The following is a 57671-nucleotide window of genomic DNA, read 5'->3' on the forward strand; positions in this document are numbered from 1 at the left end:
TGAGGGATGGGGCGTGCTGCATCGCAACCTTGCGGAAAAAAGAAAAGCCGCGCGGATTTTTTTTGTACTGCTTAATCATGTTGAGACTGGAGCCGTCCTCCATATATTCGACGACGCAAAGCACCTCGTTCATAATCAACAGCGGGTACTGCTGGTCGATCAAAATATATTTGTAAGACAGCGGACAATATTTCTCGCCGGGGAAAATCGGGTAGGGCGGAGTCGCGCTGGTAAGCTCCGTCCGGTAAACGAGCTTTTTGTCCCCCTTCACCTGATGCAGGGCATATAGATCGGTCAGCGTCGAATGCTTCACATGCTCCGGCATTCTGGTGCCGATCACGTCGCCGCGCTGCGAAACGTCCAGGCCGACGATGCCGGCATACTTGTCGCTGCCGTGCTGCCGCCAGAACGAGGTGATTTTCTCAACGGCGTCATCCGCCATGTAATCGTCCGAATCGATGCAGACGTTAAGCTCCGTATCGATTCGTTCGTAGGCTGCGTTGTGCCCGCCGTGCATCCCCAAATTTTCCTGGTAATGATAGCGGATCGGAATGAGGTTCTCCCGGATCCAGCCGGCAACGAGCTCCCTCGTACCGTCGGTGGAGCCATCGTCGATAATGAGCCATTCGAAATCGCTGCAGGTCTGGCGCTTCAGGCTCTCGTAGCATAAATGCAGCGTATAGGCCCGGTTGTACGTCGGGGTAAACACCGTCAGCATCGGCTTCACTTTCATCTTCCTCCGTTATCTCGCGGCGGCCTCCGCCGCGTGATTCATATAATAGTCGGACAGCCATTTCGCCATCGTCGCCGTGTCGTAGCCCCGTTTCCTTAACGATTCGGCCGTATCCGCATGCTCCCGGGAAGCGGCGGCGATCTGTCTGGCCCAATACTCAGGCGGCTGCTTCAGACCGACGAACTGCAGCCGGCCGGTGACGTCGGCTTCCGCCGTAATCGTATCGGATACGATGCAGGTCAGCCCCGCCGCCTGGGCTTCCACAAGCACGACCGGCAGTCCTTCGAACAAAGAAGGAAACAGGAACAGGTCGAAGCCTTGAAGCAGCCTTGCCACATCGCCGCGCACGCCCAGCAGCCTTACGCTTCCGGTCAAGCCCAGCCTCTCGATCTTCTTCTCGATGGCGGGCCGCAGGTGCCCCTCTCCTGCGAGCACGAGCAGCGCATCCGGCTCTTTATCCAGCACCGCCTTGAAAATATCGAGCAGAAAATCATGGTTTTTCTGCTCGTTGAACCTTCCGATATGGCCGATGACGAGCCGGTCGCCTGCCCCGATTTCGTTCCGGATCTGCTCCCGCACGGCCGCGTTAAACCGGAATTCGCTGACGTTGACGGCGTTATGCAGCACGGTCACCTTGCCCGAATCGGCAAGACGCCGGCCGAACAGCCACTTACCGGCGTTCTCCGAGCATGCAAAATAGCTGCTGGGATGATCCCGCATCGCAAGCCTCGCATAAATCCGGAACGGCAGCTTTTTGTCGATTCCGAGATCGCTCAGGTGGCTGTGCATAATCCGGCAAGGCACGCCGGCCTTGCGCGCCGCCCGCATAACAAAGCTGCTGTTCTCGTTAATATGGGAATGAACGACCTTATAGTGCGGATAGTCTCTGAAAAACTGGTCAAGCTGGCTGAAATACTGCATGTAATTGCCCGGCCTGATCGCCGGCATCCGGTAGATGCGGCCGCCCAGCGCCTCAATTTCCCGGTCGTAGTGACCGGCCTCCGTCCGGTGAACGATGAAGTCAAACTGAATTTTGCTTCTGTCCATTTGACGGTAATAGTTCATCAGCATGGTTTCTAGCCCGCCGCGATTCATGATGGTGACCACCTGCAAGATCCGAACCGGTTCCAACTCGAGTCCTCCCCGCTTTACGTATTCTCATCCGGTCCATCGCCGCCAGCATCAAATAGACGGCAGGTACCAGCCTGTATTTCGCACATAAAAAAAAGGCCCTCCAAATGAAAGGGCTGCCCGCGGCATCCAGCCTTTTTAGCGATTGCCTGATTCTGTCCCTGCGGAGCAGCGCGCCGATTTCCTTCAGCTTCTTCGCCGGCGGCAGCGCCTTGCCTCCATTCATAACGTTTAGCCCAAGCCCGATTACATTCATAGAAATCCGATTGTTTAAGGCTGTTTTATACTCGCCAGCCAGCTGCTTGTTATCGATGAAGCCTTCCATGAAGCCGTACAGCTTCTCGAACCGGTCGGGAAGCTTCTCGTTGTATGACGAGGTAATCGAGGTTTCGTTGGCTCTCCAATAGTGGTAGTAGGACCGGTTTAAAAATTGAAACGACTCCGCGTAATAAAAGGCGTGCATATTGAACAGCGTGTCCTCGTTGCTGCCGATGATACTGAGATCGGTAAATGCAAGACTGTGGCCCTTGATCAGACCGGAGCGGTACAGCTTCGACCAGACGGTCCCCCAGGCATCCAAATATTCCGGATTGCCCGTTTCGTTCCCCAGCGGCCCGATCAGCCTGCGCAGCATGCCGCTCTTCACCTTATCCATCCGGTAAGTCTGCTTATGCGGCAGCGGGAACGCCTTCTCCTTCGAATGGGTGCCGAATTCGCGGATGTAGCCGCACATCACGATATCGACGTTGTCGGTCAGCGCGGCATCGTACATTTCCGCGTACATGTCCGCCTCGACCCAATCGTCCGGGTCGGCGAAGCCGATGTAATGACCGGAAGCGGCTTTGATTCCGTCGTTGCGGGCCGCCGATACCCCGGCATTGCTCTTGCTGACGATCTTCACTCGCGGATCCTTCCGTGCATATCGCTCCAGTACCCGTAAGCTCGAGTCCGTCGATCCGTCATCGACCGCGACGATTTCGATGTCCTCCAGCGTTTGCGCGAGCAGGCTGCGCAAGCATCTGTCCAAATACCGCTCCATATTATATATAGGCACGATGATACTGACTTTGGGATTCATTTGGTTCCCCCACCATAAAAGATTGATAAATAGCGCTCAGCTCCTGCCCTACCGGCAGCGAACCGTATTTCTGCACAAGCTCGATGCTCGCCGCACCCATCCGGTGCCTGAGCTCGACGGATTCGCCCAGCCGCTTCAGGCGGTCGGCGAACGAAGCCGCATCCCCGGGCTCGACGATGAAGCCGTTCTCCCCATCCGAGACAAGCTCCGCATGTCCGCGGTTGCGCGTCGCGACGACTGGAAGCCCGCTCGCCATCGCTTCCATAATATTGACCGGCAGCCCCTCCCTCAGGCTCGAGGCGACGGCAACGTCGCACATCGGCAGAAGGGCGGCGATATCGGTGCGGTAGCCGAGAAAGCGTACCCGGTCCGTAAGGCCCAGGCTTGCGGCAAGGTCGCGGCAAGGCTCCAGCAGCGGGCCCTCCCCGGCGAGCAGCAGCTTGGCTTGCGGCAGCTGATCCTTGATGGCGGCCAGCGCCCGGATCAGCAGCTGATGATTTTTGTTCTTATTGAATTCAGCCGCATAAAAGAGGAGGTAGTCGTCGGTCCGGTAATCCAGCTCCCGGCGCAGACGCCACTTCTCGAGCTTCGGCAGCGGCTTGAAGCTTGCCGTATTGACGCCTACGCCATGAACATGTGCGATATGCGCCGCTTTGAAGCGCTTGTTCAGCGCCAGATTGTAATCCTCCCCGTTGATGGTGATCAGGCAGTCTGTCAGGCTGGACAAATATTTTTCCACCGGGTAATAAAACACCCAATGCAGCGGGGAGGCCCCTTTGCAGAAATGGAAGCCGTGCGCCGTATAGATGACCTTCGTCCCCCTCCGTCTGGCCCCTCTTGCCGCGAGCCTAGCGAGAACTCCGCCCATCGGGGTGTGGCAGTGAATGATGTTGTAGTCCTGCTCTTCGATGATCTCCTTCAGCTCCCGGTATGCATTCATATTGTTCAGGCGAAAGGGAGAGCGCTCCAGCTTCAAGTCGAACTTCCGGTCGCAGAAAGGAAGCTCCAGCTGCCCCTTGGCCGCGACGTGCACCTCCCAGCCCTTCTGCTTGAACCATTCCATGACCGGCAGGTGGAACGCTTTGAAATGGTAATCGACGGTTGCGCAAAACAGTATTTTTCCCACTGTGCTCACCAGCCTTATCCGCGTTATTTCCGAACGGCTTCCCGCTCGATCGTCTCCGCCAGGTAGCTCATCAGCTCATAACGCAAATCCTCGCGCTGCAAAGCGAACTCGATCGTCGTCCGGATAAAGCCCATCTTCTCCCCGACATCGTGGCGGCTGCCTTCAAATTCGTAGGCATAGACGGCTTCGGTCCGGTTCAAAGCCGCAATCGCATCGGTAAGCTGAATTTCGCCGCCGGCTCCGGGAGCCTGATTCCCGAGAATGTCGAAGATGGACGGGTTCAAAATGTAACGTCCCATAATCGCCATATTCGATGGCGCTTCCTCGCGAGCCGGCTTCTCGACGAGATGCTTCACTCTGTGAAAGGAAGGCTCCATAATCGTGCCGTCGACGATTCCGTATCTGGACACTGCCTCATCCGCAACGCGCTGTACGCCAATGACGGATGTGCGGTATTGCTCGTATTTTTCAATCATTTGTTTGATGCAGGGCTTTTCCGCCGAGATGATGTCATCGCCCAGCAGGACGGCGAACGGCTCGTTGCCGATGAACTTTCTGGCGCACCAGATCGCATGGCCCAGGCCTCTCGGCTCCTTTTGCCTGATGTAGTGAATGTCGACCATATCGGCGGATTTGCGCACCTCGCTCAGCAGGTCGAATTTATGCTTGGCCGTCAAAATCTGCTCCAGCTCGACCGAGTTGTCGAAATGGTCCTCGATGGCCCGTTTATGCTTGCCGGTCACGATAATGATATCCTCGATTCCGGATTCGATCGCCTCCTCAACGATGTACTGAATCGTCGGCTTATCGACGATCGGCAGCATCTCCTTCGGCATCGCCTTTGTCGCAGGCAAAAACCTCGTACCAAGCCCCGCAGCCGGGATAATCGCTTTCCTTACCTTCATAAGTTTTGTCGCCCCTTTTTAAAATTGTTTTGAATATCGAGAGAAGCGGCCATTTATCCCGTCACAGACACAAACTTCGGCAATACGACAACATGGTTCGCAAGATCGAGCAGACGAACCCGAAGCTCCGCTTTGCCCATGCCCGCGAAGTCGGTGATAATCTCCTCGATTTCTTCGTAATACACCTCAACCGATTTGCCTATGTAAATTTTCGGATATACCTGCGTGTCGTTACGTTCGCTATCCTTCAGCATTTCCTCGAACAGCTTCTCGCCCGGTCTGATGCCGGTAAATTGAATGCCGATTTCCTCGACCGTGAAGCCCGACATTCGAATGACGTTTTGCGCCAGATCGGTAATTTTCACGGGCTCCCCCATGTCCAGCACGAAGATTTCCCCGCCCTTTGCCAGAGCGCCGGCTTGAATGACAAGCCGCGAAGCCTCGGGAATCGTCATGAAATAGCGGACCATATCGGGATGCGTCACGGTGACCGGGCCGCCCTTCTCGATCTGCTTCTTGAACAACGGGATAACGCTGCCCCTGCTGCCAAGCACGTTGCCGAACCGGACCGCTACAAACTTCGTGGCGCTTCCCCGGTCCATGTGCTGGATGATCATCTCCGCAATCCGCTTCGTTGCGCCCATGACGCTGGTCGGATTAACGGCTTTGTCTGTCGAGATCATGACGAACGTTTCGACTCGGCTCGCACTCGCGGCTTTGGCGGCGTTCAGCGTACCGATCACATTGTTCTTGAACGCTTCCTCCGGATTGCGTTCCATGAGCGGCACATGCTTATGGGCGGCGGCATGATAGACGACCTGCGGCCGGTGCGCCTGCATGACGGACAGCATCTTCGCTTCGTCCTGCAGATCGGCGATTTCCGTCACGAACTGGATACTCGTATGGCCGTACAGCTCCTTCAGCTCCATCTCGATCGAATAGATGCTGTTTTCCCCGTGTCCAAGCAATATGAGCTTATCCGGCAAAAACTTGGATACCTGCCTGCACACCTCCGAGCCGATCGACCCGCCGGCGCCTGTGACCATGACGACCTTCTGTGTCACATAACCGGATATGCTTTCGATATCGAGCTCCACCGGCTCGCGGCCAAGCAGATCCTCAACCTGGATGTCGCGGAACTGGTTCACCGACACCTTTCCAGTCGCAAGATCCTCAAGCATTGGAATCGTCTGCGTCTTGGCCGTCGATTTCGCGCATTCCGAGAAAATCGTATTCAGCTGCTTCTTGCTCAGCGAAGGAATCGCAATGACGATATTATCGATGCTCTGCTCCTTCACAATGCTTGCGATCCGCGGTACTCCCCCGAATACGGGTATGCCCATAATGTCCAAATTATGTTTCTTGGCATCGTCGTCCACGAAGGCGACGGGCTTCAGCTCCGCATCCGCATTGCTCAGAAGCTGCCTGGCCAGCATCGTGCCGGCCGAGCCGGCCCCGACGATCAGCGTTCGTCTTCGCTGCTTGCCGTCATGCGGATACCTCGATCTTAGCAGGCGCCAGCACAGGCGCGAGCCGCCGATCATCAGCATATGGATCATCCAGGTCACGGCCAGCAGCCGGAAAAAAACGTCCTGAAGTACCATCTGCTGCATGAGCGCCGCCGACAGAATCGAGAAGGAGACCGCCTTTGTGATAATGATCAGCTCACCTACGCTCGCATACTCCCAGGCTTTCTTGTAGAGCTTGTAGTAGAAAGCAAAGAAATGATGGCTCAGCAGCAAGGTAATCGAGCTGATCACGACCGGCAGCGTCACAACGTTAAGCGAAGCGTCCAGCAGAAACCGGCTGAAATAAATGGCTGAGAGCACGATTAGCGAATCCGCTAAAATTAATAACGATATCCTCTGGCGATATTTCAAATCCCGTTCACCCTTTCTCTTTCAACCTAAAGGAATATAACGACACCCATTAGAGTGTTTAACTGTCAGGTCTTCCTATCTTTCAAGACCCGATAGTTAAAAACTCTAATGCAGAGTCCGGGGCATCCAACCCCTCCTCACGCCATACCCTTGACGACTTCGCGTCTAAGGCTTGATGCAGCCCACAGCATGGCCGAGTGCCTCCGTTGATAACGGTAAGGAGACATTACCGAACAAGGTTGTGCTCAATAGAGAACAGTCTTCCCGCAAAAAAAGCGCTATCCGATTATGATCATCAAACGCTCTTCTTATTTAATATGACGCCGAGTATATTGGCTTTGGCAAACAGCAAGGCCCGCTTCGCTTCCTTTGCCTGCTCCAGCTGCGTCTTCCCGCTTCCGAGCAGCAGGATAACGCCATCGCACTTGCTTACAAGCGCATTCGTCTCCGCCACACCGAGCACCGGAGGACAATCCAGCAGAATCATATCGTAATTGGAGGATGCGTAATGCATAACATCGCTCATCAATCCGGAATCGAGCAGCTCCGTCGTATTAAAAAAACGCTGGCCGCTCGGCAAAATGTCGAGCCCTTCAACCTCGGTTCCATAAATCGCTTCCCGCACGTCCAGCTGCTGACCAAGCACGTTAGATAAGCCGGGGGAAGTCTGTACGCCAAAAATCTGGTGGAGCGTCGGGTTCCGGAAATTCACATCGATGATAAGCACTCTGTCTCCACGCTGCGCCATGCAAATCGCCAGATTGATGGCCGCCGTCGACTTCCCTTCCTGAGCGGACGGCGAGGTGATCAGCAGCGACCGCATCTTCCTGCCTCTCGAGGCGTATTGAATGTTGTTGCGGATGGTGCGGTACTGCTCGGCTATGGTGCCGTACGGATTCGAATAGGTTAACAGGCTTCTCGATACCATCGACTTCGCCGGTTTAATACGTTCACGACCCAATGGTTTCACCTCTCGCCACGATGCTTTTTTGTTTCTTCTCCTGGGAAGCCAGATCTCTTCTTCTCATCTTGGATACATTACCGAGCATCGTTAATCCCAGCAGTTCCTCTACCTCGCGCTCCGATTTGACCGAATCGTCCAAGGAGTCCAGCAAAAAGGTTAAGCCGATACTTAGGATGAGTCCGGCCAGGAAAGCGATAAAAACAATCGTGTTGCTTTTCTCGTTAATCGATACGGTGCTTGCCCCTGCCTGAGTCAACACCCGAATGCTGCTTACGCCGAGCGTCTGCGAAGCTACCTCGCGGTATACGTCGACGGTTTTATTGGCGATTTCAGCCGCCAGCTTCGGATCCGGATCGACAACCGTCACCACCGTTACGAGCGATCCTTCGACACTTTCCGCCCGGATTTGACTCCTTAATTCGCCCAGCGATTTTCTAAGCTCGAGGTCTTGAATTACTTTATCCAGAACGACCGGCTCGCGGATCATGACCTTCAGAGTGCTCATCATATCCGCGCTGGCAGCGACGATAATCCGGGAAGAAGAAGCGTACAGCGGCATCTCAGGCCTTGAATTGTACAAGCCGGCGAGAACCGTCAGGCCGATCGTGATGAGAGCAATCATCCAGAGGCGCTTCCGGATCACAACGTAAAGCGCCTTTAGGTTGATTTCCTTCGTTTTTTCCTTCTCACCCCGTTCATGCTGCTGCAAGTCTTCTAATTGCTTGACATCCATTTGCTCACCTGCCAAGGTTGTTTTTTATAAAGAACGTTAACTTCATATTAGTTCTTTATATAGAACATGTCAATATAAGATTTCCTCTTTTCAAAACGTTTAATTATCGATATGAAGGATAATGATATTCGATGTTTTCTTTTTTTCGTCGGACGGATCGCGCTGCTCCTGCAGGCCTTCCTTCCACAGGTTTGACCGGATCAAATCCTTCAAAGCTTGAAAGTCTCCCTTGCTCATGCCCTCGTCTACCGCCCGCTTTAAAATGGAACGCCATTCCTCGTCCAATTGCTCCTCCACTGTTTCCTTGGAATCCTTGGGATCATTCTCTTCTCCCAGTAAATATTCGATATTGGAATCCAGCGGGGCGGCGATTTTCGCCATGACCTGCAGGGAGGGATTGTTCTGCATATTACGTTCAATATAGCTCAAATAAGACTTGGAAACGCCCGCAAGATCAGCAAGCTTCGTTATCGAATAGCCCTTTTTTTCCCTTAGTCTTTTAATCCGTTCCCCAATCATAATTGTCTCCTTCGGCCAGTTTGATCCTTACCTCAACGTTATCCCTTCAGCAGAGCGATTGAGCTTTATAACAGACGATAACTCCATTGTAGTTCTTTAAAAAGAACGGGTCAACAACAAATTCCTAATTCCTTACATATTTGGCGAACTTCCCGGCAATCGTGTAACGTTCCATTCCGGCGGCCCCGGTAATATAGAACGAACCGCTGCGCAGCCAGGCATGGGCGATCATCCGGCCGGACTCATCCTTGGCGGTGCCTAAGTACAGAGTGCTCTCGAACCGGCGCCGTTCCAGCATTTTCGCAGCCGCGATCGCTCTGACGAGGCATTTGCTTTCCCAGAACGTATGGCGGCTCATAGTCTGAATGGCGTCATGCACGTTCATCAATACGGCTTTTCTGACACCGGAAGGATGCTCCGTCCCCGTTTCCTCCATCGGAGCGCCCAAACCGGGAGCAACCTTGGAGAACGGTATGGAAATTAGAATGCGTGCCCACCCGAGCAATAAAAAAGCTTCCAGTAATAAAAGCACCGTCTTCCTGTCCAACGAAAACAACGTGCGCACCTTTTTCATCTTGTTCATGGCCTACTCCCGATCCCGCTAATTTTTCCGCAGCCGCCGCCAGTTTTCAGCCGTAGGCCTGCTGCTCCAGCAAATGGCTCAGCATGCTCTTCTTCTCCTTGGCAAGCTGGCTGAACAGCCCTCTTTGCACGATTCGTCCTTTATCGATAACGACCACCTGATCGGCGTTTCGAATCGTCGACAGGCGATGGGCGATGACGATAACGGTCATCTTGCCCTTTAATTGCTCCAGCGCTTCCTGGATTTTCGCTTCGTTCTCCGTATCCAGCGCGCTTGTCGCCTCGTCCAGAACGAGAATGGACGGCCCCCGCAGAACGGCCCTTGCAAGCACGAGCCTTTGTCTCTCCCCTCCGGATAGACGGACCCCGCGGTCGCCGATTACCGTATCCAGACCCTGCGGCAGCTTCCGGACAAACCCGGCCGAGGCCGAAAATTCAAGCGCTTCCCAAATCTCGCCGTCAGTAGCGTCCCTCTTGACCATCAGCAGGTTATCCCGGATGCTTTCGTTGAACAGAAACGGGTCCTGCGGCACGTAGCTGATGGACGGCCTGAGCCGCAAAAGATTTTCCTTCGTCAACGTCATCCCGTCTACAAGCACCTCTCCCTGCTCCGGAAGGATCAGCCCCATGACCAGGTCGACCAAAGTGCTTTTGCCTGCGCCGGAAGGTCCAACGATGGCGGTCATGCGGTTCGCTTCAATTCTAAGGCTGACGTCCTGCAGCGCATAAGCCGACTCCTGCTGGCTGTAGCGGAAATAGACGCCCCGGCATTCAAGCGAATGCTTGACGCGAATAGGCTGCAGCGCTTCGCGTGACGGCTCGAACGACACAAATTCCTTCGCTTCTCTGCACTCCTCATGCAGCTTCATGATCGATTTGAAGGCGGGCAGCGAAGAGGCAAGGCTTTCCAGATTCGACTGGATGCCGTTAAACCTCGGCCACAGCCGTGAGAAAATAACAATAATAAGCAGCAGCTGTTCCAGCTGCGTTTGTAACACCTTTACCGAAAAAAAGATGAAGGCCGCAATGAATAAACCGGAAGCCAGCTGATAAACGAATTGCGACGTCGCTTTCAGCTTGAAGTTTCCGAGCTGCTCCTGCCGGATTTTCCGGTCCAGGGAGGCGATCCACTCCATGCGGTAGGATTCCAGCGCGTTGCTCTTAATATCCTTGATTCCGTTCAGCTGATCCGTTATGCCTGCAAGATAATGCCGGGACATCTCGTTCATCTGATGGCCGATCGTTCTCGATCTTTGCACGAATTTCCTTGCAAGCAGCGCGACCGCCAGCCCGCAGACCAATACGAAAACGGCCAGCTTCGCCGACAGGCAGAAGGCAAGGCCGATTTGAATAGCCGTAAATATCACGGAAGCGGTGAACTGAATAAGCGTATTGATGCCGCCGTTCACGCCGCCGATTTCCGCGGTCAACGAGTTGACGAAATCGGACTTTCTTCTTTTCATATGAAACGGCCAATCGGCCTGTAAAATCGAACCGAACGTATCCAGCCTAAGATGATGCATGAAGCCAAGGTGGATTTTGGCGCTGCCGACAGCAACGCTCCGCTTCAAGATGCCCTGACCAAGAACGAGCAGCACATAGATCCCCAAAATAAAAGACAATCCCCATGACTCCGGGATATTCCGAATGAATCCGAATATGTCGGGCAGCTGGATTGCCTCCGTGCTTTTACCGATAATCCCGCTCATGCTGAGCATGGGAACTAACAACAAGATTGCGATGCCTTCCAGAAGGCTGATCACAACCATTCCCAGCAAATTCAGAAACAGAATATTTCCGGTAACGGCATAAAGCCGTTTTATAAAATAAATGATGGCAGTCAACGGCGCTCCCCCTATGGCGTATCCGCAGCCGTAACGGAGATGATGCCCTCCCTCGCCAGCGAATCCAGAAACGAAAGGACGTGCTCCTCGCATACGGACGGCTCGACGTCGTATTCCTCGGTCAGCCTGCGGACGACCGCGCTTACCAGGACCGGCTCCGAGATGCAGTCCCAAATCGCTCCGCCGATGGCGCCGAGATTATAATATTTGCCGTTGCTGATGCTGAGCATGACTTTCTCCCGGCCCATGTCGCTGACAATATGGTCCGTTCCTTGTACGACCCGGTGTTTAAGGGAAATCTTTTCGCTTGTCATCATCATTTATCCGCCCTTTTTAATAGTAGTTAGTATTAACGCAGTCAGCTCCGGCACTGTAAATTCCGTTTCCGGCCTAAATATGCGGTATATGCTCAAACTGGGGACAAGCTTAGCCGTCATGCCCAAATGCCACCCGGTCAAATCAAGATGGTTCACCAGGAAATTTCTGAACGTATGGCGGTACAGCACCGGCAGGCTCTCCAGCTTCGGAATGCTTCGCAGCCCGGGCTTGCCGTCGCCGCCCTTGACCAGCTCGAACAATCCTGCAAGCGGCAGCGGATCGGGGAAATAATCCGAAACGACGGGGACGGAAAACTTCGTTTCACGCTGATAAATCGGCCGGTAGCCGGAGGAGTCCATTCCGAAGTGATCCAGGCTTTCCTGCCACAGCTTCTGTTGAGGGAAGGACGGCGTCACATACGGAAGCTCCTGCTCCGTCTGCAGGGAGACCGCAATGACGTCATCGCTTAATAAGCGATGCCCCTGCCTTAGAAGAGCGGACGCAAGCGTCGATTTGCCGGCTCCCGACTCCCCGACGAAGGCATAAGCCTTGCCGTCGATCGCAATCGCACTGCCGTGCAGCGGCAGAATCTTTCTTTGCAGCAGAAGAACGCCCATGCAGGAGCCGAGCACATACAGCCGGATTTGATCCCGATCCTCGGTCATAGGGGAAACCGTAATGCTGCTCCCTTCCCGGATACAGAAGATTGCGACGTCAGGAATTTGAAAAATGACCATTTGGCCATCCGCCTTGAAAATACCGTCCTTAACCTCCTGCTTCTCCCACAGCTCGGTCAGGTCGGATACGGTAATTTCGATATCTGCCTTATCTCCGCTGTCTGCTGCCGATACCGGCCATTCGGGCAATTCGGGCATTTCGAAGCCGCTCGAAACCTTTAATCCGAAGGCCCGGTAAAGCTTTTGTTCCGCTGTGCCTATCACATGCTCACCCCAAGCTCAGACTCGCTCGATTTTAAAAAACGAGCCCTCATACATGGCCGTATAAGGGCTTGACGCAGATTAACGATATTCTAAGTACTTGAATAACTAAATCCTATGAAGGTCCCATAAGATGCTCCGTTGCATTCGTGTCGAAGAAGTCTTTCGTTTGGTCCGGAAATCCTTGCATTGTCATATTTACGTCAAGCACTTCAAGCTCAGGCTTTTCCCATTGTTTTTTCATGTTCTCACCTCCCTTCAAGCGTATTTTTTCAGAAACCGGTAAACGATGAGGCTGCGCATCAGAATATTGTAGTTTGCGTCGTAGATGCTTTCCGGCCGGCTGTCCCGGATTTTGGAAAGAGCGTCCCTGACTACCGGTACGTTGATGTACTCCGACACATAAGGATCCTCGCTCAGCCGCTGCAATTCTTCCGTAAAGGACGGCCAGGCCGAAGCCATTCGCTGTATCCCGTCGGCGCCTTGAATGCCGCGGACGCGCTGGTTCAATCTGACCTGATCCGGAAGCAGGCTGGCGGTCGATCTCCGGATGAGCGCCCGGTCCATGCCGTTGCGCACATACTGCTCCTCCGGAACGGACAAGCAGAACCGGATTACGTTCAGGTCGTTGGTCGGATCGCGGCTCAGCACCCCGTACCGCAGCGACATTTTTGTGCCGCATATTCCGTTTAAATTCCAGGTGTAGGTTTGCTCGAAGTGCTTCTTTCTTGCTTCGTAAATATTGGAAGGAACGGAAAACCCGTCCGTATCGATCCCGTGCGCCTTCAGCCTCCCGTGCACCCCCGTCCGCTCCGCAAGCTCAGGATTAATCAGCTCGGGGTACTTGTAGCGGTGCAGCTCATGGTCCGTCCGGTCCATAAAAGGATAAGCTTTTTTGGCGACCGTTTTCATAAAATCGACTTTTCCGATGCCTACGTTGCGGCTGTACAGCTTCATTTCCCTGTAGAGGCGAAGCCATTTCAGCTCACGCAGAAGCGTAGCGTAATGGGATAACGCCGACCCCCACGAAATCGTCGAATTTCCTCTGGCTCCGCTAAGCAGGATGCCGACCCCGTGACGCTGCGCTTGTTCGTTGATGCCCTGGATCCAGAACGAATTCTCGAATACCTTGTAAGGCATCTCCAGCATGTCGAGCCAGCCGTCAACCTCCGTCAGGGAGCTTTTCCCTTTGCAATCCAAATAATGGTCCGTTATATTGCCGACATGCCGGACGGTAGACTGAATGTACGGACGTTCGTCCGGAAGCAGCCTTGCAGATGTCCAGTCTATGTAATCGTCAACCGGAATGTAGCTGTAGGTACGCAGCTTCCGGCTTCCCTTCTGCAGCTCCTTTGCCGCCAGGCTTACGACCGAGCCCGAGTCCAGCCCTCCGCTGAGGAAAGCTCCGACGCTTCGATGCGTGCGCAGCCTCGCGGTTACCGCATTGCGCAGCACATAGAGAAATGCTTCCTCGTATTCCTTATCGCTGCGGAGCTTCAGCTTCTCGCCCTCGGTAATCGTGACGTACCTCGACAACAAGATGCGGCCGTCGCAGATGGTTATCGAATGCGCCGGAGGCACCTGCCGGATCTGCTCGAATACGGTTGACGAATCGTCCACCGTCTCAATGACGCCGGGGTTGGCCAAATATTCGGCCAGCCACTGCTCGTTCAGCCCTTTGCCGACATAAGGCAGGCCGAGCAAAGGCATCATGAGCGTGCAGAAGGCGGCACGGTTCTGATTCTTGAAGTAATAAAGCGTGCGGCTGCCCGAGAAGTCCCTTGCCCCGAATAGCACCCGGCGTCTCCCGTCCCATATCAGAAACGCGAAATCCCCGAGCAAGTAACGCGGCGCCTCTTCTCCCCACCGGTCGTAAGCCTGAAGGATCAACTCGCCGTCCGTCATCTCTTTGCCGGCGCCTCGCTCAATGTTCAGCCGTTCGAACAATTCCTCGCGATTGTCGATGACGGCATCGGCGGCAATCGCCAGCCGCCGGTCCGGATCGTAACAGGGATTGTGTTCCCCTACGGATTCGGGCGTAATCCACTGTGCGTGGCAGCCTAGAAAAATGGAGTCCTGCCGCCAGGTTTGCGTATCGTCTGCGGGATATTTCGCAAAAGCGCCCATCAGGATCCCGGCTTGCTCCGGATTAATCGGTTCTGCGTCTAGATGGTAGATTCCAGCGATCGCACTCATGGTTCCCTCCGTTAGCTGCCTATGTATAATGGCCCATTGTTCACTTTAGAGAACACTAGGGCATAATAATATAAATGAGTACGTAACATACAGGTTTAATGCGCCGTTTTCTCACTTATATTACGGGGGATCATGCTGTTTTTCACTGCTGCCGTAGTTCTTTATTAAGAACAATCATAGAATACCATCTCCTTTTTATGTTGTCAATCGGTTTAACTCGAATTTCTGAACCGTTTTTTTTTCGCGTGCGATCAGCTCATCTCCATGCCTGTATTTCTAATTTTCACATCGAAAATAACCTCGATATCGGCCTGCGGAAACGCCCGCTCCCAATCGACCTTTTTCCAAATAGAAGGGTGATACGCTCTTAAACGGTCGCCGATACCTATGATGTCCGAGTTGAGATCCTTCTGCAGCTTTTGCACGACCCGGTTTGTAATTTTCGCTAAATGTGCCTCCGCCTCTTTTTCCATGGCGTCGATTTGCTTGGTCTGGAACAAGTCGGCTCCGAACGTTTTTTCGATCAGATTGCTCTCCATCTCGATATAGATTTTAACGCTCACCCTTTGGCCGTTGAACGTAATTTTCTCGTCGCGGCCGATGAATTGCGTCGTAATCGTAACGAGCTGGGAAGGATCTTCTTCATGTACGTACGTAATGTCCGAGCCGTTCTTATTCTCGGAGATGCGAAGCAGCGCCCAAGCATCCTTGTCGTTTAAAAGCCCGATCATCCGGTCCTTCTTGAATACCGCAAGGCCCGACCATTTCAATTCATTTCCTTTCACCTGGAAATAGTTCAAATAAGGCTGCTTGGCTGGACTCGTCAGGCTGATGAACAGGGAGCCGAGATTCATTTGCGTTACCGTGCCTTTCTTGGCTCCGTTCTCGATCATCGTCATGATAAATACAGTCGGGATTTGCTCCAAATGCGGGCTCACCCTCAGGCTGTCGATCGCTCTTCCTTTAATGATAAGCGGCCATAGCAGCCTTCTGATTTCCGGGTCGCGCCGGAAAGGATCCAACAGCTTGTTAATGCCCCTGCGCGCGGCGGCTTCACTGATCGTAATGATGCGCGTATGCCCGAAAAACAATTTCTGGTTCAGTTTCTTTTGCAAATTTTGCGTCGCTTCCTTTACCGTGCGCCCCGTTGCGCTCTCCACCGTCACCGAGCCCTTGCCGCTGCCGGAGCTGCCGCTGCCGCTGGAGCCCGCGATCCGGATCGGAATCGGAATTTGAACCGATATTTCAAGCATCTCGGGATTGTTTTCCGCCAGATCGATGCCGATGGCCACAGCGGAGGTGCGTTCCTCGATTTCGCGGCGGTCCCAGCATCCGGTCAGCACCGGTATAAGAAACAGGATTAATAGCACTTTTTTCCTCATCATGGTCCATCACCTGCTTTTTGGTAAAATAGATCAGCTCCGCGGACGTTCGTCCTGCGATTGCTCGCTCTGTGACTGCTCGCCCTGCGACTGCTCGCCCTGCGGCTGCTCGCCCTGCGGCTGCTCGCCCTGCGATTGCTCGCCCTGCGGCTGCTCGCCCTGCGGCTGCTCGCCTTGCGACTGCTCGCCCTGCGGCTGCTCGCCCTGCGATTGCTCGCCCTGCGATTGCTCGCCCTGCGATTGCTCGCTCTGCGATTGCTCGCCCTGCGGCTGCTCGCCTTGCGACTGCTCGCCCTGCGACTGCTCGCCCTGCGGCTGCTCGCCTTGCGACTGCTCGCCCTGCGATTGCTCGCCCTGCGATTGCTCGCCCTGCGATTGCTCGCCCTGCGACTGCTCGCCCTGCGGCTGCTCGCCCTGCGAGGGTTCTTTCGGCTTCGGCGTTTTCTGGTTCTCAGCCGCCTTGCGCTGCGACTCCGCCGCAATCGATTTCCGCATAAAGGATAAGATCAGCAGCAGCGCAGGAATAGCGAAGGCACACAGGAGACCCACATAGTTCACTAAATCCGACCATTCGAACAAGCTTTGAACATTAGGCGGCTTCATCGACGTCCAATAGAACACCGGGAGCAGCAGCAGTGCGATCAGCCGGTGGCTCTTCATGTGGAGTATCTCCTTAAGCGTTAGAGCCAGCGCAAAATATAAATTGCCCAGCGTAGTGAAGACGGCTGCCACCCAAACGCCGAGAAACGCGGATTCCAGCCTCTCCAGAATAAGCCCCGGCACCTCCGTCGTCTTAACGAGCTCCAGCGTCGGCCAGGCAAGCAGCTTCAGCTCGTCTACACCGAAAACCGCGATGCCGGAAAATACGATTAGTGAGTAGATGAGACCCGGAACCGCAATGCCGACTGCCTGATGCTTGAAGGGCGTGCCCGTCGACTCCGAGGAGGCGCCGAAAATCGTCATCACCTCGAAGCCCAAATAGGAGCCGGATGTGATGAGGACCCCTTTCATGAAGTCATAAAAACTGATTTGAAACAACGGCAGCAGGTTGTCGAGCTTGGCACTCTGCAAGGAAGACAATCCGATAATCACAACTGGAATCACGATAAGCGGGATGAGAACCTCGTTTACCCTGACGACGACCTCAATGTCGTTGACGACCAGAATATATGCCGTGATCAGCATCGTGCCGATAATGACCTCCAGCGGAGTCCTCGTAAGGACGGTCGCCGTCACCACCTCGCCGAAGGTGCGGGCGACCATCGAAGTCGATCCAAGCCAATAAACGACATAGGCCAAAAATAATGGAAATCCGACAATCATTCCGATGACCGGGTAATTTTTCGGAGACAGCAGCTTAACGGCATATTGAATGATGCTTTCCCCGTAATGCCTGCGGGATAAGGTCGTAATGATGCTTAAGGCGACCATGGAAAGCAAGGCTCCAAGCATGCAGGATATCCATCCGTTCTGCTGCGATAACACCGCGGTCGACCGCGGCAGCGTCAGCACGCCGACCCCGAGAATGGTGCTGGCGATTAAGGAAGCAGCCTGGCGATGCGTCATGCGGAACGGGGTTTGATCCGCCAAATCCTTGTCGGAAGGTGTTGGTCTCTCGATCACATTACTTTTCATCGGACTCGCTTCCCTCCTTGTTATTCCCGCTTCCGATGTTGGATGCGTCGGTCTCGGAATTCGTTTGCGAAGACGGCTGCAGCCGGTCGGTATCTTTCGGCACAAACATAATAGGACGTTTCCTCATCCATTGCAGCGGCGCCCGGAGCAGCGTATCCTTCAAATCGGACGCCCGGGTAGGCGTGAGCGGAGACAGGTACGGCACTCCGAACGATTTGAGGGTACACAGGTGAATAATGACGATGATCAGCAGAAGCATGATGCCGTACAAGCCGAACAGCGCAGCCGCAATCATGACCGGAAAGCGGAGCATCCGCAGCGCAATCGCCGCGCTGTAGCTTGGCGATGCGAACGAGCCGATCGTCGTCAGCGCCACGACGATAACCATGATCGGACTGACGATTCCGGCCTGTACGGCGGCCTGCCCGACGACGAGCGCGCCGACGATGCCGATGGTCGGACCGATCGGACCCGGCAGCCGGACGCTTGCTTCCCGCAAAATTTCCATCGTTACCTCCATCAGGAACGCTTCCACAATCGACGGGAAGGGCACCGTCGAGCGTCCCGCAGCCATTGCGATCACAAGCCTGGACGGAATCATCTCCGGATGGAAGGAGCTGAACGCGATATACAGTGACGGAAGCAGCAGCGCCATCAGCATACTGAGAATGCGGATGAACCGGATGAGCGTACCGATCATGAAACGCTCGTAATAATCCTCCGGACTATGGTAGAACTGCGTGAATATGGCCGGTGCGATGAGCACAAACGGCGTGCCGTCGGAGATGATGATGACCTTTCCCTCCAGCAGATGGGATACGGCTTTGTCCGGGCGCTCCGTATTTTGAATGAGCGGAAACGGCGTCCATTGGCTGTCCTGGATAAATTGTTCGATATAACCGCTTTCGAGTACGGCATCGATGCTGATCATCCGGATTCTTCTGAGGACTTCCTCGAGAATGATCGGATTCGTCAGCCCTTCGATGTACATGATCGCTAAGTCGGTGCGGCTGCGCTTTCCGACCTGCATGCATTGCACGCGAAGCTTCGGATCCTTGAGCCTGCGCCGGATCAGCGTCGTATTCGTCCTCAGCGTTTCCGTGAACCCTTCCTTCGGGCCGCGTACGACCGATTCCGTAGCCGGCTCGGAAATATTCCGTTTGTCCCAGCCGCGCACGTTCAAAATGAGCGCATGCGGATCGCCGTCGACGAACAAAGCGGTATCGCCGCAAAGCACGGTATGCACGACGTCATTGATCGTGTCTACCTGCTTCGTTTCATGGATCGGTAGTCCCGTGCACTGCAAATGGGAAAGTAAACCCTCTGAGCTTCCGTGCTGATCCTTGACCGCGAACATGGACGCCTCCAGAATGAACTGGTCGACCGTCTCCGAATTGACCAAACCGTCGATATAGATAATAAAAGCGCTAACTCCGCTTGCTCCGCCGATCCGGATGGAGCGGTAATTCACATCGTGGCTGGGCCCGAATATCGATACCAGCTTGTCCATATTCGCTTTGAGATCCGCAGCCACGCACGTAATCTCGATGTCTTGCAGCTGCTGCATGAAATGCTCGTCGAGCACCTTGGACTTCATGATTTTTGTTTTATCCTTGTAACTGGAAAGAAGGTTTTTTTTATCGGACGACATGACACCACCTCAAGGGTAGTTTTTCCTGTCACGGGGAATTTATGAATGAAAGGAAAAAAAGCCGCCGAATCGCCCGGCGGCCTTCCTTAAATTGAATTAAAAATCAAATTGAATCCGATAAGCAAACTCGTTGCAACGTATATTACCGCTCTCCATATCCGTAACCGCTTCTCCGTTCAGGCGCACATTTACGAATTTTACGCCGTCCACCCCCCTTTCCCCGTCATAGCCGTAAATCCCGGAAGGATTTGCATTCGTGCCGTTATAATCGATATCGCTGAACACGACGTTCTCAATCCGCCTGCCGGGAACCGGATTATATTTTTCGTTCCGGACGACGCGGACATCGAACAGCTGGCCAAGCTCAAAATCCTCTACGCGGATATCTTTAAAAGTAACGTTTCGGACCGTGTTGTTGTCGCCTGCGCAGATCGCCATGACGCCCCGGTAATTTTCCTGGGGCTCGTGATGCTCGAGCACATCGATATTATTGAAGCAGATTTCCTCGACCGTATCCCCGTTATTTTGATGGTCGCCATGAATGCCCACATGCATCGCATGGGCCACATCCGCCCACAAGACGGAAGCGCTGACGGCAATATGGCGCGAGTCGCCGTAATAGTCGCCGCGGCTGCCGTAAATGGCGATGCAGTCGTCCGACGTGCGCAGAAATACATCCCGTATGTCCACATGCGAGCTGGCCATCATGTCAATCCCGTCGCACCAGCCGCGCGTGCTGAACGCTTTGAAGTTACGGATGCGAATGTGCTCGGACTGCCCGAGATAAATGCTGTAATGGGGAGGATCAAGCACAATGATGCCTTCCACTTCGATCCGTTTGGAAAATTGGATCTGAACGCCCCGCAAATAGGTTGTTTTCTCCATATCGCCCATGTACAAAAGGCCTCTGCCGCGAATGACGATATGTTCCGCTTCCCTGCATATGATCGAGGCGTACAAAATCGAGCCTCCGGCTAAATAAACGGTCGTCCCGGACGGAATAAGCAGCCTGGGATCCGCAAATTGATGAATGCCCGGTGCGAAGTAAATCGCCTTGTTTTTTCCGTCCGCCGGAGCAGGAATACTTGCCAGTCGCGCTGAAATTTCCGGAAAATCATGTTTTCCTTGCTCGACCAGCAGTACGCCGGAGCCGTTCGGCATAGGCGGCGACGTTTCGATAGGATTGGCGAACAGATGCAGATTGCTGAACCGCTCTCCGTTTATTTCAACGGACAGCTTGCACGGTCGGTCCAAGACGAACGTGACGGCATCGGACTCCGTTTGAAACGCAATATTCGCGGATAGTGGGCGAATAACCGCCTGATGAACGGACTGCTTAGTCGAAACGACCCGAACCTCTACCGTGCCCTTCATATCAAAATAGGCCATCGATGCGGACCTGACGTTATGCATGTCCACCTTCGCTTCGAATACGAATACCGGCTGCCATTCGCCGCCCGGCTTGCGTACGCTTACCGCAAAGTCGTCATTACCGATTGCCCCTTCGGGCTGGTCATATACGATTAGCTGATTCACTTTACTTGCGCTCCGAATAAACCTTGTTCACTTCATCCGTTACTTCCTGGCCGCCCGAGCGCAGCCAGTTTTCCTTGAAGCTGTAGAAATCGCCGTCCGTATTCGCCTCGCCCGTAATGGCCTTGATCAGATACGTATCCTGAAGCGTCTTCAGATTGCCCCAATATTTCGGCTTGCTCGTCAGGACGGCAGGCCCCAGCGCGTCAAACATCGGAACGACGAGCGGGGACAGCTTTTCCTTCAGCTCCAGCACATCCGGCTGCGTCGTATGCTTCTGCATGGACACATCGATCGAGGATAACGGGTTGTAAAAATTGCCCGCTCCCAACTTCGGCGCGGCAGCGTTCTCGTCCGGTCTAGGCACGGCCAGATCGCCTTGCATGTCATAGCTCACGCCAGGCTGGCCGAAGCCGGTCAGCAGGAACCCTTCCGAATCCGTGGATACGTACTCGAGAATCTCCATAATTTTATGGCGCTTCTTCTCATCCTCTTCCAGCTGCTTTCCTAACAGGACCGGAGCTTGACGAGCGCCGTACGCGAAGCCGTATGTCTTGCCGTCCGGTGCGAGGAGCGGGGAGCCCGGCCGAATGACTTGTCCCTTCTCGAGACCCGGCTTCGCCACGAAGCCCGAATCCTTGTGGAAGTTGCCCCATTTCATATTGTCGACCATCCCGATCTTCTGGTTGGCGAATTTAATATTAATTTCATTGTTGTCCGTCGTGATGAATTCCGGATCGATCAGGCCCGATTTGTACCATTTGTTAAGCAGCTTCAGTGCGGCGCGGGTTTCTTCGGTGATGCCGCCGTATACGAGCTTGCCGTCCGCTCCGATCTTGTATTGGTAAGGAGAAACGCCGTGCGCGCTAAAAATGGAGGTGAACAGCTGCTCCGTCAGCTTGCCCCGGCCCGTTAAGCCGAATGTGTCCTTTTGGCCGTTCTTGTCCGGATCATCGTTCACGAACTTCGTCAGCACATCCTCAAGCTCCTCGAGCGTCTTGGGCGGCTCGCTGTAGCCGATATTTTTCAGCCATGCCTCGTTATACCCCGGCATAAAGCCGTCCAATCCGCCCGGCCAAACCTTCGGAATGCCCCAGTTTTTTCCGTTGTACAGACCGACGCCCCATGCGCCGGGATCGACCGAATTCAAAGCCGCCGCATATTTAGGCATTTGGGCTTCGATTTCCGCCTGGTCCACACTCGCGATAATGCCCTGATCGGCCCACGTCACCATATCCGTTTCTGTTGCATCGATCGGGAAAATATCCGGGATATCGCCGGAAGCGAGCAGCACGGAAAATTGCTCCTTCCACGTGCCCCGCTCCAATTTCACATTTTTGATTTTGACGTTAAATTTTTTCTCCAGCTCCGTTTGGACGTAGTTGCCGTCCTTCTCGGGCGTATTGAAGTTATTCGCCCACGTAATCTCGATCGGAGCCTCCGCGGCTGGCGTTTCCGCGCCGTTCGACGGCTTCGGATCGTTCGATCCCTCATTGTTCCCACCGTTATTGCCGCTGCAGCCGCTCAAGACAAGCGATACCGAAAGGGCGGCCGCCGTCATCCCCAACCATTTCTTTTTAGCGTCTTTCATTTCTTCTGCTTCCTCCCTTTTCTATTACCTCATTATATATTTAGACAGTCCGCACATACAGCTTCATGCGTTCCGTTTAAACCGGATTGCCGCGCCTAGCCCTTAAGCGAGCCGACCATAATGCCTTTCACGAAAAACCGCTGAAGGAACGGATACACCATAAGAATCGGCAGCGCGGTAAACATAATAATCGCCGCTTTGACCATTTCGGGGGCCTGCTCGTTCGTCGGAACCGGCAGCATCGGATCCCCTTCGGCCGTAATGACGAGCCGTCTCAAGAAGAGCTGGAGCACGATTTTCGACTGGTCCTGCATATAAAGCATCGCATCGAACCAGGCGTTCCAGTGGCCTACAGCGCTCCACAGCGCGAGAGTCGCAAGCACCGGCTTTGACAGCGGGATAACGATCGTGAACAGAATACGCAAATCGTTGGCGCCGTCGATTTTGGCCGAATCCTCAAGCTCCTCGGGAATGCCCATAAAGAAGTTGCGGAGAATCAGCAGATTAAACGTGCTAATCAATCCGGGGATCACGTACACCCACAGGGAATTAATGAGGCCGAGCCCTTTGATCAGGAGATAGGTCGGAATAAGCCCGCCGCCGAAAAACATCGTCACAACGATAAACATCGTATAAAAGCCGCGGTGAGGCAAATATTTGCGCGACAGCGGATAGGCTCCGAGCGACAGGAAAACAAGCGTCAGCAAGGTTCCGACGACCGTCCGGAATACGGTATTTCCCATCGTCTGCCACACCGTATCGGTCGTAAGCACCCGCTTCCAGGCAAAGAGGGAAATTTCCTTCGGATACAGATGGATGCCCGGACGCAGCGCCTCCGCCGGTGTGCTCAGCGAGATGGAGAGCACATGCAGAAACGGATAGATCATCGTGATGCAAAGAACAATAACGAATAAAATCAGAAACCCCTGGAATATTTTCTCGCCAGCGGATAATTTCAATTTCAGCCACACCTTTCTTGCCTGATGTCAGTACAGGCCTTCCTGTCCCATCTTCTTCGTAACGAAGTTCGCGAATAACACCAGCATGAGTCCGACCACGTTTTTAAACAAGCCGACGGCCGTCGTCAAGCTGAACTGGAAGTTTTGCAGGCCGATCCGGTACACATACGTATCGAGCGTATCCGCTACCCCGTAAACAGCGGGCGAATACAGCGTCAAAATTTGGTCGAAGCCGGCATCCAGCACGCCGCCGACCCGCAGAATAAGCAGAATCGCAATGACGGGCAGAATCGACGGAATCGTAATGTACAGCGTCTGCTTCCAACGGTTCGCTCCGTCCAGAACGGCCGCTTCGTACATTTGGGAGTCGATGCTTGTCAAGGCGGCCAAATAGATGATCGTCCCCCAGCCGACTTCCTTCCATATGCCCGACACGACGAGCGTAAACCGGAAGTAAGACTCGCTCCCGAGGAAGTAGATCGGTTCGATGCCCATATATCCGAGGATATAGTTGACCACTCCCGAATTGGGCGACAGCATAGTGATCAAAATTCCTCCGATGACGATCCACGAAAGAAAATGCGGCAAATACGAAATCGTCTGCGCTACTCTTTTGAATAAGGAAAACCTCAGCTCGTTAAAAAGCAGAGCCAATAGGATCGGCGCCGGAAATCCGAAAATAATATGATAAAAGCTGATTACGATCGTATTTTTCATAATCTTCCAGAAATCCGGCGAACCCGTAAACAAATACTCGAAATGCTTGAAGCCCACCCATGGGCTCCCCCATATGCCGTCGCGGATAAAATAATCCTTGAACGCCAATTGAATGCCGTACATCGGGCCGTACGCGAATATCGCGTACCAGATGATCACCGGAGCCAGCAGTAAAAACAGATATTTGTTTTTCTTATACTGCCGCCGGGTCAATGCCCATCTTGAAGCTTTGCTGCTGCCCAGATCCTGTCTCTGCTTGGAAATGCCAGCGGCGCTTGCCGGGTTCATAGTCGTATTCTCCTTCCGAATGCCAGTTTGAAATGTCGCCTCGTTTGAACACCTTCACATTACCGGGTTGTAAGCGCTTTTTCTATTGCAAATTCATTAAATAGACTATAGTTTCTTTGAATTTTCGGCTATAAATTTATAAGCAAAAGAAAAAGCAACCGCAGCAGCGATTGCTTTAACCGTATAGGGCGTTCTAAGTGGCGGACCCGCCGGCATTCCGGTACTGGATCGGCGTTACCCCGTAACGCGTTTTAAATTTATTATGAAAATATTGGGAGTTACGGTAGCCGACAAGTCCCGATATTTCCACAACGGAAAGACTCTTGTCCTCCCTCAGCAAGCCGGCGGCTTTCTCCAGGCGTACGCGGGTCACGTATTCGGTAAACGTTTCGTTCATCACCGTACCGAACAAGGTCGAAATGTAAGTAGGCGCAAGCGAGGCGACCTCCGAAAGCTTATGAAGCGATAAATCCTCGTGAAGATTGTCATCGATAAACTTCTTTAATTTTAAAATAATTTCGGTATGGGCATGGTTGCCCGCTTCTTGGACATGCGCCGTAATGTTGGCCGACATCTCCCTAATCGCCTGAAGAGTATCTTCGAGCGTTTCTTTCTTGAACTCGTCGAACAGGCTGGACGGCGGAATGATCTGCTGAAGCTCCAGCTCGATGACCACCTGGTACAATACCGTTACGAGCTGCAGCAGTCCGAGCTCGACGTTCTCCAGCTGGATGCCGCCTTCGGCTAATTCCTTCTGAAAGTCGTCGATAAAACGGCTCACGCCAACCTCATTTCCGGCTTTTAACGCATACTTGTAGTTGTCGAACGAGAACAAGTGCGGCTTTACTTTATTAGAGGAGAGGCTGGAATACGCTATGATCGCATCCGATCCGTAGAAGAAGCGGTAACGGTAAGCATGTACGGCATCCTGGTATGAAAAAGGGATTTCCCCGGCCGTGTGCACGAAGGAGCCGAAGGCCGCCCCGAACTTCAGCTCGCCTGCGGTCTGCTTCTTGATGGCATGCATTTCCGTCAGCAGCGCTTGTTCCAGCGCTTCGGACGGCGCATCCGGCTCGCCGGCATAAATAATGGCCGCTTCCTGGGCATTCAAGCTCACGAAGCGGTAATTGCCATATGCCTCAAGCTGCTCATAAGCCGCCTTAAAGGCATCGCTGCTGCTGCCTTCCAGCATTTGAATGCGGCAAACCATATACTGGCAGTTTTGCGGCAAATCGTTATCGTATTCCAGACCGATTCCGCCGCCTAACACGAGATTTTTTAATTCGTTTATTTTGGCTTTGGATTGCAGCGATTCGATTTTTCGGCCGAGTGTATCAAGCGTGCTGCCGATAATGGCATACTCGTTCCGGCTTTCGTTCGCGGAGCCGGGCTGGTAAAAGCCGCGAATGCTGGCAACTAACGCCTTCATCGGGTCATAGACGCGCCTTGAGATCAAATAGGAAATCAGCAGCCCGATCAGCAGGACAAGCAGACAGCTGGCGAATATTTTTCCCTTCAGCTGCTCCGATGAGGACACGAAGGAATTCATCGGCCGAATCATCGCGTATTTCCAATGATAGTCCGACGTTTGATCGGACAGGAAAGACAGCACGTACTTGTCCCGTTTGTTGTAATAGAGACTTTGAACCGCTTGGCCGCCGGATTTCATGCTTTTCACGACGGCATCCAGCTCGTCCTCATCGGCTGCGCCGGTATGGATGACCGGGCCGCCGGATTCGCTGAACACGTACAGCTTCTCCAATGGCGAGCTCATCGTGCTGGACACCATCTGATAAATATAGTCGATGCTTACATCGATATACATCGTTCCTTCGGCCAGCTTCGGCAGCGATCCGTACGGAAGCGCAATCGCATACGTCATCACTTTCTCGCCGTCCGCAAGCGTCCTGAATGTCCAACGGTTCGCTGCGTCGGCAAGCGATTTTTGAACAAACGGCGCGTCCGGGGAATTGTCCGGCTTCATATAAAACTGGCTGCTATCGACGATATAATTTCCTTTTTGGAAGTAGACCGAAATTTTGTAAACGCCTTCATTTGCGAGCTTGAAAATTTCCAGATCCTTGCGAAAAGCCGTAATTCTGCTTATATTTCCTTCCCACTTGCTGTCCAGCAAATAGTTAAGCATCGATTGGCTTTCGAGCGATAACGTCGACAAGGATTTGTTCCGGATGCTGTTCTCATATTTTTTCAGCAGCGTGTTTTCAATATAGTCGCGGGAAGTTATCAGACGCTGCCGGCTGTCCTTGGCGATTTCATCTACCATCAGCCGGTTAGCCTGCACATACAAATAACCGCCTACAAGCCCGATAATGATTACGGCCAGCAGGGTGAAGGAGAGAATCAGATGAGTAAATAAAGTGCCTCCTATTTTTATTTTGCCGATTCGAATCACGACAATCCCCCTTTTTGCAAATGAATCTCTCAGCTGTATTTATGTAAATTAGTATACTTAACAATACTAAATTGCACAGATTATTTCTATTATAAAATCTTCAAATGAATAATATCATAGAGCGAAAAACGAGAAAAACCGGCCTCGGAAGCCCGAAGCCGGCAATTTGCTGCTATTGCGAACATCTAATATTGAAGGGTGATTATTTACCTGCTTGACGTTATTTCAAATGCCCGGGGTTCCGCCGGCCAGCAGCGTTTCGTCGTGCAGCCTCTGTGCCCAGCGGCCGAGCGCCGCCGCCTGCTCGGCCGTGAACCTTTTGCCGCTTAGGGCGTTCACTTCCCCGATATACGCCTGCAGCAGGTTGCGGGCTGCAGTTCCGTTTTGCTGCCCGGCTTTCGCCTCGGCAAGCTCCAGCTTCTGCTGCAGCGATTGAACAATCCCTTCCGAACCCGGATCGCCGGTCTCGGCCGCGAATGCTCCGGTCAGAGCGGACAAGCTGTCGAAGGTCGCATGGACGCTGAACGAATGCTGGGCGGAACCGCGGTTTCCGGCCTCATCCTCCGCCTCCGCCGTCAAGCTGTGCTCGCCCGGCTCCAACGTATACGCCTTCGTGTCTGCTAGCGGCGCATCGCATGGCGATGAATCGACGCCGGATAAAGCATCGGCTGCATGGCATGTAACCGTAACCGTCTGATCGATCGTATACGACGCTTCCCCGGCTATTTCTACCTGAGGAGCGGTTCTATCGATCTTCACCTCCACGGACCTGGACGGCTCCACATTGCCCGCCGCATCCGTGCTCCAGTACACGATCGTATGCGTCCCTTCCCCGGTCAACGTAACCGAGCCCCCGGTTTGCTGCTCTCCTTCATTAACCGTGAAATAGGTGGCCTCCACACCGGAGCTTTCATCGGAGGCATGGAAGGTTACCACCGTATCCCCGGCGGCCCATCCCTGCGGCGCATCGTCCGTCGTAACCGGAGGCGTCACGTCCGCCGCTTTCACTTCGCCATATAATCTTAATTCAGCCATATTCCCAAACCAGCTGCTTCCGTTATAAATGCGGATATAACGATACGGCTTCTTGCTGTTGACGGTTAAAGTTTGCCAATCCATCGTCCTCCCCGCTGCCGCAGAAATCGTCGTCCAGCTTGCCTGGTCGTTGGAGCCTTGAACGACGGTGCCGTTTATCCGGGTAAAATAACCGTCCTGCCTGGAAAGCAGCTCCGCCTTTGAAAGAGTTGCCTGATAGCCTTCTTTAAACTCAAACGTAAGGTAGCCGCCGGACCCGCTTCCATTGACCCTGAAATCCGTAATCGTGCCGGCATTTCCATCAAACAACGCGCCTGCCGTCTTCAGGAGATCGGCCGGATTTCTTCCGCTGGAATCCTTGAGATCAGCGATTTCAAGCACATTCGATAGCAGACCGTTCCGATCGGGAAGATAAAGCGACGAGCCGTCGGAGGTCGTTGTTTTCTCCGGTCCCGCGCTCCCGTCTTCCGTCTTGTAATGGATGCTGAAGGTTACCGGACCCGGACTTGCATCGCTGCCGATGACGGCTTCGGCCTTCCAATTGATTTGGTCATCCGAGGAAGCCGCAGCTGTTTGTCCGTGAATGTTAACGCCGACGTCATGGATTTTTTCGGTTGCCTTGAAGACCAATTGGACCTTATTGCCGGGAACGATTCGTTTTTGGATGCTCTGCTCCGAGCCGATCGATACCGAATCAAGCTTGGACCGTATTTTCACATCGCCATACAAACGTAACTCGGCCATATTGCCGAACCAGTTGTTCCCGTTGGTAATCCGGATATAACGGTAAGCAGCGGTGCTGTTAATCTTAAGCGTTTGCCAGTCCGCCGTAGATCCTGCCGCATTCGAGATCGTGGTCCAGGTTGCGTTGTCGTTGGAGCCTTGCACCACCGTCCCGTTAATTCTGCCGGAATAACTATCCTGCCTTGCAATGATCTCCACCCTCGACAGCAGGGCTTGTCCGCCTTCCTTAAAATCAAACGTAAGATACGCTCCGTACCCGCTGCCGTTTAAACGGAAATCCGTAACTGTGCCTAAATTGCCGTCAAATAAAGCTTTTGCGGTCGCCAGGAGATCGGCCGGGTTCCTTCCGCTGGAATCCGTCAGATTGGCGATTTCGAGCACATTGGATAGGAAGCCGGTCTGATCGGCAATAAACAAGGAAGACCCGTCGGTCGTAAAAATCGCATCCTCCGCCTGAGCGCCTGCTGCCGTCTTGTAGCTGATCCTGAATTTTACCGCGCCGGCTTGTACGTCCCGATTCGTCGTTAGCGCTGCCGTCCAGTTCTGATTGTCGGCTGTGGTAACGGCTGCCGCTTGCCCTTGAATATTCACACTTACATCCTGGATCGGTTCCGACGATTGGAAGGACAATTTGATCGTGTCGCCCGGAACGATCCGGTTTTTCAGGCTTTGCTCCGAGCCGACGGATACGGACTCCAGCTTGTTCACCGTCTCGTGGCGCCGGCCGAAAATTCTAAATTCCGCGGCTTCCAGCATCGTGCTCGACGGCTCGATCATCTGCATTTTCAAAAACCGGAATGGCTGCTGCTCGAGCGAATCTTCTACTTCAAGCCTTTGCATATCCTCCGTTACCGTCGTTAAGCCGGGCGTCAGCCGGATCCAATGCTCCTTATCGTTGGAGCCGAAGATGGCAACGCCGCCGATCCGTTCGGGAAAGCTGGCTCTTACCTGCAGCTCGAAGGCGGTTGCCGATAGTTTGTAATCGGGACCAAAATCCATGTAATGAGTCCGGTCCTGAGCCGTATAGTACCCAACAAAACTATCATTCGTATGGTCCAGAAGGTTCGGGACGGCATTACCGAACGTAGAGCTGACAAACATATTCGTAAAATCAACGCTTCCGTCCTTCAAGAGCGGCGTCAGTACTTGAAGGCTCTGCACCGCAGCGTTCAAGGCGAACAGCTTCTGGTAAAACACCTCGTCGGAAGCGCTTGCGATATGACTCTCCGCGTCGATAAACGAATCGTTATAATGCGCAAGTGTGGAGGACACATAAAGAGTACCGGCATCATAAGGCGCAATGACCGCATCGATGGCCGATTGCCGGTCACCCGCAACAACAATCGTAACATCTCTGGTCGTCACCGAAGTGCCGTCCGATGCGCTTATGACAAAGGAATAGGTTCCGGCTTGCGCAGGATGCCACGAAAAAGCTCCTGTGGTCACGTCAAACGCCGCACCCGCAGGCAAATGATCCGCCTGGTAGGCCACGACATCCGCCGCGCCTGCATCCGTCGCGCCGAAATCATAGCGGATATCGGCCGTACTTCCGGTATAAGTGAACAGCTGCAGCGGAGCTTTTCCTTGCGTAAATACCGGCGGCGTCAGCTGTGCTCCGGCTTTTAAATGAATATGGTCCAACTCGACCGTCGTACCGGCTCCCTTGACGGTCATATAAACGAGGTCTCCGAGCCCTTGGAACGGATTAAACGCATAACTTACATATTTCCACTGGCCCTTCGTATCCGGCAGGGTTACGGAATCGCCGAACACTTCCAGCTTCGCCGTGCCGTCCGTCCGGATCTTGAACGCAATCGTCCTCTCTCCGCTAGCGGAGCCGACAAGCGCAATCCTGCTTCCCTCTTCCGTTGCCGTCAATTGAACGAAAGCCGTGCCGCCTTCTTGCCTGGTTGACGAAACACCGTTAAGGCTCGTATACCGGTCTTCTACTTCTCTCAAGTCGGGACTCGAGATCGCCTTCGGAATATACCGCGTTCCCTCCGCTTCCGCTTCTTTCGGAATATAGAGCCAATAATCCCCCCCGCCGTCCGGCGATTCCCAGTAGAACGGCAGTCTCTTCTCGAACATCTCGGTGAAATACGGAGCTTCCGTCTCCATATCGATTCCTGCCGTATATTTATAGTAATAATAAAGATCGTATACATTGCCGCCGATTCTGCCCCGGTAACCGCCGGCCAGCTGCTTGTACACGATGGTCGGATTTCCATCGATGTCCGTATGCGCAGCAACCGGAATCCACGGCGTATCGTAGCCAAGCATGTACCGGGCAAAATAGTCGGACGCCTTCAGGATGCGATTATCGAGAAATTCATAGGGACCGACCGCATCCGGTGCCGTCGAGGCCGTACCGTCCACAGGATCGACTTTCGTTCCCTGGGCAAGCAAAAGGCGCGACAAAATCTCCGCATTCGTTACATCCCCGGCGCCATGCGCCTGGTCCCTGCCCATCTCGACATGCTGAACGACCGAAGGCTCTACCTTCTCCCCTGTTAATATATTTGTATCCACCAGCCGGAACAATGCTTTGATGGCGCCGTTTTGTCCCTGATCGACGGCGGTCTTGTTAACGGTAAACCACTCGACTCTCTCGTTATACCTGTCCCTGTTGCCGGTAAAAATATAACCCGAAACGGCTCCTAGCAGCGAATACAGATGCTGGTTCATAAAGCGGTCATTCGTGTGCTGGAACGTTTCGATAACCGGAATGATCAGATGATTCGTGAAATCGTCCGTATCCTGCTCCGTCCACTTCAGTTCTTCGGTTTGCGTGCCCGTATACCTCAAAATTTCCGCAGCGGTTACCATCCGGTTAAGCGGAATTCCCGTGTGTATATGCGCATCTGTGAAATACGCGTATTTCGCCGGATCCATCTGCGACCAGATCCGGATAATGCGCAACGCATTTGACCGGTAAACCTCATCGCCCGTTATGACATACATAAGAGCTTGCGTGTACGACTTCAAGCCGTCGGCTATAAACCTTGAATTAAAGCCCTGGCTGTTAAAAGCGTCGCTGGCCGGTTTCGTCGGATCCGCCCCGTTCTGATTGCTGGACGTGACGGTTTTGGATGCCGCCGGTGATTGCTGCATTTGATTAAAATAAGTCACCCAAGGCTCTTTTTGCGCCCGCACCTGCTCTCTCACATTTTCAAGAATATCCTTCGTAAGACCGACGCCCGGATGCTTGAATCCGCTTTCATCAATCACCTCATAAATGACCGGCTGGACCTCTCCGATAACCGGCTGCTCCGCCGTTTCTTCTGCTGCACTTGCCGCGGGCAGCGGCAGCATGGCTGCGAGCAAACTAATGGAAACAACGATGGACAATAAACGCCGCCTGAACCTGATGCCAACATAAAATCCTTCCCGAAGCTTCAAATGTAATCCTCCCCCTTAATCATCAGCGTATTTGCAAAATCTACGTTAACAGCCTGAAACCGCTTTATCCATTCTAAATATTTATAATGAAACATATTGCACACGACAAAAAGAAAGAAGGTATCCCCCGCCGTATCTCTGGCTTTGGGGACACCTTCCTATTTTGCCTGGCCTTCGTTATTGCTGCCCGCCCTTAATTCTGAACACCGTTACCGAACGCTCGGGAAACTCATAACCGAACCGGCCGCCTTCCACCGCAAGGGACGACTGCTTCGGCTTGATTTTCTCCGGCGCTTCAAAGCTGTTCTCCTCTTCCGGCGCATAACCCGACAGCTCGAACACGTCGGCTACTGCAGTCCGATTCGGGAAATTCTCAAGAGCAATGTCCGCGTTAACGGTGCTTGCCTGCACGTTGACGACCTTCACAATCACATCTCCCGTCGAGTGCTCCGTGCTGGCCGAATAATACAGCGGCTCAAGAACCGGCAGCTTGTCCTCCGACTCGTTTTGCAGCTCCCCGTTGATGAACGTCCGGATCCGTCTTCCCGACACCTCCAAAGCGAGCTCGTACTCCGTTTCGGCTTCGGCGGTGAACAGGCTTTGAGTCAGAGCCGAGGCTCTTCCGTCCACGGAGGAGAAAAGAATCGTATCCTGGTTCTGCCATCCGCCGGCTTCCCACTTGAGGTGATTTTTCTCGTCCTTCTTGCCGAAGCCGATTCCGAAGCCTTTTGGCCCGCCGGTTTTCACCGCTCTCGCGTACAGCGTATAGCTGCCCCAATCCGTTCCGCAAAGCTCATGCGACGAGACGGCCTTGCCTGCCGCACGGTTTTCCCGCGTATCGGACAGCTCTACGACCAAGCCGTCAAACGGTTTGCTTTCCCCGGTAACGTTATTGACTAACCGGATATCCGAGTAGCGGACGGAGTTAAAATCGGCATGCAGCACAATCGTTCCGGTAATCGGCGGCTCGGCCGATTCGGCTTCCGGCTTGGCAAATCCTTCTCCTTCGATCCCCAGCAGCTGATCGCCCTGATGATGCATGAACAGCTGCTGCACGTAATAGTTCGCCGTTCCGAACACCTCGTGGTTGTTGAACCAGATCATATCCGGCTTCCAGTTGACGTAATCGACGTTGCACAGCATCGGCGCGTAGCAGGCTAAACCTACCGCATGCGCATTTTTCTCCAGACCCGTCATAAAAGCCGCTTCGGCGAGCGCATTGTAATACGTATTGCCCCATGACGCGTATTCGCCCAAAAACACCTTCGGCTCATCCGCTTTGAACCGGTCGTACCGGCCGCAGTTGGCCAGGAACCATTCCGGCGACATATAGTAATGCTCATCCACCAGATCGGATCCGTTTTCTCTGGCCGATTTCCAGCCGCGCTCGTACTCGCCTCCGGCCGCGAACGGTCCGCTGGAATTGATGATTTTCATATCCGGGTACAATTCCTTGATCGCGCGGTGGAAGTAGTCATACCGTTCGAAAAACGGCTCGCCCACCTCTTCGTTGCCGATCCCGATATACTCGAGCCCGAACGGCTCGGGATGGCCCAGCTCCGCCCGGATTCCGCCCCACTTCGTCGAGGCGTCGCCCCGCGCGAACTCGATCAGGTCAAGGGCATCGTCGATCCACGGCTGAAGCTCCTCGATCGGCACGATCCGTTTGTGATGCGGGTCGTAGCCCGCAGGCAAAATCGGAATCGGCTTTGCTCCGATATCTTCGCAGTAAAGGAAATATTCGTAATAGCCAAGGCCAAGCGTCTGGTTGTAGCTCCAATTGTTCCGTCTTGCCGGTCTTTGCTCAAGCGGCCCGATCGTATTTTTCCAGCGGTACATCGAGTTCCGGTCGTCGGCATTAAGCGAGCCGTCATGGATCAGGCAGCCGCCCGGAAAGCGCATGAACTTCGGCTTCAGCTCCGCAATCAGCTCCGCGATGTCCTTGCGCAGGCCGTTCTTCCGGTTACGGTACGTTTCCGCCGGGAAGAGCGATATCAAATCCAGATAAAGCTTGCCTTGCCCTTTGGTCAAGACCGTCAGCCTGCCGCTGAAATCCGTGGCATCCGATACGATGACGGCCTCGTACTTCGTCCATTCTCCGGAAGCTACCGCAATTTCCGCTTGACCGTGTACCTTGCCGTCTGTGCTTTCGACCGCAATGCGGACCGGCTCTTCAAAGGAGGAGTCCCGCTTCGCGAACATGGAGAACGCGTAAGCATGACCCTGCCGGACGGGAATGCCGGAGTTGAAGCCCAAATTCATGAGGCCGACTCCGTCGCCTTCCTCCAAAATCTCGATAACCGCATAATGGCTGTTGCGCTTGCTCAGAGGATGGCTGTCTTCTACCGTCAATTCGGCCCGGCCATGCCCCCGCTCCACCTTCTCCCATGCCGTCAAAGCATGATAATCGTGACGGTCGATCGGATCGAATTCAAAGGAACGGTTTTGCACGAGCTCCGCATAAAGCCCGCCGTCCGCCGCATGGTTCAAGTCCTCGAAAAAAATGCCGAACAAATCGCCCAGCTCCGCTCCGCGCTCCTGCGTATATACCTTTAGCGTACCTTTTTGAGCCATCGCTATTTGTCTCCTTCACTCTTATAATGATGGAAATGTTCAATCACTTAAATAAACAAATATATTAATCAACACGTAAAATAATTAATCCACACTTATAATAGTTGATCTAAAGCCTGATTGCAATTGTAAATCTATATGTTTTTCCCGATCGCAAAAAAATGAACCTTCCCCTTCAAGACAAAGAATCTTCCCCGGCCGACGGCGGCCTGCAGGAAGATTCTTTGACTAACCTTTTACCGAACCAAGCAGAACGCCCTTTACAAAAAACTTCTGCGCAAAAGGATACATCGCAATCATCGGAATGGATGCAATGACCATGGCCGCAAGCTCGATCGTTTGAGCCGTCACGAGTCCCTGACCCGACGCACCGCTCAGCAGCTGCTGAACGGCCAGATTGGAGCCTTCCACCGTGCTTACCATATTTTCGACCGCCCGGTTGGATTGAATCAGCCTCAGGATGACATATTGCAGCGTCTGCAAATCAGGAGATTGCGTAAAGTACAGCGTCGTTCCGTAATCGTTCCATATATTGACTGCGGTAAATACCGATAAAGCAGCCAATACCGGCTTGGAAAGAGGAATGACGATTTGAAAAAAGATTCTGAATTCGCTCGCCCCGTCCATCTTGGCCGATTCAAACAGGGAATCCGGGATCGCTTTATAGTTCGCGTTAAAGATGATGACGTTCCAGAAGCCGCCGAACAGAGCGGGCAGAATATACACCATGTAATGGTCGTACAGCCCGAGCCAGTTCATAAGCAAGAACGAAGGAATCAATCCTCCGCTGAAATACATGCTGATAAAGCCGATCGCGATGTAGAACTTTCTTCCCTTCAAATAAGACCGGGAGAAAGCGTAAGCGAACATCGCCGTATACAAAATGGAAGCGACGGTGACGATGACCGTACGGGAAGCCGTAATCCAAGCCGCCTTCATAATGCCGGAATCCGCAAGCACTGTCTGCCAGCTGGCCCACGTCAGCTCCCTCGGCCATAGAAATACCGGACCGCGCGCCAAATCCTCGCCGCTGTTCAAGGAGCTGATTAATGAAAACCAGAACGGATATAACGTCACGATCATCAGAACAATCATAATGACCACGGTTGACAGGTTAAACGTGCGTTCCCCGAAGCTTTTACCTCCGACCATCCTATTCACCTCAAAACAATCCCGATTTTGTCATTTTTTTCGATAGAGCATTCGCGCAGGCGAGCAGCAGCAAAGCAAATACCGCTTTCATAAGGCCGATCGCCGTTGCCGAGGCGAATTGGAACTGCAATAACCCGGTTTGATAAACATACGTATCGATAACCTGGCTGGCCGGTAAATTAAGTGTATTCTGAAGCACGTAAATTTGAGTAAAGTTATTGTTCAGCATGCCGCTCACGGCAAATATGATCAACACCATCAGGGTCGGCAAAATCCCTGGTATTGTAATATGCAGCATTCGTTTGAACCGCCCTGCCCCGTCGATTGCGGCGGCTTCATACAGGCTTTGGTCGACTCCGGCCATCGCGGCCAGATAAAGAATGGCTCCCCAGCCGATATCCTTTAACAGCCCCGTTCCGATCGCGACTCCCCAGAAATATTTCGGGTCGGCAAGAAATTGGACGGGCTTGTCGATGAGATGAAGCTCCATCAGCAGAACATTCACGATTCCGTTCGTATTGAGCAGCGTAATGAATAAACCGCCGAATATGACCCAGGAAAGAAAGTGAGGCAGATAAGTAACCGTTTGAACCAGCGATTTGAATTTTCGATGCTTGATTTCATTGAGAAGCAGGGCGAACACAAGCGTTGCCGGGATGCTGATTAATGCTCCCAACAGATTGATGCCCAGCGTATTTCGGACCATCGGCCAAAACTGGAAATTTTGAAACACCCGGATGAAGTGCTGAAAGTGATTCCATTCGCTCGTAAAAATGCCTTTGACGCCCATGATAGGCTCATAGCTCTTAAAAGCCATCAACAAACCGAATAAAGGGGTAAAGTCAAAAAGAAAAATAAGACACACAGCCGGCAGCAGCATAACCTTTAATTCAAGCTGCGTTCTGAAATCGAAGCCGAGCTTATACCCTTTCTGTTTCTTTGAAGCCATTCGTTCTCCCCCGTTCCTCCAATCGCCGTGCCAAAGCACAGTATCGCTCCTGCGCTTTGGCACCGCTCATCACCATGGGTAAAGCTTAGGAATTTATTCCTTTTACATCGATGCCGTATTCCGTTTTCTTCTGCTGAACGTATTTGTCTCTTTCCTGATCCAAAGCTTCAATGCCTAATTTCTTCAGCTGGGCGATCATCTCGTCATAAAGCTTGTTAAATTCGTCATCGCTCTTGGCGAGGATGATTTTGGCGATTTGCGCTTCCTTGTAGGTTTTGATTTGCAATTCGTCATTGGCGAATTTGCTGTCGGCAGGGAACAAGTCCGCAGGCAGGCCAAGCGGCGAGCCGTCATAAATAACCGTTTCCTCGGCTTTGCCGTACGCGCTTTGCACTCTGTTCGCCGTAACGGCCTGCTTGTCGGTTTCCTCGTTAGGCGGCTGCTGCGCGCTGTACGAGAATGAAGTATGGTGGAACGGCCAGAATGCGCTTAGACCTGTTTTCATATACTCCGTCGCGTCCTTGATGCCTTTCTCCGTCTTCACCAGATGGCCTTCGGCGTCCAGGGTGTAATCGATGCCTTCGAAGCCGTAAATATGAAGCATCATCCCTTCCTTGCTGCTCATAAAGCTGAGCCATTTCGCCAGCTTTTCCGGCTCTTTCGCCGACTTGGAAATAAACGTTTTCATCCAGCCGCCGCCTGCCAGCTTCGATTTGTTGAGCACCGGCTTGGTGCCTGCGTCCGACAGGATCGGACCGGACGACGTCCAATAGTCGTTATTATGGAAAGAGGTGTCAGCCGAGTTGCCGATAAAGGTAAATACCCGTCCCGAAGCCATGTCCGCCTTCACCGCAGCGTTGTCCACCGTCATCTGCCCCGGCTCGAAATAACCGGCCTTGCTTGCTTTGTTGAGGAACCCGAGCGCAAATTTCGTTTCCGGTGCCAGAAGCCTGTCCCGGTAAACTCCGTTTTTGTCAATCGGCATCGCTCCGAACGAATCCTGCAGGAACCCTAAGGTTGGCCCCTGATAATTTTTGCCGTCTACGAGCAGCGGAATGACCGGCGCTCCGTTAACCTTTAAATCCATCTCCTTGATTTTCTGGTAAGCCGCGAGCAGTCCCGACTCGGTTTTGATGTCTTCCAGCGTCAGTCCGGCTTCCTTCAAAATGTTCTCGTTTACGACGATGGCGCCATTGGAAGCGTAATCGACCAAGTCGATATAAAATTGGCCGGACGGCGGGTACTGCTTTCTTGCATCCTCGGAGTTGATATGGCTTGGGAAAGCGTAGAAGCCGCCGTCACGGTCGATAATCGTTTCTTTTACGTCGGCCGGGAAGTCCTTCAAAAGATGGGATTCAGGGTCATACTTTTTCAGAAACTCATCCAGATCCCAAACCTTGCCGGATTCGATCAGCTTTTTGCCCAGTACGTCGTTCGTAATCGTAATGACATCCGGGAACGCTTCGCCGGACGACACGAGCATCAGGTTCAGCTTTGTATCTCCGTCCTGCGCCGGGATGTTGAATTCGAATGTCAGACCGGTTTTCTCTGTAATCGCGCCTTGAACGGTGTTCGGATCCGTGCTCCATGTCGACGGAGGATTCCAGAAGTCAATCGACGAGAACCAGACCGCTTTGGCCGGAGCCTTCGAGCCTCCGCTATTTTCTCCCGCCGTCTCCGTGCCGCCCTGGTTTGCCCCCGTATTGTTAGCGGTTTCATTTCCGCCATTGCTGCAGCCGGCCGTAACCAGCATGAGCGACAACAACGCTGTCGTTATCCATTTCCCCTTCATACTCAAGAACAACCTCCCCTATTTGCTTGATTGATAGCTGCTGCACCTTTATATTATCTCCCCTGGCATTTGCGCCATATGTTTCAGTTTTTGTATTTTGGTGTTTTGTTTCTTTTTTTTGCAAAAGGCTTTTAAATTTTACGGTACTTGCTCGGCGTAACGCCGAAATTCTTTTTGAACAGCTTGTTAAAATGAAAATAATCCTTGTAGCCGACCCGATCAACGACCTCGTGCACGGAAAGCGCGGAATCCTGAAGCAGCTCCTTCGCAAGCCCGAGCCTTTTGGCCGTCACGTATTCCGAGTACGTTTTTCCTGTTTCCTTCTTGATCAGCTGGCTGAGATAGCCGAGGCTGATATTGAACCGCTCGGCCAATTGGCTAAGAAGAATATCCTCCGTAAAGCTGGCATCGATATGCGAGATGATTTTCCCGACCTGTTCATTGGAAACCGCCATGCCCGCTCCGCTCTGAAGCTCGAAGAAGGATTGGAGCGAATCGAACAGCTGGGCGGGCGAGCCGTATAGGCGGACGATCTGGTAATAGTTCAAATACTCGATTTCATTTAAAGCCTGGCTGTTGACGTAATATTTATAGATGAGCGAAACGATTTGATTATAAACATGGGCAATTTGGTCGATAAACAGCCTTCCCGAAGCGCATTCTGCGTATAGGCTGTCCAATCCTTTGCGGATTTGGTCCGGCTTCCGCTCCTTGACTGCGACCTCGATCGCCAATATAGATTTCGTCAGGAAGGCCGCGGATTCGGACATTTTATATTCGATGATCCGGCTGCCCGGCTGGGGCTGGCTGAAATAGCTGAACAGCGCAATGTCGGATTCCTGATAGAGCTTGGCCAGTGGAGTCGAATAGACGCCGATGCCGCTAATGCCGAGCGACTCATATTCGGAAAGATAGCTCGAAATAAAATCCAGCAGCCCGACCGGATTGCCCAGCTCGTCGTAATTAATCAAATACGAAAGCTTGTGATGGCCCGTCCGAAACCGGATCATGTTAATACCCTCCGACGGAAAGTTGGCCTCGCTGACCAAAGGCGCCCCGGCAGGAGAATATAAGCCGGTAATAAAACGGAAATGCGGATATTCAAATTCATACCCTTTATTGATCAGAAAATTGTTGATTTTGATTTTATTGTCGGGCTCGAACAGCTCGAACAAATCATTCAGCAGCAAATCAAGCTCTGTGGAAGCCTTCCGCTTTTTGTTCAATTTATCCGCGAGCCGCGTCATCGTTTCCAGAAGCTTCGGCTTCTCGATTTGCTTGAGCAAATAGTCAAACGCCCCGAGCCTGACCGCCTTCTGTGCGTATTCGAATTCCGAATATCCGCTGACGAATACTACCTCGGTTTCGATTCCTTCCTGAACGATCCGGTCCAATAATTGCAGGCCGTCCAGTCCCGGCATTCGAATATCGGAAATAACGACGTCCGGCTTCAGCTCTTTAATGCTCTCCAGTGCCGACAAGCCGTCATAAGCCTCCCCTGCGATCTCAAAGCCCAGACTCTTCCAATCGATCAGCTTCGATATACCAAAAGCTACCCATGGTTCATCATCCGCAATTAACACGCGATACATGAAAGCGCTCCCCCTTCTATTCGACGTTTACGTTGACCGGGAATGTGATGGATACCGTCGTGCCTTCATTCAGCCGGCTCTCCAGCTTCAAATCCGCTTCGTCTCCGTAAAACAGCTTGATTCTCCGGTAAATATTCATTAACCCGATGCCCTTATCCGTATCCTTGTTCATATAGCCGGGCTCATTGTACAGCTCCAGCTTGCCCGTTAACTTCGCATATTGCTGCTCGTCCATGCCGTAGCCGTTATCGCGGATGGAGATCCGGACATGACCGGACTCCGTTCTGCGAACCGCAATTCGAACGATGCCGCTGCCGATTTCCCTTTCCAAGCCGTGGAATACGGCGTTTTCTACAATAGGCTGAAGCAGCATTTTGAGCATGCGCTCCCCCTGCAAATCCTCCTCGGCGTCGAATTCGATTTTGAATCTTCCCCTGAAGCGGAAATCGATGATTTTGGCATATTCCTTTGCATGGTCGATCTCTTCCCGGACGGTAACGAAATTGCTGCCTTTTACCGCGTATCTGAACATACTCGACAGGGAGGCGGAAATATCGGCTATAACCTCCACGTCGTGATACAGGGCGACGGCTCTTATGCTTTCCAGCGTGTTGTATAAAAAATGCGGGTTGATCTGGTTGCGGAAGGCCGAAATTTCCACTTGCTTTTTCGTTAGTTCAATTTCGTACATGCGCGCCTGCGTCGACTGCACCTCTTTGCCAAGCGAATCGATATCGTCGAGCATTTTGTTCAAATTCGCGCCCAGAACGCCGATCTCGTTGTTATGCACGACATGGAACCGGCTTTCTCCGCCGTTTCTCGGATATGACTTGATAAAGTCCATAAGCTCTTTAACCGGCTTCAAAATCCGGGTGAAGAAGATGAAGAGGAATACGCACAAAATAAAAAACATGACGGTATAAGTAAAAATATTAAAGCGCTTTATAATGTCCAAATCGGCAAGAAGCTCATTGCGAGGGATCAGGCTGATCAGCTTCCACTCCGAGCGCGGCAGGGTGATCGTCTGGACGATATAGTGCTTGTTGTTCTCCCAATCCTCTATCCGGAACTTATCGCGGTTAACAAGGCTGCCTTCCGCCGCAATCGTCTTATTGTCCCGGTCCAGCAGCATCACCTGGGAGTTCGCCGTCACTTTCGCGCTTTCCAAAATCGGGCTGAAATTGGTCGCATCCATAAAAAACCGCCCGACGCCGATGAAACGCGTTACAAGACGGTCCGCCTCCAGCTTATAGATCGGCGCCGTTATCGAATAAAAAGAGCGCTTACTATCTCTTGAATCCGAAAGCTGCGTTTCTATGAGACCGGAATATTCGATGGACTGAATCGGAGAAGGGACGGTCTGCAGCGAGCCTTGTCCGATGCTGGCCAGAAACTCGCCCTCTTTGTCGTACAGCTGAATGCCTCTAATATTTTCCTTCAAGGAAATCGTATTTGCGAAGACGGATATGACTTCCTGGTTTTTCAAAATCCTCGTCAGGACGTCATCCGTGCCAAGATAAGCCTGTACGGTCGGACTGTAGAACAGGAAAGTCGAGATGCCCTCCATATCGGAATTGAAGCTGTTCATTTTCTCCTCGACCTGCAAAAAAATCTTGCTGACCGATTCCGTTACCTTCGCCTCTATGATCCGCTTCGCGATCATATTGGAGATGACATAGGAAACAAGAAGTATGAACAGCATCAGCAAACTCAAATAAAGAATTTGGCGGATCAGGCTAAGCCTTCGAAAGCGAATCACAACACCACTCCAATCTATCGGGCTCCATTACGGCCGCATTCCTTCGTCTTCGTAAGTGTAAGGGATTGTCGGTCAGTATTCAATCCGTATATCCTCTTCATCCGATGCATCCGATTGCTTCCGCTTTCTGTACTTTGAAGGTGTCTCGCCAAAAGCTTCCTTGAACTTTCTGGTAAAATGGATGGAACAGTCGAAGCCGACATCGGAGGCGATCTCCGTCACCTGCCGATTCGTGCTCGACAGAATCCGGGCGGCTTTTTCCAGCCTAAATTTGCATAAAGTGTTCAGGATCGTATCGCCGACCTGCTCCTTGAACAAATGGGATAGCCGGGACGTAGACAGGCAGCTCCTTCTCGCCAGATCAGGCAGGCTTATCTTTTGTGCAGGGAACAGCTGCAGCTCCCGCAAAATATCGGCAATTCTCGGATCCATCGACACCGAGCTCTCCGCCCGGCACGCCTGCTGAATGTAGATCAGCGTTTCCTCCAGCGCCAGCTCCGATAACCGGCGGTGAAGCTCCGAGCTTCCCGTCGGCAATTCATGTCTTACCATCCGCAGCAGCGCATCTTGGATGAAACCGCGCTGATCGCCGGACGCAACATGCTGGAAGAAGAAGCGCTCGTCGGATCCGGGCAGCCTCAGCCAGGTGCTCCACTCCGGGTCCGGAATAAAATGCACCCAAATAAATTCCCAAGCCGTCCCTTTCGTACCGTAATGATGCGGAATACCCGGCATGAGCACCGCGATGTCGCCGGCAGCGCACGAAACGGTCTGATTGTGCTTTTGAATCCGGCCTTCTCCGGAGATCGTGAACATCAGCAGCCAGTCCATGCTGCCCGAAGGGCGGTGAACGGCATAATCAGCCTGTTCGCAATAGTGTCCGGCGATCAGAATACCGTATGGACGATCTACATGAACAGCATAATCAGTTGGTATTTTAGCCATATCCTCACTACCCCGCATTCCGGGAAATGCCCTAAAATAAAAGCATAACCGATATTTATGAACAAAAACCGATAGTAGAATTCATCAAAAACAACATATCATAAGGAGGATTACCGAGCAATGACTCAAGTTTCCAAACTCAATCTGACAGAAGCTGCTCAAGTTGAAATACGTCCAGGTAAAATGGGAGCGAAAGGCGGCAGCAATCCGAAGGGGGAATCCTTTGGTTTTACCAACTATTACATGACTCGGAATGGCAAGCCTTTTATCCCTGTCGTCGGCGAGTTTCATTTCTCCCGCTTCTCCCATCTTCAGTGGGAGGAAGAGCTGCTCAAGATGAAAGCCGGCGGCGTGCATATCGTGGCCACCTACGTCTTCTGGAATTTCCACGAGGAAGAAGAAGGCGTATTCGACTGGAGCGGCAGCCGCAATCTTCGGCACTTTATCGATCTGTGCGCAAAGCTTGAATACCCGCTCATTTTGCGGATTGGTCCGTTCTGTCACGGCGAAGTCCGCAATGGCGGCATCCCGGACTGGGTGTTCGCAAAACCGGTTGAAATCCGCTCCAACGACCCTGCCTATTTGCAGCTCGCCAGGAAGCTCTACCGTGAAATCGCAGTACAAATGAAGGGCAGCCTCTATCAGGAAGGCGGTCCTGTCATCGCCGTTCAGCTGGAAAATGAATTCATGCACTGCGGCGCGCCGAACGACGCGTGGGGTTATAAAGCCGGCAAGTTCGTCAGCTCCGGAACCGGCGGTAACGATCATCTGGCCGAGCTTCACCGGATCGCCGAGGAGGCGGGCATCCGCCCGATGTTTTTCACCGCTACCGCTTGGGGCGGAGCCGCAGTACCGGAAGAGGGTTTCCTCCCGATGCTGGCCGGTTATGCGTACACGTCCTGGATTCCGAATCAGCCGCCGAGCCGCGAATTCATCTACCGGGATTTGCACGTTGTTCCGGCGGAACCGGTAAACTACGATACGCGCCAATATCCGGTCGCCTATTGCGAGATGGCCGGCGGAATGCAAGTCAGCTACAATGCGCGTCCTTTCGTCCCTGCGGACAGCATAGAGGCGATGACGCTTGTCAAGCTTGCCAGCGGCAGCAACCTGGTCGGCTATTATATGTACCACGGCGGATCGAACCCGGTCGGGAAGAAGGGTTACATGAACGAGCAATTCCTGCCTAAAATCACGTACGACTACCAGTCTCCGCTCGGAGAATTCGGCCGTATCGGGGAATCGTATGACCGGATCCGCTCGTTGTCCCTGTTCCTGGAATCGTTTGGCGGCGTGCTTGCACCGATGACGACCTTACTTCCGGAAGGACAATCAGAATTGGAAGCAACGGATGCCGAATCGCTCCGCTGGTGCGTACGGCACAAGGACGGCGCAGGCTTCGTGTTCCTGAACAACTATCAGGACCAGGTGGAATTACCGGCGCGCAGCTTCCGCATCGAGCTGGAAACGAACCGCGGACCTGTATCGTTTCCGTTCGAAGGCAATGCGACACTGCCGGGCGGCATGGGGGTTGTCCTTCCCTTCCATCTGGACCTTCACGGCGTCTCCTTGATCAGCGCAACTGCGCAGCTGCTGACACAGGTCGAGAATGACGGCGAACATGTCGTCGTCTTCTACGCGCATGATGGCTTGACGCCTGAATTTGTCGTAGCCAAACCGGCAGTGGCCGGCATCGAGACATCGGACGGTCAGGTCAGCGAACATGGTGACCGTTACGTCATTTACCCTGCAGCCGGGAAAAATAATGGCATATTGCTTCGGACTTCAGACGGCAAGCAGGTTCGTTTCATAACGCTTTCCCGCCAGGATGCGCTCCAGACCTACCGTTTCGAATTGTGGGGCCAACCGACTGTAGCGATCAGCGACGGTCCTGTTATCGCTCATCATAATCAGCTGGTATGCACATCGCCTGGAAGAAGCGCAATTTCCGTTTCCCTGTTCCCTGCGCCGAAGACGGAGCTTCGCACCCATACCGGACAGACGGTGCCGTTCCAAGCGGAAGGCTTGTTCCAAAGCTGCACACTCGAGTTTCCTGCCTATACGCCGCATATCACCGTTACGAAGCCAACGGACAAGTCGGCGCTCCTGCAATTCGCCGGAGACTGGCCATCGCATGTTGAAGACGTCTGGCTGGAAATTGACTACGACGGCGACGTAGCCGAGGCTTACTTGAACGGTAAATTAATGACCGACCATATTCATTACGGCAAAACATGGTGCATCGGTCTTAAAGATTTCTACAATCAGCTTGAACAATCGACGCTGCATCTGTCCATTACACCGCAGCGAAAAGGAACCGTGCACACGATCGTCAATCAAGCGCAGGTGGAGCGATTCGAAGGCGTTGAGATCGCCGTCTTCCACCGTATTGAAGCCATCCCGCATTACCGGGTATCCCTATTCCCTGCTTCGCAAAGATAATCCCTGCTCGATATGAGCAAAGGCAAGCCTCTTCCGGTCGGAAGAGGCTTGCCTTCGTATACAGCAGGCTCGATAGTTTGGCCTGATGCCTTTACCGATGCACCAGACTAGCCTCTCGAATACCGTTGAATCCATCTCTTAATTTGTATGGCAACCTCACGGACGTCCGTGTTCGTCGTATCAACGGTAGGCATGGGCGGCGTATAAGCCTTGCCGGCATTTTCGACCAGCCATTTGGCAAACTGAATATGCTCCCGGATCATGTCCTCGGACCAATTTCGTTCCCTCAATCGCATCTCTCTGGTTTCTTCGTCGCAATGCAGATTCAAATAATACACATGCTCAAAACAATCGTAATCCGCACACTTCTCAATATCCCACGGCATCATCGTCCCGCATATGACGGTCATTCTTCCGCTATAAGCAATGTTCCGCGCGACCCGCAGCCAAATATTCCGCATTTTTTCCCAATCGTGTCCAATAAATTCGACGAGGTTGTCAGGGTCGAAAATATCGAATTCAGGCATCATTTTCCTTAGCTCGTCAATGACAAAGGTTTTCCCCGACCCGCTGGCCCCGGTCACGATGAATAACGGCAGCTTGATTTCCATCCCTAATCCCCTCCTGCTCATACATGTACGTATCTTAATCGTACAAGAGCCGGCGGCAATAACAAAGGGGAAAAACATTTCAACTTAAATTCTACCGATATAATCAATACCTGAATTGAGGCAAAGCTCCATATTGCGGCGGATCCGCTCATCGTTCGGGCGGTACGACAGCGCGAGCTTATTGTGCCGGTAAGCCAGCTCGTATTCGCCCTGCCGGTAATAACAAAGGGCAAGCTGCATATGCGGCAGCCACGTCCGGCTCGGCACATTGTCAATGGCCCAGCGATTGGACGGACGCGCCTCTTCAACGGCCAGTTTATACCAGAAAATCGCTTGATCCAGTTTTTCTTGTTGCAGGCAATGATACCCGATGCGGCAGCAAAACGGCGGGCGCGGTATATCGTATTGGAAAGACTTGAACGTCCACTCCAGTTCTTTCCCGTGATCCCCGAGATGATAGTAACAATCGGCCAAAGCGCCGCACACGAAAATATGGTCCTCCGAAGAAACGCCTTCCGCTCCCAGAAACTGAACATACACCTGAACCGCCTTATCGTATTTCTGATTGGCATGCAATTCTCTTGCATAATGAAAAAGATCCCGCATCGCAAGCGGCACGCCTCTTTCTCTCAATCTTTCATAGATCTGCAGATTCCGGTCGGTTTTGCCATGCTCCTGCCTATGCGTGATCACAATGTCACTGTCATATACGGTGCCGCTGATCGCCAAATCCTCATGAACGGCCCCGTGCCAACGGGCCCCCTTCGACCGTCTGACCAGCCGGATGCGGCGCACGTTCAGCGTAACATTGCCCGCATCATCGAAATCGCAGTGATATTCCATCGAGACGGCGTCCATTCCCGGATCGAACGCTTGCTTGAGCTGGAGCAATTTGGAACGTTCCTGCGGCATCATCACATCGTCCGCATCCATCCACATCATATAGTCCATCGCTGCCAAATCGAAAGCGAAATTGCGCGCCGCAGCAAAATCGTCGATCCACTCGAAATCGGCCACACGCTTCGTGAAGCGGCCGGCGATCTCCTTGGTCCTGTCGGTGGATCCCGTGTCAACGATCACGATTTCGTCAACGGCTTCCCGAACCGATTCCAGGCACCTGGCAAGGGTCTGCTCCTCGTTTTTCACGATCAGACAAAGGCTGATCGTGATGTTCTCCGGTTTAGTTTTCATGCCTTTCCCCCCGTCGAGAAATAACCCCCAAGCGTTTACGCAGGGGGTAACCAGAATTAAGAAATGATAGTAATATAACTTGGTCTGCTGCCGACTGTTATGGTGGCTATAACCCTGTTAGTCGTACCATCAATTACCGATACGTTAGAGCTATTCTCATTAGGCACATAAATTCGGTTAATCGTTGAATTAACCGCCAGACCGCGCGGAGCATCTCCAACGGTTACGGTTGCAATGACCTGATTTGTCGTTCCGTCTATTACCGATACGTTATCGTTGAGTTGATTGGAGACATAAACACGATTTGTAACAGGGTTCACAGCGACTCCGAATGGATCGGCCCCAACGGTTATTGTTGCTACTACCGTGTTAGTAGTTCCGTCGATGACCGAGACATTATCCACAAGAGGTGAGCTAACCCCAAAAGCATTTGCAACATAAATGCGGTTAGTCGTTGAATTTACAGCAATCGCGACCGGATTAGTTCCGACAGGGATCGTAGCTATGAAGCTGTTATTCGTTCCATTAATTACCGAGACGGTGTCCGGATTATTATTCACGACGTATATGCGGTTGGTAGAAGGATTCACAGCGATCATGGCTGGAACCGAAGTAATCGGAAAGGTTAATGTAGCTGTAATCTGGTTGCTGCTGCCGTCAATGACGGATACCGTGTCAAACGTTTGATCGGAAACATAGATCAGATTTGTTACCGGGTTGGAGCCTGCACCCGTCGGATTTGAGAACGCAGGAAGGCTCACAGTAGCCACAACGGTATTACTGGCTCCGTCGATGACGGATACATTGGTACTATCCATATTCGGAACGTAAATCCGGTTAGTCACCGGATTGGCTGTTATCCCGAATTGAGCCGGACCGTCACCAACGGGAACAGTAGCGATAACCCTATTGGTTCTCCCGTCAATCACCGACACATTATCACTATCGAAATTGCCTACATAGATCCGCGATCTCGGCGGTCTTATTCCCACGAAAAGGTTCCTCCCTTAACTGTTCTCTGCCGTAAAACCGGCCCATGCTTTTGCAAATTCAAAAGGCCGGGCGAGTACTCTGTTGTACATTTGCGGATCCTCCTTGAGATAGGACGGCATGGTATGGTGGTGACGGCTGTTTATCTCAAGAATCCAGACTTTTAGATCCGAATCTACCGTGACGTCGATCCCCACATCGCCGAAAGTTCCGTATTTATGGTCGATTAACTGACAGGCTGACGTGCAGATCTTGATGATTTCCTCTTCTTTCCGGGCAGTCTCTTCATCATTTAATTGAAGGACAGTCCGCAGAGCTTCCCTTCCCAAGCTGATCGAGCTTACATCGTTCGTATAAAATTTTCCGTCTTCGCCGAAACGCGCGATTACGCCCGAGCAGGTCCACTGCTGGCTGCCGTCTTTTTGCATGATGACCCTGAAATCGACGTTTTTATTTTGATACTTCAACGCGACGGATTGTTGGATCAAATAATTTTTGCCCTTTTGCATGCGTCTGAGCGCAGCCCAGGCTTTGACGGCATTATCTGCGAATGACATCCCCGTGTCCCGGCTCATAAAAAGATAGCCGCCCAGCGTCTTTTCCAGCTTCATAATCCCTTGTCCCATCGAACCGTTGACCGGCTTCAGATAGACCGATCCGTACAACGCCAACATTTTATTCAAGGTTTGCATGTTATCGAGCAATTTGGTGAGCGGCATATGTCCGCGAATAAGAGGACTGGAGCGGGTCGTCTCCCATAATTCCCATTTGTTCAAATAGTACGGATTAAAAATTTTTCTATTCGTATGCACATTCAAATCGTCATAGAGACTGCTTTTATTGATCCTTATTCTCCTGTAGACTACACCGGGGTATGGGAAAGTTCCTTTGGTCCACGGAGCATTGTCACCTTCGGCCTTGGGGTTGTAATAATACCCTTCAACGGTTTTATTCCTGGGATTGATCCCGTTCACAGAACATAGATAAATAAGCCCTTTTATCGATTGATAATTCGTGAAGTAACAGCGGTATTCATTTAATAATTCGGGGGTAAGCCCCTTTACGGAAACTAATAGAGCAATTACAGGTCCAAGATGAAGGCCTTTTTCTGCGGTATACATTTCATAGGGCAGCGTATCGGGCATCGTAACTTCATTTTTCAAAGCAACGGACAATCCGATGGAATCCTGAGGCTGATTTTCGCTAAATCCTACTTGCATCTTTTTTTTCCACGCACCGAAATGAAGAACTGTCGAAGAAGGGCTGTCAACCTGCCGGGGAAGCAAGATCTGGTTGGACTTCAGCCCGGGAATCCATTTGATATTCAACCGTTTCACCCTCTTCATGGATGATAGATCAATAAGTGTTTGAATTTCCTCAAATGATACGATCACCTTTTTGGCATAATTACACAGTATTAGTCTACGGATGTTTTTGTATGGACTTATGACGGTGGACAAATGCCTGAAAGTACGGAATTGCCCCTGGCCGTAACGTTCGCAAGAGAAGCAGCATCAGACCGAAAAATGTATAATACAAAATCTTATCGTTCCGGCATCCAAAAGTATCCTATCCTTTTAGTATCCTTTTGGATAATTACCGGTTTTTTCAAATCGATATATCATTACTTATGAGATCAGGCAAACGCAAACAACAAATTTAGGAGGATGAAAAAAATGATGTTGAGATTGGAAAAAACGGGATTTAAAAAAGTATTTTTGATGGTCATGGCTATGCTGCTTTCCATTACGGTAATGCTCCCTGCCGGTGCGGCCGAGGCGGCATATACGTATGAGGGACCGCTTTCCCAGGACGCTTCGTGGCAAAGCTCTACCGGCGGCCGAAACATGTACACAAGCGCGACGCTGCAGCGCTCCGGTCCGGCAGCCGGACATCTGGATGTCATTACCCGCACGAAAAACAATGTTCTCATGACCGGATTTACCGGCGCGGTATTTATTCTGCTTCGCAACTCGGACGGCATGGTAATTGGCGTAACGGATCAGCATAAATTCGGAGTGGACGGCAAATGGATCGGACGTTATGACCGCACCGACTACTGGACCCATTCGTTTGATCCGCAGGTCGCTGCCGCAACAGCATATATGGAAATTATCCAGCAGCACTCCGCCAAAGAGCTGGATGACCAAATCGCTTCCTTGCAGCGGATCGTTTGCGGCAACCTTGACCTTCTTGGTCTGCCTAAGCCTCCTTACGGATGCCCGGCTTAAAGATAAAAAACAGCGTTCCGGCAATGCCGGAACGCTGTTTTTATTGCCCGATTCAGGAAATCCTATTCGAGCCGCACTCTATGTTAAAATAAGTGCAAGGAGATGATCAGCCAATGGATATTTTGCGCATGATTGCGGAAGAGAGAATCCGCGAGGCCGAACGCCGAGGGGAATTCGCCAATTTGCCCGGGGCGGGCAAGCCGCTTCCCCCCGATGATATGGACAATGTACCGGAGGAGCTTCGGGTCGGCTACAAGCTGCTCAAGAACGCCGGAATGCTTCCCGAGGAGATGCAGCTTCGCAAAGAAATGATCACGCTAGGCGATCTCATCTCCGCCTGCCAGAGCGATGCCGAGCGCACGAAGCTCCAGCGCGAGCTGTCGGCCAAAAAGCTTCGCTATCGCGGCTGGCCGGCATCCGGAGCGTTCGCCGATTACGAGCGTCAAATTCAAAACAAGCTGTTGGAGACGGATAAATAAAAAGCTGCCGGGCTAACCGATCAAAGCAACAAGGCTTTTGAACTCCAGTTCCTCAAACTTGCTAAGTACGCTGTCACGGTTGTAAGACCAGCAGCAGACGGACAGCTCGGCCTCAACAGGCGCATCGCAGCGGATCGTAGCCAGCTCGCGGGACAGATGGAGCATGTCCAGATCGGCTTCGATTTTGGCGCGGACCGATTTCGACACCGCATCCAGGTTGGACAGCAGACCTTCGATCGAGCCGTGCTCCTGGATCAGCCTATGGGCCGTTTTCTCCCCGATCCCTTTTACGCCCGGATAATTATCGCTTGTATCGCCCATTAACCCTTTGATATCAATAATTTGAGACGGCAACAGCTGCCGCTCCTCCATCAGGGCAGCCGGCGTATATACCATATAGTTGCCGATTCCCTTTTTCATAATGGCAACGGACACGCGGTCGTCGACGAGCTGCAGCAAATCATGGTCGCCCGTCACAATGAAAATATCCGCCTGATCCTTAAATGCAGCCGCCAGCGTCCCGATGCAATCGTCGGCCTCGAAGCCTTCAATGCCGATATTCGGCACGTCGAAGCTGGCGACGACTTCTTTGACGAGGTCGAATTGCGGAATGAGATCCTCCGGCGCCGGCGGCCGGTTCGATTTGTAGCCGTCATACTGCGAGGTTCGGAAAGTCGTGCTTCCCATATCCCAGCAGCAGATGACATGCGTCGGATTAAACGTATGGACGGCATCCATAAAATAACGGACGAAGCCGTGAACGGCGTTGACCGGCACACCCGCGCTTGTCTTACGGACGCTGCCTCCGAACGAGGTTGCGAAGTACGCCCGGAACAGAATCGCCATACCGTCAATCAACAGCAATCTTTGTTCGTTCATATATGTGTTCACCTTCCTTTTTACTCTATTCTATCATTTATTGCCGCGAATAAAGCTTCCAATTCGTCCCGCCGCTTCTTTTAACCGTTCTTCGTTTTCAACGAGTGCGATTCGTACATAACCTTCGCCCATAGAGCCAAACGCTTCGCCGGGAACGACAACAACACCGGTTGCCTTGAGCATTTCCTGGGAAATTAGTCTTGAGCTCCAGGGCTCATCCAGCGACCATTCCATCTTCGGCAGCGGGGCCCATACGAACATGGTCGCCTTCGGGGCGGCAACCTCCCAGCCTTCGGAGCGAAGCGCTTCGAGGAACACATCGCGCCGGCGCTCGTACAGCTTGCCTGCTTTCGGCGCATCCGGAGCAGCTGCCATCGCTTCCGCCAACGCGGCAATCCCAGCCTCCTGCACCGGATCGAACACGCCGTAATCGATATTGGCCTTCAGCTCGCGCAGCGCGCCGACCGCTTCGCGGTTGCCGGCAAGGAAGCCGATGCGGCAGCCCGCCATATTGAAGCTTTTGGACAACGAATGAAATTCCACGGCGTACTCGGCAGCTCCCGGTATTTGCAAAATGCTCGGAGGCTCGCACCCGTCGAACCCCATTTCCGAATAGGCCAAATCATGGACGACAAGCACCTGGTGGCGCCGCGCTTTATCCAGCAACCGCTCGAAAAAAGCCAAGTCCGCAACAGCGGATATCGGGTTGTTCGGATAATTGACCAGCACAAAGGACGCCCGGTCCCATACCTCGTCCCCGATGCCGTCCAAATCCGGCATGTAGCCGTTTTCCTCGCGCAGCGGCATCAGGACGCTCTCCACTCCGGCAAGCGCCAGCGATGCGGCATAGATCGGATACCCCGGATCGGGCAGCAGCGCCATATCGCCCGGATCGCATAGCGACATCGCCAAATGGGCCAGTCCGTCCTGCGAGCCAAGCAGCGTTACGATTTCGCTAGCGGGATCAAGCTCTACGCCGAAGCGGTGCTTCATCCAGGCCGCAGCGCTTTGGCGGAACGGCAGTCCGCTCTTCGTCGCCGGATAAGCGTACATGTCGGTGCGGAGCGCCGCCTCGCTCAGTGCCTGCCTGACGGCAGGCGACGGCGGCCGATCCGGGCTTCCGATGCCCAGATCGATGATGTCGAGCCCGGTGGAAGCCGCTTCCAGCTTCCAGGCCGCTACTTCAGCAAAGATGGACGATCCCAGCCGCGACAGCCTGTCGGATCTCCATTTCGGTTGTGACATACGGCGCTTCACCCTTTTCCCTTATTCCAGATTTGTTCGTATTCCTCTTCCTTATAGCCTACCGTCACTCTCCGGCCATCCGTTACGATCGGCCGTTTGATCAGCATGCCGTGTGAAGCAAGCAGCTCGTACTTCTCGTCCTCGGACATGGAAGCCAGTTTGTCCTTAAGTCCTAGCTCCCGGTAAACCTCACCCGACGTATTAAAAAATTTTTTCAGCTCCAGGCCGCTGTCCGCCACGATTCGCTTCAGCTCTTCGGAGCTCGGCGTCTCCTCGACGATATGCCTGGATACCACTTGGTTTCCTTTGCTTTGCAGCGATTTCAACGCGGCACGGCATGTCCCGCACTTCGGGTATTGAATAATCGTTACTTTTCTCTCGCCAGTCATAGCTGTTAATCCTCCAAATCCTGCAATTACTCTTAATGCTGCTAATCTGCGCCCAAAGCCTGCTCCAGTCTTTCAAGCTCCGGAGGGAGCGGAGCCTGCCACTCCATCCACCGCTTCGTAATCGGGTGGGTGAACCCCAGCGTCTCGGCATGCAGCGCCTGCCTGGACACCGCCTCTTCCCAGGCCTCCACGGCGCCTTCCTTCGGTCCGTACATTTTGTCACCGATCAGCGGACAGCCGATATGCTTCATATGCACGCGGATTTGATGGGTGCGCCCGGTCTCGAGCTTCAGCCTGACGGCTGCGGCTAGCGGCTTTCCGCCGTTCTCTCCAAAGCTCTTCACCGTTTCGTAATGCGTCACCGACGGATAACCCTCCGGCGTTACGATCCGGATATGCGGCTCCTCCGGATCGCGGTCGATCGGCGCGTCGACCGTGCCCCGGTCAGGCTGCGGACAACCGTAAACATAAGCACGGTACAGCTTCAAAAAACCGTTCGCCTGCATCTGCTCGGACAGCTGCTGGTGCACGTAAGCGGTTTTCGCGACCGCGACCAGACCGGACGTATCCTCATCAAGTCGGTGCACCGGCCGGAAGCGGACGCGCTCACCCTTCTCCAGCCAATGGCGGACAATCCCGTTCGCCATCGTATTCGTATAATGGCCGTGCGTCGGATGGACGATCATGCCCGCCGGCTTGTTCGCGATCAGCAAATCCTCGTCTTCAAAGATGATCTGTACGGGAATCGGCTGCGGCAAAATATCGTCGGACTCCTCGCGCAGCATGCGCACGCGGATGACATCGCCCCGGGAGACGGGAGCGGTCGTATAAGCGCGCTTCTCGTTGACCGTAAGGCCATGCTCGGTTAGCTTGACCTGCGACAGCAGCTTGCGCGATACGCCCAGCTGCCGCTCCAGCACCGTGCGCACCGTCTTGCCGTGCTCCGCTTCCGTGACGACCGCCACCAGCGGCTTGTAATATATCTGCTCTAACGATTCGCTCATTTCTTCTTTGGCTGCCGGAACACGTCGGCGCTCCGTACATATTCCGTATCCGCAACGCCCAGCTTGGCGTTCGCGGCTCTTGCCGCCGCGAAGAAAAAGTCCGAGAGCCGGTTCAAATACGTCAGCACCTCGGCGTTGATCTCGTGCTCGGCCGCCAGCGTCACGACGCGGCGCTCCGCACGGCGGCATACCGTCCGGCATACGTGCAGCAAGGCGGCAACCAGGCTGCCCCCCGGCAAAATAAATTTCGTAATTTCCGGCGCCTCCGCCGTATATTTGTCAATCCAGCCCTCGAGACGCCCTGCGGGCTCCGCGTCAATTTTCATCGGCGCTCCCGGCGCCGCAAAGGCCAAATCCGAACCGCAGTCGAACAGCTCCTGCTGAATATCGATCAGCCAGCCGGTCATTTCCGCAAGCTCGGTATGCTTAGCCGCCTCCGCGGCCGCCTGCCCGACGAAGCAGTTCAGCTCGTCGATTGTGCCGTACGCCTCAACCCGGATGTCGTCCTTGCGTACCCGTCCGCCCTTCAACGACGTTTGCCCTTTATCGCCCGTTCTCGTATATAATTTCATTCGTTGCCCGCTCCTCTCTTGAATAGCCAGCCGTCCTGCCCGATCATGCAAACAGCAGGCCGGAATCGTCCTGACCTGCTGCTCGTACGGATAAGCGTTGTTCCTTTTCAGCCTTGCTTCAATTTATGAACAAAATTCCCGATCCGCTCCAGCGCTTCGGTTAAATTCGTGACCGAGGTGGCGTAGGAGCAGCGCAAGTGTCCTTCCCCGCCAAGGCCGAACACATCGCCGGGAACGGCCGCTACGTTCGCTTCATCCAATAGCCGCTGCGCAAATTGCTCGCTGGTCAGCCCCGTAGACACGATGGAAGGGAAAGCGTAAAAGGCGCCTTGCGGCTCGTGGCAGTCCAGCCCGATTTCCCTGAAGCCCTTCACGACGAGCCGGCGGCGCTGATTGTACGCCTCCACCATCCGGTCCTTCTCCTCGAGCCCGTGCTGCAGCGCTTCAAGCGCGGCGTACTGCGCCATGATCGGAGCGCACATGACGGTATATTGGTGAATCTTGAGCATCGCGGCGATCAGATCCTGATGCCCGCAGGCATAGCCCATCCGCCAGCCCGTCATTGCAAACGCCTTGGAGAAGCCGCTGACCAGAATCGTACGATCCTTCATGCCCGGCATCGACGCGAAGCTCACATGCTTCGCACCGTACGACAGCTCGGCGTAAATCTCATCCGAAATTACGATCAGGTCATGCTCCTCCACGGCTTTGGCGATCGGCAGCCAGTCCTCGTACGTCATCGTACCGCCCGTCGGATTGCTCGGATAACATAAAATAAGTACTTTAGAACGCGGCGTAATGGCGGCCTTCAGCGACTCGGCCTTCAGCTTGAATTCGTCCTTCGCGTAGGTTTCGATGCCGACCGGCTTGCCGCCGGAAAGCGACGTGATCGGTGAATAGGAAATATAGCAGGGCTCCGGAATCAAAATCTCATCGCCCGGCGCGATCAAAGCCCGAAGCGCCAAATCGATCGCCTCGCTGCCGCCTACCGTAACCAGAATCTCGTTCGCCGGATGATATTCGACCGAGAACCGGTCATTCAAATATTGGCCGATCGCCCCGCGAAGCTCGGGCATGCCGGCATTGGACGTATATTGGGTCTTTCCGGTTTCCAGAGCATAAACCGCCGATTCCCGCACATGCCAAGGCGTGACGAAATCGGGCTCGCCCACCCCTAGCGTAATGACATCCTTGCGCGTGCTGACCAAATCAAAAAACCGACGGATACCCGACGGTTTGATGCCCCGCACGAGCGGGGCCAAGTAATCAGCCATCGTGTCGCGCCTTTCAGGCGCGGAGGGTTGTTTCTGTTCGTCTTTAATCATGGCCTTCACCCTTTTTACGGCGATACCATCAGCCGATGGTCACCTTCATGCTCCTCGAAGATAATGCCGTCTTGTTTGTATTTTTTCAAAATAAAAAATGTTTTTGTCGATAATACCGCGTCGATAGGGGACAATTTGTTCGATACGAAGGAAGCGACCTCCTTCAGGTTTTTCCCTTCCACCTCGACCAGCAGGTCGTAAGCGCCCGACATCAGGTAGACCGATTTCACTTCCGGATATAAGTAAATGCGCTCCGCGATCCCTTCGAACCCGCGGCCGCGCTCTGGCGTAATTTGAACCTCGATGAGGGCCGTTACCTTCTCGTCGTCAATCTTGCTCCAGTTGACCACCGTCGCATATTTGACAATGACATGCTCGTTCTCGAGCTCCGCAATGGCCTGCTTCACTTCCTCCGTCGGCACCGCAAGCATGGTGGCAATGAGCTCGGCATCCCTTCGCGCGTCTTCCTTCAGCAGTTCCAGCACCTTCAACTGTAATTCGTTCATTGTCTAACTCCTTCCAGTAACGCCAAGTGACTTATCATTTTACAAGCGTAAACGGCTGTCGCTACGCACGAACCGTTAGCTGCATCGTTACGCAGCTCGGTTCTGTGCCGTCCTTCGGAGGCAATAGCTTACGTTTCGCGGTGAGATATAGGCGTCGGTATAAAAGCGAACCTTATACTTTCCTATATCTTAAAAAATATATTACATCTTTTTCGAATAACCTGCAAAGAAAAAAACGAAAGACCCCGAAGGGTCTTTACATGTAATAAGGCTGCTGGCCTTGCTGGTGCTGAGCGGATTGCTGCTGCATAGCTGGCGTGTAGAAGGTTTGGTGCTGCTGCTGTCCGAGGTTCTGCTGAACGAATTGCATTGTTTTTTGCTTCGTTTGCTGATACTGCTTCACCTGCTTGTCCAGCTCCTGGCGAAGCGCCGGCGAAGACGCGTTGTACATATTGTTTTGCTGCATCGTTTCGAACATCTGGCCCTGCATTTTCATCGTGCTGTCCGTTAATTTCGTGAACAGCTGGCGGATATCCGGACAGGTCGATTCGGTTGTTGCCGTCGCATATTCGCGGACGATCCGCTTCAAGTCGCTAATAATCGTGCTTGCCAGATCCTCCTCCGACAACATGGACTGCTGCTGCTGCTGATACATAGCCGTATCCTCCTTTTTCTTGTGCTTGTCGTTATTGCTGCGGCTGCGTAGGCGCCATTTGCTGATGGTGCTGGAGAGCGTGCATGAGCGAATCG

Annotated in this window: 47 protein-coding genes (2 of these 47 only partly in view); 3 read left to right on the forward strand and 44 right to left on the reverse strand. The window is 53.1% G+C overall.

What is annotated here, in order from left to right; genetic code table 11:
- The 31 genes from KP806_RS10130 to KP806_RS10280 form a co-directional block, all read right to left on the reverse strand.
- Window positions 1–727: the 5' portion of a glycosyltransferase family 2 protein gene (locus KP806_RS10130; RefSeq protein ID WP_224723464.1), read on the reverse strand. Its footprint begins 179 nt before the window's first position; 727 of the gene's 906 nt are visible here — the first part of the coding sequence; it begins with the start codon at window positions 725–727; the stop codon falls past the left edge of the window.
- A 15-nt stretch (window positions 728–742) separates the two neighbouring features.
- Entirely contained in the window at window positions 743–1828 is a 1086-nt protein-coding gene (locus tag KP806_RS10135; RefSeq protein ID WP_224723465.1) for a glycosyltransferase family 1 protein, read from the reverse strand.
- Window positions 1755–2942 (reverse strand): glycosyltransferase family 2 protein, encoded by a 1188-nt coding sequence (locus tag KP806_RS10140; protein ID WP_224723466.1) that lies wholly within the window; start codon window positions 2940–2942, stop codon window positions 1755–1757. The genes KP806_RS10135 and KP806_RS10140 overlap by 74 nt, the downstream gene beginning before the upstream one ends.
- Window positions 2905–4068: a glycosyltransferase family 4 protein gene (locus KP806_RS10145; RefSeq protein ID WP_224723467.1), complete on the reverse strand. Its 1164-nt coding sequence runs from the start codon at window positions 4066–4068 to the stop codon at window positions 2905–2907. Before KP806_RS10145 ends, KP806_RS10140 begins: the two co-directional genes overlap by 38 nt.
- Before the next feature lie 23 nt (window positions 4069–4091).
- On the reverse strand, window positions 4092–4973 hold the full coding sequence (gene galU / locus KP806_RS10150; protein ID WP_224723468.1) for a UTP--glucose-1-phosphate uridylyltransferase GalU: 882 nt from the start codon (window positions 4971–4973) through the stop codon (window positions 4092–4094).
- A 53-nt stretch (window positions 4974–5026) separates the two neighbouring features.
- Complete coding sequence (locus KP806_RS10155) at window positions 5027–6853, reverse strand: polysaccharide biosynthesis protein (RefSeq protein WP_224723469.1); 1827 nt, start codon at window positions 6851–6853, stop codon at window positions 5027–5029.
- Window positions 6854–7148: 295 nt separating this feature from the next.
- A complete protein-coding gene (locus KP806_RS10160) occupies window positions 7149–7814 on the reverse strand; it encodes a CpsD/CapB family tyrosine-protein kinase (protein ID WP_224723470.1) in 666 nt (221 codons plus the stop codon).
- Entirely contained in the window at window positions 7804–8550 is a 747-nt protein-coding gene (locus KP806_RS10165) for a YveK family protein (protein WP_224723471.1), read from the reverse strand. The genes KP806_RS10160 and KP806_RS10165 overlap by 11 nt, the downstream gene beginning before the upstream one ends.
- A 99-nt stretch (window positions 8551–8649) precedes the next feature.
- Complete coding sequence (locus tag KP806_RS10170; RefSeq protein WP_224723472.1) at window positions 8650–9069, reverse strand: helix-turn-helix domain-containing protein; 420 nt, start codon at window positions 9067–9069, stop codon at window positions 8650–8652.
- Between the two features lie 124 nt (window positions 9070–9193).
- Complete coding sequence (locus KP806_RS10175; protein WP_224723473.1) at window positions 9194–9652, reverse strand: lasso peptide biosynthesis B2 protein; 459 nt, start codon at window positions 9650–9652, stop codon at window positions 9194–9196.
- A 46-nt stretch (window positions 9653–9698) separates the two neighbouring features.
- Complete coding sequence (locus tag KP806_RS10180) at window positions 9699–11495, reverse strand: ABC transporter ATP-binding protein (protein ID WP_224723474.1); 1797 nt, start codon at window positions 11493–11495, stop codon at window positions 9699–9701.
- Window positions 11496–11506: 11 nt separating this feature from the next.
- Complete coding sequence (locus KP806_RS10185) at window positions 11507–11815, reverse strand: lasso peptide biosynthesis PqqD family chaperone (protein ID WP_224723475.1); 309 nt, start codon at window positions 11813–11815, stop codon at window positions 11507–11509.
- Entirely contained in the window at window positions 11816–12754 is a 939-nt protein-coding gene (locus KP806_RS10190; protein WP_224723476.1) for an aldolase, read from the reverse strand.
- 112 nt (window positions 12755–12866) lie between these two features.
- Window positions 12867–12995 carry a paeninodin family lasso peptide gene (locus KP806_RS10195; RefSeq protein ID WP_224723477.1) on the reverse strand — a complete coding sequence of 43 codons (129 nt, stop codon included), beginning with the start codon at window positions 12993–12995 and terminating at the stop codon, window positions 12867–12869.
- A gap of 14 nt (window positions 12996–13009) precedes the next feature.
- On the reverse strand, window positions 13010–14947 hold the full coding sequence (locus KP806_RS10200) for an asparagine synthase-related protein (protein ID WP_224723478.1): 1938 nt from the start codon (window positions 14945–14947) through the stop codon (window positions 13010–13012).
- Window positions 14948–15198: 251 nt separating this feature from the next.
- Window positions 15199–16329: a Ger(x)C family spore germination protein gene (locus tag KP806_RS10205; RefSeq protein ID WP_224723479.1), complete on the reverse strand. Its 1131-nt coding sequence runs from the start codon at window positions 16327–16329 to the stop codon at window positions 15199–15201.
- Window positions 16330–16362: 33 nt separating this feature from the next.
- Window positions 16363–17964 carry a GerAB/ArcD/ProY family transporter gene (locus KP806_RS10210; protein WP_224723480.1) on the reverse strand — a complete coding sequence of 534 codons (1602 nt, stop codon included), beginning with the start codon at window positions 17962–17964 and terminating at the stop codon, window positions 16363–16365.
- Window positions 17954–19561, reverse strand: coding sequence for a spore germination protein (locus KP806_RS10215; RefSeq protein ID WP_224723481.1), 1608 nt, complete (start codon window positions 19559–19561; stop codon window positions 17954–17956). The genes KP806_RS10210 and KP806_RS10215 overlap by 11 nt, the downstream gene beginning before the upstream one ends.
- A gap of 150 nt (window positions 19562–19711) precedes the next feature.
- The gene (locus tag KP806_RS27785) at window positions 19712–21151 is read right to left on the reverse strand and encodes a glycosyl hydrolase family 28 protein (protein WP_224723482.1); all 1440 of its coding nucleotides are present in this window, start codon (window positions 21149–21151) and stop codon (window positions 19712–19714) included.
- A 1-nt stretch (window position 21152) separates the two neighbouring features.
- Complete coding sequence (locus KP806_RS10225) at window positions 21153–22739, reverse strand: extracellular solute-binding protein (RefSeq protein ID WP_224723483.1); 1587 nt, start codon at window positions 22737–22739, stop codon at window positions 21153–21155.
- Window positions 22740–22834: 95 nt separating this feature from the next.
- Window positions 22835–23698 carry a carbohydrate ABC transporter permease gene (locus tag KP806_RS10230; RefSeq protein WP_224723484.1) on the reverse strand — a complete coding sequence of 288 codons (864 nt, stop codon included), beginning with the start codon at window positions 23696–23698 and terminating at the stop codon, window positions 22835–22837.
- 27 nt (window positions 23699–23725) lie between these two features.
- The gene (locus tag KP806_RS10235; RefSeq protein ID WP_224723485.1) at window positions 23726–24703 is read right to left on the reverse strand and encodes an ABC transporter permease; all 978 of its coding nucleotides are present in this window, start codon (window positions 24701–24703) and stop codon (window positions 23726–23728) included.
- Window positions 24704–24896: 193 nt separating this feature from the next.
- Window positions 24897–27116: a helix-turn-helix domain-containing protein gene (locus tag KP806_RS27790; RefSeq protein ID WP_224723486.1), complete on the reverse strand. Its 2220-nt coding sequence runs from the start codon at window positions 27114–27116 to the stop codon at window positions 24897–24899.
- A 225-nt stretch (window positions 27117–27341) separates the two neighbouring features.
- Complete coding sequence (locus KP806_RS10245; protein WP_224723487.1) at window positions 27342–32294, reverse strand: OmpL47-type beta-barrel domain-containing protein; 4953 nt, start codon at window positions 32292–32294, stop codon at window positions 27342–27344.
- Between the two features lie 177 nt (window positions 32295–32471).
- Window positions 32472–34868 (reverse strand): alpha-L-arabinofuranosidase C-terminal domain-containing protein, encoded by a 2397-nt coding sequence (locus KP806_RS10250; RefSeq protein ID WP_224723488.1) that lies wholly within the window; start codon window positions 34866–34868, stop codon window positions 32472–32474.
- A 228-nt stretch (window positions 34869–35096) separates the two neighbouring features.
- The gene (locus tag KP806_RS10255; RefSeq protein WP_224723489.1) at window positions 35097–36020 is read right to left on the reverse strand and encodes a carbohydrate ABC transporter permease; all 924 of its coding nucleotides are present in this window, start codon (window positions 36018–36020) and stop codon (window positions 35097–35099) included.
- A 10-nt stretch (window positions 36021–36030) separates the two neighbouring features.
- Entirely contained in the window at window positions 36031–36969 is a 939-nt protein-coding gene (locus tag KP806_RS10260) for an ABC transporter permease (protein WP_224723490.1), read from the reverse strand.
- Between the two features lie 85 nt (window positions 36970–37054).
- A complete protein-coding gene (locus tag KP806_RS10265) occupies window positions 37055–38761 on the reverse strand; it encodes a type 2 periplasmic-binding domain-containing protein (RefSeq protein ID WP_224723491.1) in 1707 nt (568 codons plus the stop codon).
- A gap of 131 nt (window positions 38762–38892) precedes the next feature.
- The gene (locus tag KP806_RS10270) at window positions 38893–40353 is read right to left on the reverse strand and encodes a response regulator transcription factor (RefSeq protein ID WP_224723492.1); all 1461 of its coding nucleotides are present in this window, start codon (window positions 40351–40353) and stop codon (window positions 38893–38895) included.
- A gap of 16 nt (window positions 40354–40369) precedes the next feature.
- Window positions 40370–42112 carry a sensor histidine kinase gene (locus KP806_RS10275; RefSeq protein WP_224723493.1) on the reverse strand — a complete coding sequence of 581 codons (1743 nt, stop codon included), beginning with the start codon at window positions 42110–42112 and terminating at the stop codon, window positions 40370–40372.
- A gap of 72 nt (window positions 42113–42184) precedes the next feature.
- Complete coding sequence (locus KP806_RS10280) at window positions 42185–43057, reverse strand: helix-turn-helix domain-containing protein (RefSeq protein WP_224723494.1); 873 nt, start codon at window positions 43055–43057, stop codon at window positions 42185–42187.
- A 120-nt stretch (window positions 43058–43177) separates the two neighbouring features.
- On the opposite strand from KP806_RS10280, the gene KP806_RS10285 reads away from it, so the two are divergent.
- Window positions 43178–45499, forward strand: coding sequence for a beta-galactosidase (locus tag KP806_RS10285; protein ID WP_224723495.1), 2322 nt, complete (start codon window positions 43178–43180; stop codon window positions 45497–45499).
- Window positions 45500–45606: 107 nt separating this feature from the next.
- On the opposite strand, the gene KP806_RS10290 is transcribed toward KP806_RS10285, so the two are convergent.
- The 4 genes from KP806_RS10290 to KP806_RS10305 all read right to left on the reverse strand — a co-directional run bounded on the left by KP806_RS10290 (window position 45607) and on the right by KP806_RS10305 (window position 49751).
- Complete coding sequence (locus tag KP806_RS10290) at window positions 45607–46110, reverse strand: AAA family ATPase (RefSeq protein ID WP_224723496.1); 504 nt, start codon at window positions 46108–46110, stop codon at window positions 45607–45609.
- Window positions 46111–46194: 84 nt separating this feature from the next.
- Window positions 46195–47301, reverse strand: coding sequence for a tetratricopeptide repeat-containing glycosyltransferase family 2 protein (locus KP806_RS10295; protein WP_224723497.1), 1107 nt, complete (start codon window positions 47299–47301; stop codon window positions 46195–46197).
- Window positions 47302–47357: 56 nt separating this feature from the next.
- Window positions 47358–48293: a beta-propeller fold lactonase family protein gene (locus KP806_RS27795; protein WP_224723498.1), complete on the reverse strand. Its 936-nt coding sequence runs from the start codon at window positions 48291–48293 to the stop codon at window positions 47358–47360.
- 15 nt (window positions 48294–48308) lie between these two features.
- Entirely contained in the window at window positions 48309–49751 is a 1443-nt protein-coding gene (locus KP806_RS10305; RefSeq protein ID WP_224723499.1) for a YheC/YheD family endospore coat-associated protein, read from the reverse strand.
- A 216-nt stretch (window positions 49752–49967) separates the two neighbouring features.
- On the opposite strand from KP806_RS10305, the gene KP806_RS10310 reads away from it, so the two are divergent.
- Both KP806_RS10310 and KP806_RS10315 read left to right on the forward strand, forming a co-directional pair.
- On the forward strand, window positions 49968–50522 hold the full coding sequence (locus KP806_RS10310) for a hypothetical protein (RefSeq protein ID WP_224723500.1): 555 nt from the start codon (window positions 49968–49970) through the stop codon (window positions 50520–50522).
- Between the two features lie 113 nt (window positions 50523–50635).
- Complete coding sequence (locus KP806_RS10315; protein ID WP_224723501.1) at window positions 50636–51001, forward strand: DnaJ family domain-containing protein; 366 nt, start codon at window positions 50636–50638, stop codon at window positions 50999–51001.
- Window positions 51002–51013: 12 nt separating this feature from the next.
- On the opposite strand, the gene KP806_RS10320 is transcribed toward KP806_RS10315, so the two are convergent.
- The 9 genes from KP806_RS10320 to KP806_RS10360 all read right to left on the reverse strand — a co-directional run.
- Window positions 51014–51880 carry a 5'-3' exonuclease gene (locus tag KP806_RS10320; protein ID WP_224723502.1) on the reverse strand — a complete coding sequence of 289 codons (867 nt, stop codon included), beginning with the start codon at window positions 51878–51880 and terminating at the stop codon, window positions 51014–51016.
- 33 nt (window positions 51881–51913) lie between these two features.
- Window positions 51914–53125, reverse strand: coding sequence for an aminotransferase class I/II-fold pyridoxal phosphate-dependent enzyme (locus KP806_RS10325; protein WP_224723503.1), 1212 nt, complete (start codon window positions 53123–53125; stop codon window positions 51914–51916).
- A gap of 8 nt (window positions 53126–53133) precedes the next feature.
- Window positions 53134–53514, reverse strand: coding sequence for an arsenate reductase family protein (locus KP806_RS10330; RefSeq protein ID WP_224723504.1), 381 nt, complete (start codon window positions 53512–53514; stop codon window positions 53134–53136).
- A 41-nt stretch (window positions 53515–53555) separates the two neighbouring features.
- Window positions 53556–54518, reverse strand: coding sequence for an RluA family pseudouridine synthase (locus tag KP806_RS10335; RefSeq protein ID WP_224723505.1), 963 nt, complete (start codon window positions 54516–54518; stop codon window positions 53556–53558).
- Window positions 54515–55090: a cob(I)yrinic acid a,c-diamide adenosyltransferase gene (locus tag KP806_RS10340; protein WP_224723506.1), complete on the reverse strand. Its 576-nt coding sequence runs from the start codon at window positions 55088–55090 to the stop codon at window positions 54515–54517. The genes KP806_RS10335 and KP806_RS10340 overlap by 4 nt, the downstream gene beginning before the upstream one ends.
- Window positions 55091–55197: 107 nt before the next feature.
- Window positions 55198–56415: an aminotransferase class I/II-fold pyridoxal phosphate-dependent enzyme gene (locus KP806_RS10345; RefSeq protein WP_318153558.1), complete on the reverse strand. Its 1218-nt coding sequence runs from the start codon at window positions 56413–56415 to the stop codon at window positions 55198–55200.
- Between the two features lie 14 nt (window positions 56416–56429).
- On the reverse strand, window positions 56430–56921 hold the full coding sequence (locus KP806_RS10350) for an Lrp/AsnC family transcriptional regulator (RefSeq protein ID WP_224723507.1): 492 nt from the start codon (window positions 56919–56921) through the stop codon (window positions 56430–56432).
- A gap of 256 nt (window positions 56922–57177) precedes the next feature.
- Window positions 57178–57576 (reverse strand): spore coat protein, encoded by a 399-nt coding sequence (locus KP806_RS10355; RefSeq protein ID WP_224723508.1) that lies wholly within the window; start codon window positions 57574–57576, stop codon window positions 57178–57180.
- 31 nt (window positions 57577–57607) lie between these two features.
- Window positions 57608–57671, reverse strand: partial view of a hypothetical protein gene (locus KP806_RS10360; protein WP_224723509.1) — the end only. The gene runs 161 nt beyond the window's last position; the window shows 64 of its 225 coding nt (coding positions 162–225); the start codon falls outside the window, past its right edge — the gene reads right to left on this strand; it ends in the stop codon at window positions 57608–57610.

It is taken from the genome of Paenibacillus vietnamensis (genome assembly GCF_020169515.1).
GTDB classification, from domain to species: Bacteria; Bacillota; Bacilli; order Paenibacillales; family Paenibacillaceae; genus Pristimantibacillus; species Pristimantibacillus vietnamensis.

Excerpts from the sequence above, each read along its gene's own strand:
- KP806_RS10290 (WP_224723496.1), bottom strand. The coding sequence starts at position 46,110 with ATGGAAATCAAGCTGCCGTTATTCATCGTGACCGGGGCCAGCGGGTCG.
- KP806_RS10350 (WP_224723507.1), bottom strand. The coding sequence starts at position 56,921 with ATGAACGAATTACAGTTGAAGGTGCTGGAACTGCTGAAGGAAGACGCG.
- KP806_RS10325 (WP_224723503.1), bottom strand. The coding sequence starts at position 53,125 with ATGTCACAACCGAAATGGAGATCCGACAGGCTGTCGCGGCTGGGATCG.
- KP806_RS10330 (WP_224723504.1), bottom strand. The coding sequence starts at position 53,514 with ATGACTGGCGAGAGAAAAGTAACGATTATTCAATACCCGAAGTGCGGG.
- KP806_RS10320 (WP_224723502.1), bottom strand. The coding sequence starts at position 51,880 with ATGAACGAACAAAGATTGCTGTTGATTGACGGTATGGCGATTCTGTTC.
- KP806_RS10235 (WP_224723485.1), bottom strand. The coding sequence starts at position 24,703 with ATGAACCCGGCAAGCGCCGCTGGCATTTCCAAGCAGAGACAGGATCTG.
- KP806_RS10185 (WP_224723475.1), bottom strand. The coding sequence starts at position 11,815 with ATGATGATGACAAGCGAAAAGATTTCCCTTAAACACCGGGTCGTACAA.
- KP806_RS10210 (WP_224723480.1), bottom strand. The coding sequence starts at position 17,964 with ATGAAAAGTAATGTGATCGAGAGACCAACACCTTCCGACAAGGATTTG.
- KP806_RS10260 (WP_224723490.1), bottom strand. The coding sequence starts at position 36,969 with ATGGCTTCAAAGAAACAGAAAGGGTATAAGCTCGGCTTCGATTTCAGA.
- KP806_RS10355 (WP_224723508.1), bottom strand. The coding sequence starts at position 57,576 with ATGTATCAGCAGCAGCAGCAGTCCATGTTGTCGGAGGAGGATCTGGCA.
- KP806_RS10195 (WP_224723477.1), bottom strand. The coding sequence starts at position 12,995 with ATGAAAAAACAATGGGAAAAGCCTGAGCTTGAAGTGCTTGACGTAAAT.
- KP806_RS10295 (WP_224723497.1), bottom strand. The coding sequence starts at position 47,301 with ATGAAAACTAAACCGGAGAACATCACGATCAGCCTTTGTCTGATCGTG.
- KP806_RS10140 (WP_224723466.1), bottom strand. The coding sequence starts at position 2,942 with ATGAATCCCAAAGTCAGTATCATCGTGCCTATATATAATATGGAGCGG.
- KP806_RS10255 (WP_224723489.1), bottom strand. The coding sequence starts at position 36,020 with ATGGTCGGAGGTAAAAGCTTCGGGGAACGCACGTTTAACCTGTCAACC.
- KP806_RS10225 (WP_224723483.1), bottom strand. The coding sequence starts at position 22,739 with ATGAAAGACGCTAAAAAGAAATGGTTGGGGATGACGGCGGCCGCCCTT.
- KP806_RS10175 (WP_224723473.1), bottom strand. The coding sequence starts at position 9,652 with ATGAACAAGATGAAAAAGGTGCGCACGTTGTTTTCGTTGGACAGGAAG.
- KP806_RS10165 (WP_224723471.1), bottom strand. The coding sequence starts at position 8,550 with ATGGATGTCAAGCAATTAGAAGACTTGCAGCAGCATGAACGGGGTGAG.
- galU (WP_224723468.1), bottom strand. The coding sequence starts at position 4,973 with ATGAAGGTAAGGAAAGCGATTATCCCGGCTGCGGGGCTTGGTACGAGG.
- KP806_RS10170 (WP_224723472.1), bottom strand. The coding sequence starts at position 9,069 with ATGATTGGGGAACGGATTAAAAGACTAAGGGAAAAAAAGGGCTATTCG.
- KP806_RS10215 (WP_224723481.1), bottom strand. The coding sequence starts at position 19,561 with ATGAAGTCCAAGGTGCTCGACGAGCATTTCATGCAGCAGCTGCAAGAC.
- KP806_RS10310 (WP_224723500.1), top strand. The coding sequence starts at position 49,968 with ATGATGTTGAGATTGGAAAAAACGGGATTTAAAAAAGTATTTTTGATG.
- KP806_RS10345 (WP_318153558.1), bottom strand. The coding sequence starts at position 56,415 with ATGATTAAAGACGAACAGAAACAACCCTCCGCGCCTGAAAGGCGCGAC.
- KP806_RS10265 (WP_224723491.1), bottom strand. The coding sequence starts at position 38,761 with ATGAAGGGGAAATGGATAACGACAGCGTTGTTGTCGCTCATGCTGGTT.
- KP806_RS10280 (WP_224723494.1), bottom strand. The coding sequence starts at position 43,057 with ATGGCTAAAATACCAACTGATTATGCTGTTCATGTAGATCGTCCATAC.
- KP806_RS10200 (WP_224723478.1), bottom strand. The coding sequence starts at position 14,947 with ATGAGTGCGATCGCTGGAATCTACCATCTAGACGCAGAACCGATTAAT.
- KP806_RS10340 (WP_224723506.1), bottom strand. The coding sequence starts at position 55,090 with ATGAAATTATATACGAGAACGGGCGATAAAGGGCAAACGTCGTTGAAG.
- KP806_RS10285 (WP_224723495.1), top strand. The coding sequence starts at position 43,178 with ATGACTCAAGTTTCCAAACTCAATCTGACAGAAGCTGCTCAAGTTGAA.
- KP806_RS10205 (WP_224723479.1), bottom strand. The coding sequence starts at position 16,329 with ATGAGGAAAAAAGTGCTATTAATCCTGTTTCTTATACCGGTGCTGACC.
- KP806_RS10135 (WP_224723465.1), bottom strand. The coding sequence starts at position 1,828 with ATGAATCGCGGCGGGCTAGAAACCATGCTGATGAACTATTACCGTCAA.
- KP806_RS10270 (WP_224723492.1), bottom strand. The coding sequence starts at position 40,353 with ATGTATCGCGTGTTAATTGCGGATGATGAACCATGGGTAGCTTTTGGT.
- KP806_RS10250 (WP_224723488.1), bottom strand. The coding sequence starts at position 34,868 with ATGGCTCAAAAAGGTACGCTAAAGGTATATACGCAGGAGCGCGGAGCG.
- KP806_RS10315 (WP_224723501.1), top strand. The coding sequence starts at position 50,636 with ATGGATATTTTGCGCATGATTGCGGAAGAGAGAATCCGCGAGGCCGAA.
- KP806_RS10335 (WP_224723505.1), bottom strand. The coding sequence starts at position 54,518 with ATGAGCGAATCGTTAGAGCAGATATATTACAAGCCGCTGGTGGCGGTC.